The sequence below is a fragment of the Streptomyces sp. VRA16 Mangrove soil genome (assembly GCF_017377775.1).
Lineage (GTDB): Bacteria > Actinomycetota > Actinomycetes > Streptomycetales > Streptomycetaceae > Streptomyces.
The window spans coordinates 172379-230049 of sequence record NZ_JAFVLN010000013.1; the positions used below are offsets into that span (position 1 = coordinate 172379).

The 57671-nt window shown below is 69.8% G+C and carries 46 protein-coding genes (2 of these 46 running past the window's edge); 17 read left to right on the top strand and 29 right to left on the bottom strand.

Annotation, left to right across the window (positions count from 1 at the left end):
- Positions 1-61 carry the 3' end of a nucleoside deaminase gene (locus J3486_RS30575; protein ID WP_207826102.1) on the top strand. Its footprint begins 428 nt before the window's first position, so the window shows 61 of its 489 coding nt (coding positions 429-489); the start codon falls outside the window, past its left edge; it ends in the stop codon at positions 59-61.
- A gap of 21 nt (positions 62-82) precedes the next feature.
- Here the strand turns inward: J3486_RS30575 and J3486_RS30580 are convergent, their stop codons facing one another.
- Entirely contained in the window at positions 83-829 is a 747-nt protein-coding gene (locus J3486_RS30580) for a TetR/AcrR family transcriptional regulator (protein ID WP_207826104.1), read from the bottom strand.
- Between the two features lie 89 nt (positions 830-918).
- On the opposite strand from J3486_RS30580, the gene J3486_RS30585 reads away from it, so the two are divergent.
- On the top strand, positions 919-1782 hold the full coding sequence (locus J3486_RS30585) for an SDR family oxidoreductase (protein WP_207826106.1): 864 nt from the start codon (positions 919-921) through the stop codon (positions 1780-1782).
- A gap of 48 nt (positions 1783-1830) precedes the next feature.
- Here the strand turns inward: J3486_RS30585 and J3486_RS30590 are convergent, their stop codons facing one another.
- From J3486_RS30590 to J3486_RS30605, 4 genes are all read right to left on the bottom strand, one after another.
- Entirely contained in the window at positions 1831-2862 is a 1032-nt protein-coding gene (locus J3486_RS30590; RefSeq protein WP_207826108.1) for a hypothetical protein, read from the bottom strand.
- 53 nt (positions 2863-2915) lie between these two features.
- A complete protein-coding gene (gene galU, locus J3486_RS30595) occupies positions 2916-3836 on the bottom strand; it encodes a UTP--glucose-1-phosphate uridylyltransferase GalU (RefSeq protein WP_207826110.1) in 921 nt (306 codons plus the stop codon).
- Positions 3837-4030: 194 nt separating this feature from the next.
- The gene (locus J3486_RS30600; RefSeq protein WP_207826112.1) at positions 4031-5557 is read right to left on the bottom strand and encodes a hypothetical protein; all 1527 of its coding nucleotides are present in this window, start codon (positions 5555-5557) and stop codon (positions 4031-4033) included.
- Between the two features lie 38 nt (positions 5558-5595).
- Positions 5596-7041: a hypothetical protein gene (locus J3486_RS30605; protein WP_207826114.1), complete on the bottom strand. Its 1446-nt coding sequence runs from the start codon at positions 7039-7041 to the stop codon at positions 5596-5598.
- A 97-nt stretch (positions 7042-7138) separates the two neighbouring features.
- On the opposite strand from J3486_RS30605, the gene J3486_RS30610 reads away from it, so the two are divergent.
- Positions 7139-8050, top strand: coding sequence for an endonuclease/exonuclease/phosphatase family protein (locus J3486_RS30610; RefSeq protein WP_207826116.1), 912 nt, complete (start codon positions 7139-7141; stop codon positions 8048-8050).
- Between the two features lie 26 nt (positions 8051-8076).
- Here the strand turns inward: J3486_RS30610 and J3486_RS30615 are convergent, their stop codons facing one another.
- Positions 8077-11961: a CDP-glycerol glycerophosphotransferase family protein gene (locus J3486_RS30615; RefSeq protein WP_374194793.1), complete on the bottom strand. Its 3885-nt coding sequence runs from the start codon at positions 11959-11961 to the stop codon at positions 8077-8079.
- A 399-nt stretch (positions 11962-12360) separates the two neighbouring features.
- Between J3486_RS30615 and J3486_RS30620 the strand changes: the two genes are divergently transcribed.
- Positions 12361-13470: an LCP family protein gene (locus J3486_RS30620; RefSeq protein WP_207826118.1), complete on the top strand. Its 1110-nt coding sequence runs from the start codon at positions 12361-12363 to the stop codon at positions 13468-13470.
- A gap of 34 nt (positions 13471-13504) precedes the next feature.
- On the opposite strand, the gene J3486_RS30625 is transcribed toward J3486_RS30620, so the two are convergent.
- On the bottom strand, positions 13505-14545 hold the full coding sequence (locus J3486_RS30625; RefSeq protein WP_229378854.1) for a hypothetical protein: 1041 nt from the start codon (positions 14543-14545) through the stop codon (positions 13505-13507).
- Between the two features lie 264 nt (positions 14546-14809).
- Here J3486_RS30625 and J3486_RS30630 point away from each other — a divergent pair, with 264 nt between their 5' ends.
- Positions 14810-15160, top strand: a complete 351-nt coding sequence (locus J3486_RS30630; protein ID WP_207826121.1) for an NTP pyrophosphohydrolase — start codon at positions 14810-14812, stop codon at positions 15158-15160.
- A 4-nt stretch (positions 15161-15164) separates the two neighbouring features.
- On the opposite strand, the gene J3486_RS30635 is transcribed toward J3486_RS30630, so the two are convergent.
- The 10 genes from J3486_RS30635 to ngcE form a co-directional block, all read right to left on the bottom strand.
- Positions 15165-16634: a glycosyltransferase family 39 protein gene (locus tag J3486_RS30635; RefSeq protein WP_207826123.1), complete on the bottom strand. Its 1470-nt coding sequence runs from the start codon at positions 16632-16634 to the stop codon at positions 15165-15167.
- Between the two features lie 82 nt (positions 16635-16716).
- Positions 16717-18231, bottom strand: coding sequence for an amino acid permease (locus tag J3486_RS30640; RefSeq protein ID WP_207826126.1), 1515 nt, complete (start codon positions 18229-18231; stop codon positions 16717-16719).
- A gap of 203 nt (positions 18232-18434) precedes the next feature.
- The gene (gene dxs / locus J3486_RS30645; protein WP_207826128.1) at positions 18435-20363 is read right to left on the bottom strand and encodes a 1-deoxy-D-xylulose-5-phosphate synthase; all 1929 of its coding nucleotides are present in this window, start codon (positions 20361-20363) and stop codon (positions 18435-18437) included.
- A gap of 227 nt (positions 20364-20590) precedes the next feature.
- Positions 20591-21886 carry a sugar ABC transporter permease gene (locus J3486_RS30650; protein ID WP_207826130.1) on the bottom strand — a complete coding sequence of 432 codons (1296 nt, stop codon included), beginning with the start codon at positions 21884-21886 and terminating at the stop codon, positions 20591-20593.
- Positions 21883-22674 carry an ATP-binding cassette domain-containing protein gene (locus tag J3486_RS30655; protein ID WP_207826132.1) on the bottom strand — a complete coding sequence of 264 codons (792 nt, stop codon included), beginning with the start codon at positions 22672-22674 and terminating at the stop codon, positions 21883-21885. Before J3486_RS30655 ends, J3486_RS30650 begins: the two co-directional genes overlap by 4 nt.
- Before the next feature lie 237 nt (positions 22675-22911).
- Positions 22912-24036 (bottom strand): sugar ABC transporter substrate-binding protein, encoded by a 1125-nt coding sequence (locus J3486_RS30660; RefSeq protein WP_207826134.1) that lies wholly within the window; start codon positions 24034-24036, stop codon positions 22912-22914.
- Between the two features lie 121 nt (positions 24037-24157).
- Positions 24158-25369, bottom strand: a complete 1212-nt coding sequence (locus J3486_RS30665) for an ROK family transcriptional regulator (protein ID WP_207826136.1) — start codon at positions 25367-25369, stop codon at positions 24158-24160.
- 250 nt (positions 25370-25619) lie between these two features.
- Entirely contained in the window at positions 25620-26528 is a 909-nt protein-coding gene (locus tag J3486_RS30670; protein WP_207826138.1) for a carbohydrate ABC transporter permease, read from the bottom strand.
- Positions 26525-27586: a carbohydrate ABC transporter permease gene (locus tag J3486_RS30675; RefSeq protein ID WP_207826140.1), complete on the bottom strand. Its 1062-nt coding sequence runs from the start codon at positions 27584-27586 to the stop codon at positions 26525-26527. Before J3486_RS30675 ends, J3486_RS30670 begins: the two co-directional genes overlap by 4 nt.
- 7 nt (positions 27587-27593) lie before the next feature.
- A complete protein-coding gene (gene ngcE / locus J3486_RS30680; RefSeq protein WP_207826142.1) occupies positions 27594-29000 on the bottom strand; it encodes an N-acetylglucosamine/diacetylchitobiose ABC transporter substrate-binding protein in 1407 nt (468 codons plus the stop codon).
- Positions 29001-29618: 618 nt separating this feature from the next.
- Between ngcE and J3486_RS30685 the strand changes: the two genes are divergently transcribed.
- Positions 29619-33455, top strand: a complete 3837-nt coding sequence (locus J3486_RS30685) for a GH92 family glycosyl hydrolase (protein ID WP_207826143.1) — start codon at positions 29619-29621, stop codon at positions 33453-33455.
- Between the two features lie 67 nt (positions 33456-33522).
- Here the strand turns inward: J3486_RS30685 and J3486_RS30690 are convergent, their stop codons facing one another.
- Entirely contained in the window at positions 33523-34785 is a 1263-nt protein-coding gene (locus J3486_RS30690; protein ID WP_207826145.1) for a PP2C family protein-serine/threonine phosphatase, read from the bottom strand.
- Between the two features lie 399 nt (positions 34786-35184).
- On the opposite strand from J3486_RS30690, the gene J3486_RS44430 reads away from it, so the two are divergent.
- The 5 genes from J3486_RS44430 (at position 35185) to J3486_RS30715 (ending at position 38680) form a co-directional block, all read left to right on the top strand.
- Positions 35185-35424: a helix-turn-helix domain-containing protein gene (locus J3486_RS44430; protein ID WP_229378855.1), complete on the top strand. Its 240-nt coding sequence runs from the start codon at positions 35185-35187 to the stop codon at positions 35422-35424.
- 71 nt (positions 35425-35495) lie between these two features.
- Positions 35496-35969, top strand: coding sequence for an SsgA family sporulation/cell division regulator (locus J3486_RS30700; RefSeq protein WP_207826150.1), 474 nt, complete (start codon positions 35496-35498; stop codon positions 35967-35969).
- A 54-nt stretch (positions 35970-36023) separates the two neighbouring features.
- On the top strand, positions 36024-36560 hold the full coding sequence (locus tag J3486_RS30705; protein WP_207826152.1) for a hypothetical protein: 537 nt from the start codon (positions 36024-36026) through the stop codon (positions 36558-36560).
- A 72-nt stretch (positions 36561-36632) separates the two neighbouring features.
- Complete coding sequence (locus J3486_RS30710; RefSeq protein WP_207826153.1) at positions 36633-37622, top strand: phosphotransferase family protein; 990 nt, start codon at positions 36633-36635, stop codon at positions 37620-37622.
- Positions 37619-38680 (top strand): ABC transporter substrate-binding protein, encoded by a 1062-nt coding sequence (locus tag J3486_RS30715; protein WP_207826156.1) that lies wholly within the window; start codon positions 37619-37621, stop codon positions 38678-38680. Before J3486_RS30710 ends, J3486_RS30715 begins: the two co-directional genes overlap by 4 nt.
- A 42-nt stretch (positions 38681-38722) precedes the next feature.
- Here J3486_RS30715 and J3486_RS30720 read toward each other — a convergent pair whose 3' ends face one another.
- The 5 genes from J3486_RS30720 to J3486_RS30740 all read right to left on the bottom strand — a co-directional run bounded on the left by J3486_RS30720 (position 38723) and on the right by J3486_RS30740 (position 46113).
- Entirely contained in the window at positions 38723-39370 is a 648-nt protein-coding gene (locus J3486_RS30720) for a dihydrofolate reductase family protein (protein WP_207826158.1), read from the bottom strand.
- A 306-nt stretch (positions 39371-39676) separates the two neighbouring features.
- Positions 39677-42394: an aconitate hydratase AcnA gene (gene acnA / locus J3486_RS30725; protein ID WP_307805002.1), complete on the bottom strand. Its 2718-nt coding sequence runs from the start codon at positions 42392-42394 to the stop codon at positions 39677-39679.
- Between the two features lie 236 nt (positions 42395-42630).
- Positions 42631-43290 carry a hypothetical protein gene (locus tag J3486_RS30730; RefSeq protein WP_229378856.1) on the bottom strand — a complete coding sequence of 220 codons (660 nt, stop codon included), beginning with the start codon at positions 43288-43290 and terminating at the stop codon, positions 42631-42633.
- A gap of 23 nt (positions 43291-43313) precedes the next feature.
- The gene (locus J3486_RS30735) at positions 43314-45656 is read right to left on the bottom strand and encodes a hypothetical protein (protein WP_207826163.1); all 2343 of its coding nucleotides are present in this window, start codon (positions 45654-45656) and stop codon (positions 43314-43316) included.
- Positions 45657-45684: 28 nt separating this feature from the next.
- Positions 45685-46113: a hypothetical protein gene (locus J3486_RS30740; RefSeq protein ID WP_207826165.1), complete on the bottom strand. Its 429-nt coding sequence runs from the start codon at positions 46111-46113 to the stop codon at positions 45685-45687.
- 156 nt (positions 46114-46269) lie between these two features.
- Between J3486_RS30740 and J3486_RS30745 the strand changes: the two genes are divergently transcribed.
- The 3 genes from J3486_RS30745 to J3486_RS30755 all read left to right on the top strand — a co-directional run bounded on the left by J3486_RS30745 (position 46270) and on the right by J3486_RS30755 (position 48884).
- The gene (locus tag J3486_RS30745; RefSeq protein ID WP_207826167.1) at positions 46270-47025 is read left to right on the top strand and encodes an MBL fold metallo-hydrolase; all 756 of its coding nucleotides are present in this window, start codon (positions 46270-46272) and stop codon (positions 47023-47025) included.
- 53 nt (positions 47026-47078) lie between these two features.
- Entirely contained in the window at positions 47079-47294 is a 216-nt protein-coding gene (locus J3486_RS30750; RefSeq protein ID WP_207826169.1) for a DUF4236 domain-containing protein, read from the top strand.
- 63 nt (positions 47295-47357) lie between these two features.
- On the top strand, positions 47358-48884 hold the full coding sequence (locus J3486_RS30755; protein ID WP_207826170.1) for a UDP-N-acetylglucosamine 1-carboxyvinyltransferase: 1527 nt from the start codon (positions 47358-47360) through the stop codon (positions 48882-48884).
- Between the two features lie 49 nt (positions 48885-48933).
- Here J3486_RS30755 and J3486_RS30760 read toward each other — a convergent pair whose 3' ends face one another.
- The 3 genes from J3486_RS30760 to J3486_RS30770 form a co-directional block, all read right to left on the bottom strand.
- Positions 48934-50070, bottom strand: a complete 1137-nt coding sequence (locus J3486_RS30760; protein ID WP_229378857.1) for a hypothetical protein — start codon at positions 50068-50070, stop codon at positions 48934-48936.
- Between the two features lie 196 nt (positions 50071-50266).
- Positions 50267-50995, bottom strand: coding sequence for a cysteine hydrolase family protein (locus tag J3486_RS30765; protein WP_207826172.1), 729 nt, complete (start codon positions 50993-50995; stop codon positions 50267-50269).
- On the bottom strand, positions 50995-51579 hold the full coding sequence (locus J3486_RS30770; RefSeq protein WP_207826174.1) for an isochorismatase family protein: 585 nt from the start codon (positions 51577-51579) through the stop codon (positions 50995-50997). The genes J3486_RS30765 and J3486_RS30770 overlap by 1 nt, the downstream gene beginning before the upstream one ends.
- Before the next feature lie 155 nt (positions 51580-51734).
- Here J3486_RS30770 and J3486_RS30775 point away from each other — a divergent pair, with 155 nt between their 5' ends.
- Positions 51735-52730, top strand: coding sequence for a GlxA family transcriptional regulator (locus tag J3486_RS30775; protein WP_207826294.1), 996 nt, complete (start codon positions 51735-51737; stop codon positions 52728-52730).
- A gap of 37 nt (positions 52731-52767) precedes the next feature.
- A complete protein-coding gene (locus J3486_RS30780; RefSeq protein ID WP_207826176.1) occupies positions 52768-54195 on the top strand; it encodes a VCBS repeat-containing protein in 1428 nt (475 codons plus the stop codon).
- Positions 54196-54210: 15 nt separating this feature from the next.
- Here J3486_RS30780 and J3486_RS30785 read toward each other — a convergent pair whose 3' ends face one another.
- From J3486_RS30785 to J3486_RS30795, 3 genes are all read right to left on the bottom strand, one after another.
- Positions 54211-55056 (bottom strand): alpha/beta fold hydrolase, encoded by an 846-nt coding sequence (locus J3486_RS30785; protein WP_207826178.1) that lies wholly within the window; start codon positions 55054-55056, stop codon positions 54211-54213.
- Positions 55057-55123: 67 nt separating this feature from the next.
- The gene (locus tag J3486_RS30790; RefSeq protein ID WP_207826180.1) at positions 55124-55528 is read right to left on the bottom strand and encodes a RidA family protein; all 405 of its coding nucleotides are present in this window, start codon (positions 55526-55528) and stop codon (positions 55124-55126) included.
- Complete coding sequence (locus tag J3486_RS30795; protein WP_207826181.1) at positions 55525-56643, bottom strand: acyl-CoA dehydrogenase family protein; 1119 nt, start codon at positions 56641-56643, stop codon at positions 55525-55527. Before J3486_RS30795 ends, J3486_RS30790 begins: the two co-directional genes overlap by 4 nt.
- A 114-nt stretch (positions 56644-56757) precedes the next feature.
- Between J3486_RS30795 and J3486_RS30800 the strand changes: the two genes are divergently transcribed.
- Positions 56758-57671 carry the 5' portion of an AMP-binding protein gene (locus J3486_RS30800; RefSeq protein WP_307805000.1) on the top strand. It continues 730 nt past the right edge of the window, so only the first 914 of its 1644 coding nucleotides appear in the window; its start codon is at positions 56758-56760; its stop codon lies off the right edge, out of view.

The following is a 57671-nucleotide window of genomic DNA, read 5'->3' on the forward strand; positions in this document are numbered from 1 at the left end:
GCTGGTCGAGGACGTACGGGCGCTGCACGTGCGCCTCCACGGCGGCACGTCCCGGACCTGAGCGGGCCGAGACGCCCCCCGCTCAGGTCCGGGGGGCGCCGCCGTCCCCCGCGAGCCGGCCGAGCCACTCGCGCAGCAGGTGCTGCTCGGCCTCGCTCAGCACACCGGGATCGTCCGGGAGGGCGGCGCGCAGGGTGCGGGCCGCCGCCGCGGGTCCCGACTCGGCGGCCCGCACCATCGGTTCGGCGCGGGTGACGGCGGCGACCATGGACTCGCGCAGCATGGTCAGCAGCGCCGGGTCGCGGCGCTCGGCCGGGGTGGCGTGCCAGGTGACGACCGCGCCCTGGCCGGTGGCCCGGATGATCTGGGCGGCCAGTTCCTCGTCGACCCGCAGCCACCCGGCGGCCGCGAGCCGGCGCACCCTCCCGTACAGGATCTCCAGTCCCGCGCGGTGCGCCGCGTGCGACTCCCGGCCGGTGGCCCGGCTCATCACGGCGAACAGTTCGGGGTGCGTGACCCCGAACTCCACCACCGTGTCCCACCCGTCGCGCAGCTCCTCCACCGGATCCTCCGGCGCGGGGTCGAGCCGCGCGCGCTTGCTCTCCAGGAACCGCGCGTAGCCGTGCTCGGCGACGGCCTCCAGCAGCCCTTCCTTGTCCCCGAAGAGCCGGTAGATCGCAGGCGGCTGCAGGCCGGCCGCGGCGGCGACCGCGCGGGTGCTGACCGCGTCGGGCCCCCCGCTCTCCAGCAGCTCGACGGCTGCCTCGACGATGCGGCGGCGCGGACCGGCTGCGGTCTCGGTGCTGGTGGAGGTCTCACGGGAAGCCATGAACCAACGATATCGGGATCCTGGTTCCGCCGTTAGTTTCAGTGTTACCGTTGAAACGATTCCATCGGAAACAACCTGGGGAGATCCCTGTGATCATCGTGACCGGAGCCACCGGAAAGCTCGGCCGCCGTACCGTCGAACGCCTCCTGGAACGCGTCCCCGCCGAGCGGGTCGGCGTCAGCGTCCGCGACCCCCGCAGGGCCGCGGACCTCGCCGACCGCGGGGTGCGGGTGCGGCAGGGCAGCTTCGACGACCCGGCCTCCCTCGCGTACGCCTTCGAGGGCGCCGAGCAGGTGCTGCTCGTGTCCCTTGACCGGGTCGGCGCGGAGTGCGTCGCCGGACATCGCGCCGCCGTCGACGCCGCCGTGAAGGCCGGAGCGGGCCGGATCCTCTACACGAGCCAGATGGGCGCCGCCCACGACTCCCGCTTCCAGGCGTGCCGCGACCACGCCGCGACCGAGGACCTGCTGGCCGCCACAGGGCTGCCCTGGACCGCGCTGCGCAACGGCTTCTACGCCGCCAGCGCCCTGCAGTTCCTGGAGAGCGCCCGGCACACCGGCGAGATCGCGCTGCCCGCCGACGGCCCGGTCGCCTGGACCGGCCACGACGACCTCGCGGAGGCCACCGCGGCGATCCTCGCCGGCGCGGCCCGCTTCGAGGGGCCGACCCCGCCGCTCACCGGCCCGGCGGCGCTGGACTTCGACGCCGTCGCCGAGCTGGCGACCGAGATGACCGGACGCCCCTTCACCCGCACCGTGCTCCCCGATGACACCTTCCACGAGCAGGCCCTGGCGCACGGCGCCCCCGGCCCGATCGCCGATCTCCTGCTGAGCATCTTCGCGGCGGCGCGCGACGGCGAGTTCACCACGGTGGACTCGACGCTGGCCGAGCTGATCGGCCGTGAGCCCGCCTCGTTCGGTCACGAGCTGGAGCGGGCCTGGGCAGCCGCGTGACACCTGGGGCCGCGGCCCAGGGCCTGTCCGGGCAAATCCCTGGACGCCCTAGAACACCTGCCGCCACGCTTCCAGCGCGAGACCCGGCTCCGCATTCCTGCGGGTGAGCAGCATCCGGTCCGGGGCGCCGGGCACGAGGGCACCCGCGACGACCCTTCCCTGCCCGTCCTCGGTGAGCGCGATCCGGGTGTCGGCCGGCAGCGGGTCGCCCGACTCCGCCCACCAGGCACCGGCGCTCTCCGTCTGTGTCGGGTACGCGGCGAACGCGAGGCGGCCGGAGGCGGCGCGCTGGGCCAGCAGCGTGCAGTCGACACCGTCGAGGCGGCTGCGGATCGCCGTCAGCTGCCCGGGCCCCGCCGCGTCCAGGACACGCACCGGGTCGGCGTCGCCGCGCCACGCGTACAGGCCGCCGTCCTCATCGACGTAGAAGAGCGTGACCTCCTCGGACGAGGTCGCCAGGGCGTGCGGGGAGTCCGGGCGGACGGCGGCGGGCAGCGGCTTGTCGTCCAGGACCGGCGGCTCCCCGGCCTCCTCCTGACGCCAGCGCAGCAGGCCCTCGGCGGTCGCCGCGTGCAGCACGATCAGCCCCGACTCCCCCGCCACCGCGGCGAGTCGCCCCCGCACGCCCTTCCCCTTGAGGTCACGCCACGGCCCCCAGCCGCCCTTCTCCAACTGGGCCCGCATGCTCACGCCCCCGCCCAGATTGCGGACGAAGACATGAGCACGGCCCTGCGCGTCGACGGCCACGGCGGGGTCGCCCGTGCGGTCACCCTTCTTGTTGGGGTGCCCGATCGGGGTCCAGTCCAGGGCGGAGAGGTGGGGCTGGAAGTGGGTGGAGTGGACGAGGCCGGACTCGCCGGGGGTGGTGGGGCGCCAGGTGACGAGGTGGGTGTAGCGCTCGGCGGATCGGGCGAGGGCGAGGGCGGGATGGACTCGTTGGTCGCCGCCGACGGTGCGGGGGTCGGTCCACGGGCCGCCGGGCGCACGCTCGACGCGGCAGACCACCGCACCGGCGTCGGCGGCGTACGAGTGGACACAGAGCCTGCCGTCACGGGCGCAGGTCAACCAGGTGCCGTTCACACCCTTCAGCTTATGCGGACCGCACGGCAGGCCACCGGCCACCCGCCGTCGGGTCAGGCCGACACGATCCCCTGCTCCCGGACGAACTCACCGAGCCACGTGCGGAACTCCGGGCCGAGGTCGTCGCGTTCGCAGGCCAGCCGGACGACGGCGCGCAGATAGTCGCCGCGGTCCCCGGTGTCGTAGCGGCGGCCGCGGAAGACCACCGCGTGCACCGGTCCGCCGAGACCCGGATTCAGGGCCAACTGCCGCAGGGCGTCGGTCAGTTGAATCTCGCCGCCGCGTCCCGGCGGAGTCCTGCGCAGGATGTCGAAGATCTGCGGGGCGAGGACGTAACGGCCGATGACGGCGAGGTTGCTGGGCGCGGTGCCCGGTTCGGGCTTCTCCACGAGGTCGGAGACGGCCAGCACGTCGCCGGACGCGTCGCCCGACGGGGCCACGGCGGCGCACCCGTACAGATGTGTGCGGTCGTCCTCGACCTCCATGAGCGCGACGACGCTGCCGCCGTACTGCTCCTGGACCTCCAGCATCCGGGCGAGCAGCGGGTCCCGCTCGTCGATGAGGTCGTCACCGAGCAGCACCGCGAACGGGGCGTCACCGACGTGCGGTTCGGCGGCCAGCACGGCGTGACCGAGGCCGAGCGGGTCGCCCTGGCGGACGTAGTGGACGTCGGCCAGCTCGCTCGACTCCCGCACATGCGCCAGCTTGGTGGCGTCGCCCTTCAGCTCCAGCAGGTGTTCGAGCTCGTAGGCACGGTCGAAGTGGTCCTCCAGGGCCCGCTTGTTGCGGCCGGTGACCATGAGCACGTCGTCGAGCCCGCTGCGCACCGCCTCCTCCACCACGTACTGGATCGCCGGCCGGTCCACGACCGGCAGCATCTCCTTGGGTGTCGCCTTGGTGGCGGGGAGGAATCGGGTGCCGAGGCCCGCGGCGGGGATGACGGCTTTGCGGGCGCGGGTCTTCTTGAGTGACACAGTTGTCTCCGGGCGGCGGTGACGCCGCGTCTTCTCATGATCGTTGGACTTCTTCACAGTAACCACGCACCTGAACGTCGCCTCTCCGCCTTTCGGACATCACGGACGCCAGAGGGAAAGGATTCAGAACCGCCCCGCGATCTATGCCGAAGCGCAACGTTCGGGTGTACAACCTTTTGCGGTCCGGATGCCGCTCAGAAAGCTCCACCGAAGTAGCCGTTCGTGGGGGCACCGACCGAGGCCCCCGTCACGGCGAAGGGCACGCGCCCCACGGGTATCTCGCCGCCGAATGCGTCAAGTCCCACCACATCGACCTCGTGCGTACCGGCAGCCCAGGCCCACCCCGCGTCCCAGGACCAGCGCCCGTCCTGCCCGACCGCGACCGCGCCCAACATCTGCCCCTGTTCGCGGAAGAGAACCTGCACCGTCCCGGGAGCAACACCGGTGAACACGACGCCGGGGCCCGCCACCTGTTCATAGGCCGCGGGGGTCAGAACCGCCGGACCGGCCGACGCGCCCCCCGACCCCATGAGCATGCCGGGCACAGCCTGGGCCCCTGGTCCGGAAACCGGGCCTGCGCCGGCCGTCTCGTCACCTCCGACGAAGGCGACCTCGACGCGCGCGGACTGAAAGCCTTCCGCGCTGACCGCGTACACCTTCGCGGCGTGTTTCCCCCTGCTCCACGACCGGCCCAGCTCCCAGGACCACGTGCCGTCCGCCGCCACGTCGGTCTGCCCGAGATACTTGCCGTGCTCCCAGACCACGACGCGCGCGGCACCCGCGGCGGTACCGGAGAACCGGACAGCGTTCCTGGGCACCTCCTGATGGGCCGCGGGAGAAGTGACCACCGGGGCCGGGAAGTCCACGCCACGCACGACCGACGTCGCCTTCAGGTAGGAGTCGATGGCAGACCGATCCCGGTCAGGCTGCTCGTATCCGTTGCGTACGTGGCCGAACCTCGGGGCGATTCCGTCGGCGAGCAGGTTCATGATGCCCAGCAATGCGGGCACGTTGCGCCGCGTGACGAGGGCATGATCCGTGATGAAGGGGGACTCGCTGAAGATGAAGTTGAAGTTCTCGTACCCCTGGAACAAGCCCAGGAAAGGTTCCACCTGCGTCGGGAACTGCTCGTCCTGGGGGGAGGAGAGGAGGTAGATGTTGGCGCGCGGATTGGTCCGGGCGCGGACGAGGTCGGGCAGGAGGGCGTCCACGGCCCGCACGTTCTGTAGCGGCGCTCCCTCTCCCAGCATGAAGTCGGCGACCTTGGGGTGGATGGTCTGAACGTAGGTGCCGATGAGGAATTGGGGAACGATCGAGACGATGTTCCGGAATCCGTAACGCATCCCGTAGTAGAGCGCCGCGCTTCCCCCCTTCGAGCCACCCCACATGGTGACGTCGTCGGGTGTGAGATCGAGGGCCTTCATCACATTGAAGATGAGTCCGGCCACGGAGCTCTCCAGGGAAAAGTCCATGCCCTTGCACAGGTAGTAGCTGTTCATCCCGTCGAACCGGTCACGGATCCACAGAATGTTCGCCCGGATGTTGTCGAAGACACCGTTCGACCAGCCGTAGTCCTGGGGAACCGCGAAGTTGGCGAAGACCACGACGAGATGGCGGTTGCCGCCCTTCGCGTGGGCGAACCGGTACTCGACCGGGAATGCCCCCGAGGTGTCTATCCCCGTCAGCAGTTGCCGTCCGGCTGCGGGCTTCTTCGTGGACATGGTCGGACTCCAGCTTCGATCTCTGTGCGGGTGAGGGGTCAGTACCGGGACGGCGCCGTACGTGCCGGAACGTTCACGGTGACGAAGGGTACGTAGCACGGCTGTGACACCGCGTCGGCCCCGTCCACGGCGACGACCTCGACGACATGCGTTCCCTCGGGCCAGGTGTATCCGGAATCCCAGAACCACGTGCCGTCGGCCGCCACGGCACAGACCCCCAGCGGCGTGTCGTTCACCCGGAAGCCGATCTGCACGGCTCCCTCCGCGGTCCCGGAGAAGGTGACGCTCGTCGCGGGCAACTGCTGCTGCGCCTGGGGACGGTGGATCACCGGAGGGCTCACCCGGGCCGCTGCCACCTGGTGTCCTGCGGTGAACTCGACATCGGCGCGCGGAGACTGGTACCCCTGCGGATCGACGGCGAACAGACGGAGCACGTGATCGCCTACAGCGAAGGGCTCCTCCCGCTGCCAGGCCCAGGATCCGTCCTGACCGACCGGGGCCGATGCCAGATACGCCCCGTTCTCCCAGATGCTCACGCGCACGGCCCCCGGCGCACGGCCGCCGATGCGGACACGGTTCGCGGGTACCAGACTCCCGGCCGGAGGTTCGAGCACGACTGGCGCGGCGAAAGTCTCCTGCACCACGGAGGTGGATGCCAGGAACCCGTCGATTCCAGCCCGATCGGCATCCGGTTCCTCATATCCGTGCCGGGTCGTTCCCAGGCGCGGTGCGATGCCTTCGACCAGGAGGTAGGCGATGCCCAGCAGCGGTGGCGTATTGCGCTGGGTCACCTTGCCGTGGTCGGTGATGAAGGGGGATTCGCTGAAGATGAAGTTGAAGTTCGGATACCGCTGCAAAAGGCCCAGGAAGGGCTCCACCTGAGTCGGGTACTGCTCGTCCTGGGGGGACGACACCAGGTAGAGGTGAGCGTCGGGATTGGTGCCGGAGCGCAGCAGGTCGGGCAGGAGCGCATCGAGGACGGCGACTTCGCCGTCCGCCATGGAGTCCCCCAGCATGTGCCGTCCGACCTCGGGGTAGACGTCGCGGACGAAGGAGCCGATGGCCAGCTGGGGCACGCTGGCGACGATGTTCCGGAAGCCGTACTTGAGCCCGAAGTAGAGGGCCGCGCTGCCGCCCTTGGAGCTGCCCCACAGTGTGACGTCGTCGGGGGTGAGGCCGAGCGAGCGCGTCACGTTGTTGATCAGACCGATCACAGACCGCTCGACGGAGAAGTCCATTCCCCGGCAGAGGTAGTAAGTATTGGCGCCGTCGAACTTGTCACGGATCCAGAGAATGTTGGAGCGCAGGCTGTCCAGGACACCGGTCGCCCAGCCGTAGTCGTCGGGCGCGAAGAGGTTGGCGAAGACCACGGTCAGATGGCGATTTCCGCTCCGCGCGTGGGCAAACCGGTACTCGACCGGGACGCCTTCCGCGGCGTAGATGCCCTGAATCGCCTGACGGCCCTTAGCAGATGGCTTGGCCACGGCGTTCCTCCCCTCTTCTCGGCTGAGCCCCGACATCGGGACAGGACCGGTAAAACGGACATTGGTATTCGATCGGCCGATCGGACATCATGACGCAATGCATCCGATACAACCGCCGTCCCCCGGCCCTGACCGGCGGCGCCGGGCGGCGTGGACGGTCACCGCGGCGACAGTCGCGGTCCTGCTCGCCGTCGCAGTGGTGGTGGGTCTGGTCTCGGCACAGTCGTCCAGGCCCGCCACCGGTCGCACGTTGACCGTGGCGACCTGGAACATGTGCGGCGTCAAGAAGTGGCACTGCACGGGCACCGGCACGCCAGCCGCCAAGCAGCGGTCCGTCAGGCAACTCGCCGACGACGCGGGTGCCCGGGTGATCTTTCTCCAGGAGGCCTGCTCCGCAGATGTGGCTTCGGTGCGCAGGCAATTGGGCACCGACTGGCGCAGCGCCTTCCACCCCTATCGGTGGCGCGGAGCGACGGGTCGGCTGACCCCTGTGCACTGTGCCGAGGCGAGGCAGGGTGCCGCGGGCATAGCGATACTGTCTGCCAGCCGGCTGACCTCGGTGCGCACCGTTGCCTCCAAGCAGCCGGTCGTCGGACTGCAGCGGGGCATCCTGTGCGCGTCGGTGGGGGCGGCCCGACTGACGGTGTGCAACGCGCACCTCAGCACGGCCGGCGCCGACGTCGCCCACCCAGGGTGGGAGTACCGGGACGACCAGTTGCGGGAGCTGACCGGTGCCGCGTCCGGCACCCGAGTCGTGTACGGAGGCGACTTCAACCTGGAACCGCCCGCCCGCAACCGCGCGACGGCCTGGATCTGGCCGTCCTCCCCCTTCTCCGCACAGCGCGAGTGCGACCAGAGTTCGCCCGACGCCCGCTCGGGCCAGGTGACCCATGTGTCCGGTCACAAGATCGACTACTTGTTCACCGGGCTGCCTCGCGTGCGCTGCACGGTGCGCGACACCGGCAACTCGGACCACTACGCCCTGCTGCTGCGGCTGCGCACCGGCTGAGCCGCCGGGCGCGGTGGCCGACTGTTTCACACGACCACGCCCTCGTAGGTCCGCTGGTCGTCGGGGCGCGTCACCTGCCGCGCACCATAGGGCTGTTGGTGACGCGCCGGAGCCAGCTGGCGGGCCTGCAGAGCCGTCTGAGACTGCGGCTGCTGTTGTGGCGCCTGTCGTGTCGCGATGGCGTACTGCGCCTGCTCCTGTCGGCCAGGGGCGGCGTACGGGTGCGGTGCTCGCGGCAGCGGGGTGAGCCGGCGCGCGACGTGCCGGGCGTCGACAGTCCCGACCGCGGGGGCTCGCGCCGCCTCGGGGGCGAGGTCACCGCCCGCGACGAGCATCCGGTCGGCGAGCCGGGCCGCGGCATAACCGTCGTCCAGGTCGCAGAACTGGTTCTGGAACCAGCGGTAGCGCTCTGCGTACGCCTCCTGGATCCGGTCGATGTCCCGGATCATGGAGATCAGTTGCTCCGAGGTGTCGACGAGCGGACCGGGTGCGCTGTTGGCGAAGTCGAAGTAGAAGCCGCGCAGGGTGTCGCGGTAGTGATCGAGGTCGTACGTGAAGAACAGGATCGGCCGCCCCGTGTTGACGTAGTCGAACATCAGGGACGAATAGTCCGTGATCATCACGTCGGTGATCAGGGACAGATCGGCCATGTCCGGGTAGTCGGAGACGTCGAAGACGAAGCCGTCGCCCGCGCCGGGCACCGGGTCGACCACGTTCGGGTGGCGGCGCACCAACAGCACGTGGTCCCCGGACAGACGAGCCCGTGCGTCGTCCAGATCGATCCTGAAGTCGAGCTTGTACTTGCCCGGGGCGTAGAACTGGTCGTCGCGCCAGGTCGGTGCGTACATGACGACGCGCTTGCCCTCGGGCAGGCCTATCCTGCGGCGGATCTCCTGCTCGCGGCGTTCCATTCCGGCGCGGCGCAGGATGTCGTTGCGCGGGTAGCCGCACTCGACCATCTCGCCCGGGAAGCCGAACGCCCGTTGCAGGATGGGGGTGGAGAAACTGTTGGGCGAGACGAGCATGTCCCAGTTCTGCACCTCCTTCTCGACCCGCTCCAGGTAGCGCTTGTCGGCGAAGTGGATGGCCTCGATGTCGTGGCCGATCTTCTTCAACGGAGTGCCGTGCCAGGTCTGGACGACGACCTGTCCGTCCCGCTTCTCGAACCAGTCGGGCATGTGATTGTTGGCCACGATGTACGCGCTGGTGGCCATGGCCTCGTACCACTCGGGCGACCACATGCGGACGGGGATCGCGCTCGGCGGCACCTGGACCTGGTCGTCCTTGACGACCCACAGATGGTCCAGATCGACGCCGCGGCGCACCAGTTCCTCGTGCAGCGCGCGCGGGCTGTCGGAGTACTGGGTGCCCTTGAACGCGTCGAAGAGGATCGCCGGGCGCACCGGCTGACGGCGTGCGGCCTGGTACGTCTTGGTCCGCAGGAGCTTCTGCCGGTAGGGGCCGCGGGCGTGGTCGGGCATGGCGGAGTGGACGAGCAGGGAGAGACGGTCGTAGGCCTCGGCCTGGAGTTCGTAGAGGCGCTCATTCTCCTCGTACTCCTGCGGGAAGTCCTCGATGAGGTCCTGCTCGATCTTGACCATCAGGTCCTCGAGGCGGTCCTCGCGGGCGACGGCCGACAGGTCCTGGCGGCGCAGGAAGAAGTCCCACCGGCCCGCGGCCAGCGGAATGTCACCGGCGAGCGTGCGCATGGCCGCAGGCGTGAGGGCGAATCGGAACTTGTTGCCGTGCCACTCCAGCGGGATCTCTCGCTCGGCGCCGTGGGCCCGGGAGCGGACCACGATGTGGGCCGCGCGGTACTCCTCCGGCGTCAGCCGGTCCGCGGCCTGGTAGCGGCCGATGACTTCGAGTCCGCCGTTCTCACGCCAGGTGAAGCGTTCCGCCAGCGGAAGCGTGGCACGCTCGAAGAGCACCAGGTAGCCGGAACCGTTGCGGTGGACGACGACCTCGCGGTCGCCCTCCCTCGTCTGGAGGCGGCCGGGCATGCGGTAGTGCCCGTCCGGGGTCTCCTCCGCCATGACGGGATAGAGAGGCGCCTTCCGGCCCTCGACGTGCATGGTCGTCTTCCAGCCGTTGCTGCCCATGCTCCAGGACTTCGGGATGTCCACGTCGCCCTGGGCGTCGGCGCGGAAGGCCGGCACGAGCGAGCGCAGCGGCACCAGTGCCGCGAACGTGCACCAGCCCTCGCCGCCGGCCGTGAAGTACACCTTGGCGTCGTGCTGTCCCGCACCGCTCAGGCTGGTGACGCGGAGCTTGCCCCAGTCGGGGACCGTGGGGCCGAGGTAGACGCCGCGCAGTTCGAGCTTGTCGCCGACGATGCGGTGCGCGGTGATGCGGCTGCGCACGATCTCCACGCGTAGCTTGAGCTTGCCCTGGAGGAAGACAGGCAGGATGCGGGTGTTCTTGTCCACGTACTTGTACGGAGGGTTGGCCGCGGAACCAGCACCGCCGCGGTCGATGCCGCGGTAACGGAACAGGCCCCGGCTGAGCACGCCCGCAGCCACGTCCCACGTGCCCTCGACCCACTGCCCCTTGCGCTTGAGTCGGGTCGTGTCGATCCGCGCCTCGAAGCCTGCCCAGTCGTAGCAGTAACGATTCTGGTTGGAGCGCTCGGTGGCCAGCGGGGCGTACGTGGTCCTCGCCGTGGTGACGACCATCCGGCCCTGCTTCTTGTTGCGCAGGGCGATCGCCTTCACCGACATGCGCTTTTTGTGCACGTTGATGAAGCGGATGTACGCCATGCCGCTGAGGTTCAGCAGATCGCCGTTGGCGCTCCAGCGCGCTCCGGTGAGCGATCCGGCGAGCGAGAGTTCCTTGTCGAGCCGGAACGCCTTGCGGTCCAGGCCGACCTCGCGGTCACCGAGGTACGGGTACTTCAGGTAGCGGTGGAAACGCCGCTGGACAGGGATCGGGCCGCCTTTGCGCTCGAACTCGATGACGTCGAGCAGCTCGTCCAGCAGCCCCTCGCGGACGAGCAGCCACTTCACGCGGGCGTCGGCGGGCAGTTCGTCGATGATGCTGGGGTCGGCCTCGTCGAGGAACTCGTTGGCCCACTGCATGAAGGCGTCCCGGTACTCCTCGTCGGCGTCCGGGAGCACCTTCAGATGCAGCATCAGGTCGGACTTGAGGCAGGCGAGGTCGTACTTGCGCTTGCTCTCCTCATAGACCTTGGAGCGGCGCTCGGAGAGGAAACGGCTCACCGACTGGACGGCCGCGACACGGTCACGGAGGTTCGACAGTTCGGTGTGGCGCTGGGTGATGGAGGGGGCGGCGCCACCTTCACGGCGACGCCAGTAGTAGACGATGTCCGTGATGACATCGACCTTCTCGGCCCGGAAGTGGGCGAACATGTTGACCCAGGAGTCCTCGTAGAGGACGCCCTCGGGGAACTCGATGAAGTGGTAGTCCCAGAACGACCGCCTGAACAGCTTGTTCCAGACGGTGCGGTCGTAGATCAGCGCCTCGAAGCGGGTGATGTGGGTACCGCGCCGGTTCTTCTGCATCGGCCCCTTGTGCAGCGGTGACTGCCACTTCTTGGTGGAGTTCATCATCTGCACGTTGCCCGAGACGAAGTCCGAACCGGACTGTTCCAGGGTGCGCACGAGAAGGTCGTAGGCGTATTCGGGGATGACGTCGTCGCCGTCGACGAAGGCCAGGAATTCGCCCTGCGGATGCATCGCCCGCAGGCCCGTGTTGCGGGCGTGCCCCGGCCCCTGGCCCTCCTGCCTGATGAGCTTGAAGCGCGGGTCCGCCGCGCAGTACTCGGCGGCGATGCGCGTGGAACCGTCCGTTGATCCGTCATCCACGAGGATCACCTCGAAGTCGCGGAACGACTGGCGCGCGATCGACTCCAGGCACTCACCGAGATACGTCTCGACATCCTGAAAAGGCACGACAACACTCAGACGCGGATGAACCGCCAACTCGCACTCCTACCAAGACAATTCGCCCACTGGACGCTCAACGCACCAAGCTGTTTGGTGCCCCTCCCTCTGCTCGGCGCCCACCAGGCGTTTCCCCTCGCCTTGGTGTCATCCGCTCCTGCGACCTCGGCAAAGCCCCCCGGCTCCGTCCATCACAGGCGTTCCACATCTTATGTCACTCTTAAGGTTGGTCAACCGCAGTTAATGTGTTGCTCATCTCCTCATGACGATAGAGTTACTTCTTTTTTGTCCGACGAGTCGACTTGCCTATAGTTCTCGCACCAACACCCACTTCATGGGCCGGCCCTCCCCCCACCCGGGCCCAGGCACTCCGTCGTCGCGGAGCCCGCGAGGAGAGGACCCCACACGATGGCGCACAGCACCACCCCGGAACGTCGCCGCTCGCATCGAGCGGCCCCCGAGTCGGGCCGTCGAGGCAACAGGCCTGGCACATCACGCAAAACCGGCAAGCGTCGTTGGATACGCTGGACCCTGCTCTCCCTCGCCGTGGTGGTGCTGGCCGCGGGCGGCACCGGCTACTGGGCCTACCAACACCTCAACGGCAACATCGACGGTGTCGATCTCGACAAGGCGCTCGGCACGGACCGGCCGGAGAAGCTGCCCACCTCGGGACAGAACATCCTGGTACTCGGATCCGACTCGCGGGCCGGTGCCAATGCCTCCCTGAACACCGGCAAGGTCGCCGGCGCCCGCTCGGACACGGCCCTGGTCATCCACGTCCCGGAAGGGCGGAAGAAGGCGGTCGCCGTCAGCATTCCGCGTGACACGCTGGTCACCCGGCCCCAGTGCACGAAGTCGGACGGCTCCTCGGTCGCATCGGCGAAGCGCGTGATGTTCAACTCGGTGTACTCGCTCGCCGGTCCCGCCTGCGTGGTCAAGACGGTGGAGGCGATGTCGGGGGTCCGTATGGACCACTACATGGAGATCGACTTCGCCGGGTTCAAGGGTCTGGTGGACGCGATAGGCGGCGTCACCATCACCGTCGACCAGGACATCCACGACTCGTCCAGCGGCCTGGACCTGACCGCGGGCACGCACAAGCTGGACGGGACGCAGTCGCTGCAGTTCGTCCGGACCCGACACGGCATCGGGGACGGCAGCGACCTCGGCAGGATCGGGCTGCAGCAGAAGTTCATGATCGCCCTGCTCTCCGAGATCAAGAAGCAGGACCTCCTGGGCAGCCCGACCAAGACCTACAAGATCGCCAACACGCTGACCTCCGCGCTCACCACCGACTCCGAGCTCGCGTCGCTGACCAAGCTCGCCTCCTTCGGTCGCAGCATGAACGGCATCGACCCCGCCACCATGGAGACGATCATGCTTCCGGTGGCCTACGACAAGATCGATCCGAACCGGGTGGTGGCTGCCGAACCGCAGGCGTCCACTCTGTGGAAGGCGCTCCGCGCCGACAAAACGATCCCCGAATCGGCCAAGAAGTCGCCTGCGACGGGCGGTTGATCCACTTCCTCCGGGGCTCGCGCCCCGGAGGCCGTCACAGCCGCTGCCACCCGGACAACGACAGCCCCGCCCCCTGCTGCCGGGCCACGAGCGGGGCGCCGTCCGGGCCGATCAGCGCCACCACGACCCGGCCACGGCCGTCGAGCGAGAGCGCGGGGGTACCGAGGCAGGGCTGCTCCAACGGGTACCACCAGAATCCGTTCGCCTCGTTCTCCAGACCACCCAGGCCCACGACGGCATCGCCGGCCCGGTCCCGGCAGGCCAGTACGACACATTCATAGCCGTCGACCGTCGCCCGCAGCGCCGCGTAGCCACCGTCGGCCGCCGCCCCGGTCAGCGGCAGCGGCCAGCCGCCGGCCCGCCAGGCCGCCGGGGCTCCGCCCACGGCATCCGTCCAGAAGAACGTCGGCCGCCCGGGGAAGGTCTCCAGCGCAGTGACGGTGCCCGGCGCGGGTCGCAGCGCAAAGCCGCGCGGCTGCGCGAAGTCGCCCCCGGCCTGGGTCTGGCCCCAAACGAACACTCCGGTCTCGGCGGCGGCGACGACCTCGATCCGGCCGTCGTCGAGCGCGACCGGCGCCGGTCGCGGGTCGAGTCCCATTCCCTGGAGGTCCTGCCAGGGCTGCCACTTGCCGCCCGCGCCTTCGCGGCGCATCATCAGCCCGCCGTGCGCGCCGCGCACGAAGACGTACACAGTGCCGTCCTTGGCCACCGCACCGCTCGGCGGGGCGACATGAGCGCCCTGGTTCCTGTCCTTGTGCGGGTTGCCGAGCGAACGCCAGTCGGTGAAGGCCAGACCGGTCTGGTACTGGATGGCGTGCACGATGTCGACACCCACGACGCCGTTCGCGTCGGTACGCTTCCTGCGGCCCAGGAAGTGGACATAGGAATCGGCGCCCTGCACCACCCTGAGATGCGTGAGGCCGGCCACGGCGACGAAGTGCGGCCCATTCCACGACGGGCCGCCCGCGGCAGTCTCCGTCCAGCGCAGCAGCCCGCCTTCGGTGGGGGCGTACAGGCTGAGTCGGCCGTCTCTGCCACGGGTGAGCCACTGACCGTGGGCAGCACCCGACGTCATGCTCTCCGACGCTGCGCCGATGGCGCTGTCCGGGCCTGGCGACCTTCTCCGCATGGCCGGGTGTACCTTCCTGAAGCCCGCCGTGTCGCGGGCAACACGGGCGAGGGAACTGAGAAAACTCGCACCATCATATGCGCGTCGGACATTCGTTCCCATGACGTCCCTCCCTGGTCACAGCTCGCTCGGCCAGGGCACAGCGGCCCGGCCAAAAGCCGCGTACCGTTCCTGCACAGTCGCGCACGACAGCGGAAGGAGCGCGAAGCCATGTCGATCTTGCTGGTGGTGGACGGTGCGAACGTCGTGGGCTCCGTGCCCGACGGCTGGTGGCGCGACCGTCGCTCCGCTGCTGTCCGCTTGCGCGACCGGCTCGCGGTCCGCGCCGGTCAGCATCCGGAGGAGGATGTGGTCCTGGTCGTGGAGGGCCGTGCACGGGGTGTCGATCCGGTGCCCGGAGTCAGGATCGAAGAGGCACCTGGCGAGGGCGACGACCACATCGTGGCCGTGGCGGCCGCAGCGACCGCGCCCTGCGTGGTAGTCACCGCCGACCGTGCGCTGCGCCGGAGAGTCGAGGAGGTGGGGGCTCGGTGCGTGGGCCCACGCACCGTGTACCCGTAACACCTCAGGTTCGCCGGCCGTACACCACAGCCCCGTCCACGTACGCCACCACCTCGTACGCCCCCAACAACCGCCGCACCCCCCGCACCCGCTCCACCCCGTACGCGGCCCCCCGCGAGTCGTCCACGACCAGCGCGGGCGGCCGCGCCGAGAACTCCGCGCGGAAGGTGCGCCAGGTTCCCGGCACCGCCCGTCTCTCCCCCACCCGCCCCCCGTCCCGCCCGCCGCTGTAATTCGTCAGCAGCCCCGCCGTCAGGAAGCGGCTCGCCGGGGTGCGGTCGGAGAGCCAGTACGTCTCCGGGTGCATGCCCCAGATCAGGACCGGGGTGCCGGGGGGCGTGCGGGACTGTACCGCCGCCGCGACCCGCTGGGCGTGGGTCAGTTCGGGGCGTGGGGCCAGCAGGCCCCAGGTCAGGAACAGGGCGCAGCAGCACACCGACACCAGCAGCGCGTCCACTCTCCGCTCGCGCGGCAGGATCGCCAGCGCCGCCGTACCCAACAGCGCGATGGGCGGCGTGAGTTGGAGGAAGTAGTGGCCGAAGAAGTGGAAGCCGGCCAGCACCGCGAGCGCCGACGAGCCCAGCCACAGCCACAGTTCCGCGCAGCCGGTGCGGGCGAGGCGCAGGACGCGCAGCACCGGCGGGACGATGCCCGCGCAGGCCAGGCCCAAGATCGCCGCGTTCGTCAACCCCCTTACGAGAACGTGGAGTTCGGAGCCGGTGAAGGACGCGTACGCACCTGAGCCGGTCACCGTCCAGAACAGGAAGCCCGACGGGTCGGTGACGCAGGCCGCGGCCAGCACCGGCGCGGCCACCCCGGCCGCGCACCGCAGCACGTCCCCGCGCGGCGCCCCGCACCGCCACAGCGCCCAGGCGCAGGGCACGAGCACCGCCGCCCCGGTCTGCTTGGTGAGGAAGGCGCCGGCGACCGCGATCCCGCACCACCCCCAGCGGCCGCGGTCCGCGCACCGGACGGCCGCCGCGGTCCACGGCAGCATGAACACCTCGAAGGCCGCGGCCTGGGTGTCCTCCGGGTTGAGGCCGATGGAGATCAGGAGGTACAGGACGCCCGCGGTGCGGCCCGCGGCGTCGCCCCAGCGGCGTCGCGCGATCGACGCGAGCAGCGCCGCCGTGCCGAACTGGGCCGCCACGGCACAGACCTTGAGCGGGGTCAGTGACTGCGAGCCGAAGAGCGCGAACACCGCCTCGTACAGCCAGGGCACGAGCGGCGGTTTGCGGTCGACCACCGTCTCGTAGAGCGCTCCGCCGTGCGCCAACATCCGTGCCTGGACGGCGAGATAGCCCTCGTCGGGGTTCCACAGGGGGTGCGTGAAGGACGGGATGCGGGTGACGCAGGCCAGCAGGGCGAGGAGCGGGAGAAGTCCGCGCCAGTAGGCGGTGACGGGGGTCGGGCGCCGGACATCGCCGCGGCCTTCGGATACGTACGGTGATGACTGCGGCGCCTCGATGAGCATGCGTGCCAAACTATCCGGCCCCGTATGTCCGGTTGAAGCGGGACATACGGGGCCGGTGAAGATCGCATCAACCGGTTGACGGCTACCGGGAGTTGCGGGCCAGCTTGCTGTGCGTGCGGCCGTACGCGAAGTAGATGACCAGGCCGAACACCATCCAGGCGAGGAACCGCAGCCAGGTCTCCACGGAGAGGTTGAGCATCAGCCACACCGACGCGGCGACCGAGGCGATGGGCAGCGCGGGGACCCACGGGGCGCGGAAGGCGCGGGGCAGGTCGGGGCGGCTGCGGCGCAGGATGATCACGCCGAGGGCGACCACGACGAAGGCGAAGAGCGTGCCGATGTTGACCAGCTTGGAGAGCTCCTCCAGGGAGACGAATCCGGCCAGCAGCGCGGAGGCGACGCCCAGGATGATCGTCGAGCGGTACGGCGTGCGGAACTTCGGGTGGACGTGGCTGAAGACCGGCGGCAGCAGGCCGTCGCGGCTCATCGCGAAGAAGACGCGGCCCTGGCCGAGCAGCAGGATCATCACGACGGTGATCAGGCCGATGATCGCGCCGAAGTTGATCAGGCCCGCCCAGAACGGCTGGCCGATCGCCTTGAAGGCGTCCGCGAGCGGCGCCGCCGTGCTGAGCTCCGAGTACTTCTGCATGCCGGTGACGACGATCGACACGGCGACGTAGAGGACCGTGCAGATGGCGAGGGAGCCGATGATGCCGCGCGGCACGTCCTTGCTCGGGTTGCGGGTCTCCTCGGCGGCCGTGGCGACGACGTCGAAGCCGATGTACGAGAAGAAGACGATGGCCGCGGCGGTGAAGATGCCCATCACGCCGAACGCGGACGGGGTGTAGCCGAAGATCGCCTCAAGGAGTGTGGCGCTCAGACCCGACTGGCCGGTCAGCTCCTTCTGCGGCGGGATGAAGGGCTTGTAGTTGGCGCCGACGATGTGGAAGCTGCCGACCGCGATGATGATGAGGACGACCATCACCTTGATCGCGACGACGATCGAGGTGACGTGCGCGGACAGCTTGACGCCGACGACCAGGACGCCGGTCATGACGAGGATCAGCAGCGCGGCGGCGATGTTGAAACCGAACTTGCCGTCGGACGGGCCGGTCAGGACGGTGGGCAGCGGGATGCCCCACTGGTCCAGGAGCGACTGCGCGTATCCCGACCAGCCGACGGCGACCGTGGCCGCGCCGAGCGCCAGCTCCAGGACGAGGTCCCAGCCGATGATCCAGGCGACGAACTCACCGAGCGAGGCGTAGGAGAAGGTGTACGCGGACCCGGCCACCGGGACCGTGGAGGCGAACTCCGCGTAGCACAGGGCCGCGAGGGCACAGACGACACCGGCGACGACGAAGGCCAGGGAGACGGCGGGGCCGGCGTACTCCTTGGCGACCTGGCCCGTGGTGACGAAGATGCCGGCCCCGATGACGACGCCGACGCCGAAGACCGTGAGATCGAGCGCGGAGAGGGTTTTGTTGAGCTTGTGCTCGGGTTCCTCGGTGTCCTTGATGGACTGCTCGATGGATTTCGTGCGGAGCAGACCGTTGCGGGTCCGCTTCTCGCTCGTGTCTGGCTGGGTGGTCACCGGCATACCTCCTGGGGCTCGTCGTCCTCGACATGATCGAGACGAGTAGCCTGCGGCGTGCCGGTCAGTCCCCCAGGTTCACACCAATGGGGCTGGTCGGACTCACCCAATGGGTGGGTCCGACCCCCTGCGTGCCCTCCAGTGTCTGTCCGGCGGAGCCGGTCGCGGGCGCGGGCCACACGGATGCGGCCCGATCCGCCGTACCGGCCCTAGTCGCGCGCCGCCTCGACCTCGCGGTCCGCTCGGTCCTCGCGGTCGTAGCGGCCGTCCAGCTTCGAGACCAGGCCGGTGACCTGGCGGGCGATGTCCGGTGCGGTCAGGCCGATCTCCGCCATGACCTCCTTGCGGGAGGCGTGGTCGAGGAAGCGCGGCGGGATGCCGAAGTCGCGCAGCGGGACGTCGACGCCCGCGTCGCGCAGGGCCTGCGCGATCGACGAGCCGACGCCGCCGACCCGGGAGTTGTCCTCGACGGTGACGACGACGCGGTGCCGCTCGGCCAGCGGGGCCATCGCCTCGTCGACCGGCTTGACCCAGCGCGGGTCGACGACGGTCGTGGTGATGCCCTGCTTGTCGAGCAGGTCGGCGATCTCCAGGCACATCGGGGCGAGGGCGCCGACCGACACCAGGAGGACATCGGGCCGGTCGCTGCCCGGCTCGCGCAGTACGTCCATGCCGCCGACCTTGCCGACGGCCTCGACGGCCGGGCCGACCGCGCCCTTCGAGTAGCGGACGACCGTGGGCGCGTCCTCGACCTGGACGGCCTCGCGCAGCTGGGCGCGGACCTGGTCGGCGTCGCGCGGCGCGGCGATCCGGACGCCCGGGACGACCTGGAGGATCGACATGTCCCACATGCCGTTGTGGGAGGCGCCGTCGGTGCCGGTGACGCCGGCCCGGTCCAGGACGAAGGTGACGCCGCACTTGTGCAGGGCCACGTCCATCAGGAGCTGGTCGAAGGCGCGGTTGAGGAACGTCGCGTAGACCGCGAAGACCGGGTGCAGGCCGCCGTGGGCCAGGCCCGCCGCGGACACCGCGCCGTGCTGCTCCGCGATGCCGACGTCGTAGACGCGCTCCGGGAACGCCTTGGCGAACTTGTCGAGGCCGACCGGCTGCAGCATGGCGGCCGTGATGGCGACGATGTCGTCGCGCTCCTGGCCGAGCTTGAGCATCTCCTCGCCGAAGACCGAGGTCCAGTCGGCGCCCGCGGCCTTGATCGGCAGGCCGGTGTCGGGGTGGATGGGGCCGATGCCGTGGAAGCGGTCCGCCTCGTCCTCCAGGGCCGGGCGGTAGCCGCGGCCCTTCTCGGTCAGGCAGTGCACGATCACCGGGCCGCCGAAGCGCTTGGCGCGGGTCAGCGCCGACTCCAGGGCCTCGATGTCGTGGCCGTCGATGGGGCCGAGGTACTTCAGGCCGAGGTCCTCGAACATGCCCTGCGGGGCGATGAAGTCCTTGAGGCCCTTCTTGGCACCGTGCAGCGTCTCGTACAGCGGCTTGCCGACGACCGGGGTGCGCTCCAGGAGGTCCTTGCCGCGGGCCAGGAAGCGCTCGTAGCCGTCGGTGGTGCGCAGGGTCGCCAGGTGGTTGGCGAGGCCGCCGATGGTGGGCGCGTACGAGCGCTCGTTGTCGTTGACGACGATCACCAGCGGGCGGTCCTTGGCGGCCGCGATGTTGTTCAGCGCCTCCCAGGCCATGCCGCCGGTCAGCGCGCCGTCGCCGATGACCGCGACGACGTGGTCGTCACGGCGCTTGAGCTCGTTGGCCTTCGCGATGCCGTCGGCCCAGCCGAGGACCGTGGAGGCGTGGCTGTTCTCGATGACGTCGTGCTCGGACTCGGCCTGCGAGGGGTAGCCGGACAGGCCGCCCTTCATCTTCAGCTTGGAGAAGTCCTGCCGGCCGGTGAGCAGCTTGTGCACGTAGGACTGGTGACCGGTGTCGAAGAGGATCTTGTCCTGCGGCGACTCGAAGACGCGGTGCAGGGCGATCGTCAGTTCGACGACGCCGAGGTTCGGGCCGAGGTGGCCGCCGGTCTTGGAAACCGCGTCGACGAGGAAGGTCCGGATCTCTCCTGCCAGCTGGTCCAGCTGCTCCTGGCTGAGCCGGTCCAGATCGCGCGGTCCCGTGATGCGGGTCAGCAGCGGCACCCGTGCCTCCTTGCAGTAGAGCTGTGAGTAGCTGGTTGAGCTGTTCGAGCTTGCCGGGTCTGTCGAGTCTAATGTTCCGCCGTTCAAGGCGGAGGGCGGGCCGGGGGTTCCCGGTTCACGCGATCGGCCCTTCGGATAGGAACGCGTGTTCCCCGTGAGGTGGTTCCACGCATGACTGTGCCCGGCGTCACCCTTGACGCCGGGCACAGTCAGCTCAGAGAGCCGGGTCAGGCACGGCCTGCCGACTTCTGGGTCTTACGGGTGATCGAGTCGATGACGACCGTGGCGAGCAGCACACCACCGGTGATCATGTACTGGATCGGCGTCTCGATGCCCTCCAGCGCCAGGCCGTACTGGATCGAGGTGATGACCAGCACACCGAGCAGCGCGTTCCAGGTGCGGCCCCGGCCACCGAAGAGGCTGGTGCCGCCGATGACGGCCGCGGCGATGACGTTCATCAGCAGGTCGCCGGTACCGGCGCCCTGGTTGGCCGCCGCGATCTTGGAGGCCCAGAACAGACCGCCGACCGCCGCGAACAGACCGGAGATCGCGAAGACCGAGATCCGGATCGCCGTGACGTTGATACCGGCACGGCGGGACGCCTCGACGCTGCCGCCGAGCGCGAAGACCTTGCGGCCGTACGAGGTGCGGCGCAGCAGGAAGTCGGTGCCGACCAGGACGATCGCGAAGAGGAGCGTCGCCAGCGGCAGGCCCTTGTACTGGTTGAAGATCGCGGCGACGCCGAAGACGCCGATCGCGAGCAGGACCGTGCGCACGAGGATGTCGCTGAGCGGCCGGGAGGGGATGCCCGCGGCGGCGCGGCGGCGGTTGCCGAGGAAGGTCGGCACGAAGTAGGCGGCGACCGCGACGACCGCGAGGCCGTAGGCCGCGGCGACGTCGGAGAAGTAGTAGCCCGTGAGGTGGCCGACGACACCGTCGCCGTCGATGTTGATCGTGCCGTTCGAGCCCAGGATCTGGAGCATGAAGCCGAGCCAGAACAGCAGGCCCGCCAGGGTGACGGCGAACGCGGGGGCGCCGACCTTGGCGAAGAAGAAGCCGTGCAGGGCTCCGATGGCGGCGCCCGCGAGGAGCGAGATGAGCACGGCGAGCCACTCGTTCATGCCGTGCGTGACGCTGAGCACCGCGGTGATCGCCGAGGAGACACCGGAGACGGAGCCGACCGACAGGTCGATCTCACCGAGCAGCAGCACGAAGATGATGCCGACCGACATCATGCCGGTGGCCACCATGGCGACGAAGATGTTGTTGAGGTTCTCCGCGCCCAGGAAGGCCGAGTTCAGGCTCTGGAAGATCGCGCAGATGACGATCAGGCCGATGACGACCGGGATGGCACCGAGGTCGCCACCCTTGATCTTGCGCTTGAACTCGGATATGTAGCCGGCGAAGCCCTGCTCGCGGACGAGCAGCCGGGGGTCGACCTCGGCCACGGAGGCGCCGGCCGCGGGGGCGGGCGTCTCGACGGGGGTGTCGGCCTGAGCGTTGTCTGTCTTGTCGATGCTCACTTCTGAGCCTCCGCGGTGGTGCGCGCCGCACGACGGGTCACGGCGTTGTCCGTGGCACCGGTGATGGCGGAGATGATTTCTTCCTGCGAGGTCGTCTTGACCTCGAACACGCCGTTGTTGCGGCCGAGCCGGAGCACGGCGACCTTGTCGGCGACGGCCTTCACATCGGCCATGTTGTGGCTGATGAGGATGACCGCGAGACCGCGCTCGCGCAGCCGCTCGACGAGGTCGAGGACCTGCGCGGTCTGCTCGACGCCGAGGGCCGCGGTCGGCTCGTCGAGGATGACCAGCTTGGGCTCGCCGAGCATGGACCGGGCGATGGCCACGACCTGGCGCTGGCCGCCGGAGAGCGAGGCGATCGGGATGCGCACGCTGGGGATGCGGATCGACAGGGTCTGGAGCAGTTCGCGCGAGCGGCGCTCCATCTCGACCTCGTCGAGCACGCCCATCCTCTTGAGCTCACGGCCCAGGAAGAGGTTGCCGACCACGTCGATGTTGTCGCACAGGGCGAGGTCCTGGTAGACGGTCGCGATGCCCAGCTCCTGGGCATCGTGCGGCTTGTTGACCGCGACCGGCTTGCCGTCCCACTCGATGACGCCGTCATCGATGGGGTGCACACCCGCGATCGTCTTGACAAGGGTGGACTTTCCGGCGCCGTTGTCGCCGACGAGGGCGACCACCTCTCCGGCGTGGACCTCAAGCTCTACGTCGGTGAGCGCCTGGACGGCACCGAATCGCTTGGAGACCCCGCGCAACGCCAACACGGGCGTAGCGGACACGTGAACCATCTCCTTCGCCGCCAAAGGCCTGACCCGGCGGGAGGTTGAACCAAGAAGAATGAGGGGGGTTGTTCCGTCCGGCGCCCCGCCGTTGAGCTTGCGGGGCTGATGGCGGCAGGGCACCGGACGTGCTCGACACGGGTGCGCTACACCGATGAGAGCGCCAAGTCCCGTGAAGGACAAGGGGAGTTGCCCGGAAGGCGACTCCTGGGAACTGCCGGGGCAGTACCGGGTGTCAGCCGGTGACTACTTGAGACCGGCCTTCTCGCACGCGCTCTTGTACTTGGCGGTGCAGATCTCGTCGAGGGTGTAGTACCCCTCCTTGACGACCGTGTCCTTGACGTTGGCCTTGGTCAGCGAGACGACCGGGACGATGACCGACGGGACGGCCTTCTCGGTGCCGCTGTCGACGGTGCTGGTGGTCAGACCGGCGGAGTCGAGGTTGCCCGTCTTGGCGATCGAGACGGCCATCTTGGCGACGGTCTCGGCCTCCTGCGGGTACGACTTGAAGACCGACATGTACTGCTCACCCGCGAGGATGCGCTGCACGCCCGCGAGCTCGGCGTCCTGGCCGGTGACCGGGGGAAGCTTGGAGACACCCGCGGACTTGAGGGCCTGGATGATACCGCCGGCCATGCCGTCGTTCGCCGAGTAGACGCCGACGATCTTGTCCTTGCCGATCGACGAGATCGCCGCGTCCATGTTGGCGTTGGCGTTCTCCGGCTTCCACTCCTTGGTGTCGTACTCCTTGCCGATGTTCACCTTGCCGTCGAGGACGGAGTGCGCGCCGTCCTTGAACTGCTTGGCGTTCGGGTCGGTGACGGAGCCGTTCATCATGACGATCTTGCCGGACTTGGCCTTGTCGCCCAGCGCCTCCAGGAGCGCCTTGCCCTGCGTCTTGCCGACCTCGGTGTTGTCGAACGAGGTGTAGGCGGCGATCGGGCCCTCGGCCAGGCGGTCGTAGGCGACGACCGGGATGCCGGCTTCCTTGGCCTTCTTGACGCCGGAGGCGACGGCCTTGAAGTCGACCGCGTCCAGGATCAGCACGTCGACCTTCTTGGTGATCATCGTGTCGATCTGCTGCGACTGAAGGGTCGCGTCCTGCTTGGCGTTGAGGTACTCGACCTTGCCCTTGCCGTTGGTGAGGTCGGATATCTGCTTCTCGATGATCGGCTTGTCGAACTTCTCGTAACGAGCCGTCTGGTTCTCCGGGAGCAGCAGGCCGACGGTGATGTCGTCGCCCTTCTTGCCGGCCGACTTCGAGCTGTCGGCCTTGTCACCGGACTCCTTGGCGGAGCCGCAAGCGGCGAGCGAGACCGCCATGGCGGTGGCACAGAACGCAAAGGCCGCACGACGCATACGCGTGTTCACTTCAGAAACCTCCCTGACGAGGCCGCGTCGTTGCGGCCGAGGTAGCTGGGAGTCAACTCGGCCGCAACACAAGCGTCAAGGAGTAAATACTTAACGAGATGGCAACGGTGTCATGCGTTCTCTAAGTGAAGGCAGGTGTGGCCGCGGGAACGGAGCCTCCACCAATCCCTTCCAAAAGGGTCGAATCGCCCATCTCGCTGAGGGCCAGGGCGAGCGCCCCGAGCACCTCCGCGCGGCCGCCCAACGCCCCAGGAAGGACCGAGAGTTGGCGGGCGGCGCTGGGGATCGCGTAGCGGCTCACGGACTCTCTGATGGGCCCCAGGACCAGCTCACCGGCCTCCGCCAGATCGCCGCCGAGGACCACCCGGCTGGGGTTGAGCAGATTGCAGAGGTTCGCGACGCCGGAGCCGATGTGCCGGCCGACGTCGGCGATCACCCGACGGCATCCGGGGTCGCCGTCACGGGCGAGCCGGACGACGCCCTCCATGGTCAGATCCGTCCCATGGCTCGACTGGAGCAGCGGCAGCACGTAGCGGGCCGCCGTGAACGTCTCCAGGCAGCCGCGGTTGCCGCAGCGGCAGACCGGGCCCGACTCGTCCAGCGTGATGTGCCCGATCTCGCCCGCGGTGCCCCCGGGGCCGCGGTAGATCTTGCCCTCGATCACGAGCCCGGAGCCGACGCCGCTCGCGACCTTGATGTAGGCGAGGTCCTTGACGCCGCGCCCGCTCCCCCAGACCAGCTCGCCGAGCGCGCCCAGGTTGGCGTCGTTGTCGACGTGCACGGGGACACCCAGGCGCCTGCTGAGCTCCTCCGCGGGCTTGGTGCCCGTCCAGCCCGGCAGGATCGACGTGGAGCCCAGCGTGCCGCTCTCCACGTCGATGGGGCCCGGGACGCCGAGCCCGACGCCCGCGACCTTCGTACGGTCCACGCCGGTCGCCGCGATCAGCCGCTCGACCAGCTCCTCGGCCCGGTCGAAGCCCTGCGCGGCGGACGCGTCCACGTCCAGCGGCTCGGATTCCTCGGCGAGCACCTGGTGGGCCAGATTGCCGATCGCCACGCGCAGGTGCGTGTGGCCGAAGTCGACCCCGATGACGATGCCGGCGTCCCCGCTGAGCGAGACGCTGCGGGCCCTGCGTCCCCCGGCCGAGGTGGGCGTGACCTCGACCGTTCCCCCGTCCTTGAGCTCCCGGACGATGTTGGAGACCGTCGCTGCGGACAGGCCCGTCGTCCTCGCGATCTCCGCCTGCGTGAGCGACCCGGCGAGGCGCACGGCACGTACGACCCGCTCCAGATTGGCCCGGTGCAGAGACGACTGCGACCCCGGAGTCTCCATTGACTCTCACCCTCATCCCTGGCCCGCGTCACACTGGGTGACCGAACCTTGTACAAGTTATGAACTCCAAGCTCCGCTGAATCGGCCAGTGGCGTCAAGCCCTTGACAGAAATCGGTTCCAGGCTGTGTCCGGCCCCGCTCATCTGTGCGTACCGCAGGTACGCACAGGGACGCACAGGGGTCCGGCCCCGGAGATGATGTCTCTCCGGGGCCGGACCCCTGTGCACAACGGGTGAAGGCAGCGGTTGCGTCAGCGGAAGGTGCCCTGCGACACCGAACCGGCGATGCGGCGCTGGAAGATGATGTAGACGACCAGGACCGGGACCACCGTGACCACGATCGCCGCGAAGAGCGCGCCGTAGTCGATGCCGTAGGCCTGCGAGGACGCGTAGGCGGCCATCCCCTGGGTCAGCACCCACTTGTTCTGGTCGGTGTTGAGCGCCACCGGCAGCAGGAACTGGTTCCACAGACCCAGGAAGTTGAAGATCGCCACCGCCGCCATGCCCGGCCGCGCCATCGGCAGCATCACCTGGAAGAAGGCCCGCCAGTCCCCGGCGCCGTCGATCAGCGCGGCCTCGTACACGTCGTGCGGCAGGGAGCGGAAGAACGCGTAGAGGAAGAACATCGTGAACGGCAGCGCGAACGCGACGTAGGTGAGGATCAGCCCCGGCCGTGTGTTCAGCAGCCCGAAGTTCTGCAGCTGGAAGAAGAGCGGCACGATCGCCAGGAAGACCGGGAAGGTCAGCCCCGCGAGCATGACGTAGTAGATCAGCCGGCGTCCCGGGAACTGGAACCGGGCCAGGACGTACGCGCACATCGCGCCCAGCAGCATCACCAGGACCAGTGCGCAGACGACCACGATCACCGAGTTCAGGAAGTACTTCCCGATGCTCGCGTCGCTCCAGGCGCGCGAGTAGTTGTCGAACTGCCAGTGCTTCGGCAGCGCGAACGGCGACGACAGGATCTCCTTGGTCGTCTTGAACGACGACACCAGCACCCACAGCATGGGCAGGATCACGATCACGGACCAGAGGATCAGCAGGCCGTGCGCGATCACCGCGAACCTGCGGTCGCTGCCCGCGACGGCTTTCGTCAGCTTCTGGTCGCTCGCCCGCTTCTGGTCACGCGCCTGCTTCCGGTCGGCGGCTATGGCGCTCACTGGGCACCTCCCTTGGCTCCGGCACGCCGAGCCTTCGACCCACGCGCTTGCTTACCGCCGTCGCTCTCGCCCCCGCCGGTCAGCCGGTTGATGGCGAACACCAGCGCCGCGAACACCAGGGTGACGACGGCGAGGACGACGCCCATCGCGGTGGCGAGGCCGAACTGCTGCTTGGCGAAAGCGATGTTGAACAGCCGCTGGCTGATCGTGAGGGTCGAGTTGTTCGGCCCACCGCCCGGCAGCATGGCCTGTACGTAGACGAACGCGTCCAGCGCGGCGATGCCCAGGTAGATGTACGCGGTCTGCACACTGTCCCGGATCGCCGGCAGCGTGACCGAGATCGTCATCCGGAACCGGCCGGCTCCGTCGATCCTGGCCGCCTCGTACAGCTCGGCGGGAACGCCCTTGATCGCGGCGATGAAGAGCACCGCGTAGAACCCGACGAGCCCCCAGACGATGACGAACATCAGGGCCGGCATCGCCGTCGCCTGTTCGCCCAGCCAGGCGAACTCCTTGAAGCCGTCCAGGCCGAGCCCGCTGAGGATGCCGTTGACCAGGCCGGCGTTCGGGTCGTACATCTGCGCCCAGATCAGGCCGACGATGATCGCCGGCACGACGTAGGGGAAGAACGAGACGATCCGGTAGAACGATGCGCCCTTGATCCCCCGGACGGGGCCCTTGCTGGGCCCGCCCAGGGTGATGGCCACCGCGACCCCGAGAGCGAGCGTCAGCGTCACCAGCGGCACGAAGGCCGCCAGCAGGGCGACATTGCGCAGCGCCTTCAGGAAGACATCGTCCTGGAACATCTTGACGAAGTTGTCGAGGCCGACGAAGTCGTAATCCGGGCTGAAACCGCGCCAGTTGGTCATCGCCCAGAAGATCGCCTGGGCGAAGGGGTACAGGACGAAGATCACGAAGATGGCGACCGGGAGACCGAGGAACGCGAGAAAGAACGTCACCCGGTCGAACGTGAGCTTGCGGCGCCGGGGCCGCCCGCCGCGAGCGGCCGGCACGGGCCGGCTGCTCGCGGTGTCGGAGATGGTGGTCTTGTCTTTCATCGCAGTGCTAGCTGACCTTGATCTTGTCGACGGAGTCGTCTTCCCTGACCTTGTCGGAGATCTTCTGGAGGGCCGAGGTGAGGCCCTTGCCGTCGATGTCGCCGGAGAGGAACGAGTTGAACGGAACCAGCTGGTCCGTGTTCATCCCGTAGGCCTCGACGAAGTTGTAGGTGAAGATGTTGGTGCCCGCGGCCTCCAGCATCTTCGTCTGCGAGACGAGGGCGGACGAGCCGTAACCGTCGGCGGGCACGGTGCCCTTGACGATCGTCGGGGCCAGCTTCGTCTTGGAGAAGTTGGCGGCCGCGTCCTTGGACAGCATCGCCCGCAGCACTTCCTTGCCGCCGGCCGGGTTCTTGCCCTTCTTGGGGACGATGAACGGCTCGCCGGCGGCCGCGCGAATCGCCTCGTAGGGCAGCTTCGGCTTGTCGGTGAGCGTCATCGACGGGAAACCGGTCATCTGGAAGTCGGCCTTGGTGGCCTTCTTCATCTCGTTCTCGATCCAGCCACCGGACGGGTAGAGCAGCGCCTTCTGGTCGTTGCTCCAGATCGCCTGGGCCTTCTGGAACTGGGTGCCGGAGCCGCCGGGGACGAACATCTTGTCCTTGACCATGGTCTCCATGACCTTGATCACGCCCTGGATGGCCGGGTGCGACCAGCAGCCCTTCTCCAGGTTCTCCAGCGCGAGCCGGACCTCGTCGCCGCCCTCCTTGATCGCCGAGTCGATCAGCAGCGTGCGGTAGTAGGTCGCCGCCTCCTTGCCGTGGACGAAGAGGTACTTGCCCTTCTTCTTCGCCGCCTGGCCGAGGTCGAGCGCCTCGTCCCACGTCTTCGGCGGGGTCCAGCCGTTCGCCTCGAACAGGGTCTTCGAGTACCAGACGCCGTAGACGGTCATCACGTAGTTCAGCCCGACGAACTTGTCCTTGAACGTGCCGGGGCCCTTGACGCCGGGGTAGATCGTGTCGGCGATCTTCTTGCCCTCGTAGTTGTTCGCCTCGAGGACGTCGTCGAGCTCCTCGAGCTGGTCGAGGATGCCGAGGAAGCCGATCTGGTCCTCGCCTGAGTTGTCGATGAGGTCCGGCGGGTTGCCGCCGACGAAGCGGGGCTGGAGCTCCGGGGCGATGTCGACGACCGGCTTGACCTTGACGTCGAGACCGCTGCTCTTCTCCTTGGCGATCTTGCCGGCGAACGTCACGTAGTCGACGCCGTAGCCGCCGTTGAAGATGGCCGCGTCGACCTTGGAGTTCGCGGCGACGCCGAAGGGGTTCTTGGCGCTCGTCTTGCCCTTCGAGCCCTTGTCGCTGTTGCCGCTGTCGGACGGGGAGCTGCAGGCGACGGCGAACGACCCCATGGCCGCGGTCGCGATCGCCCCGCGCAGGAGCGTCCGCCTGTCGAGAGAGCCGGCACGAATGGTCATCTCTGCATCCTCACTGATCGATTGGATCTTTACGGGTGTGCTTGTTCGTTCTCGCCGTCGTCTCGGTACCGCTCAGCGGTACCGAGGGTGATCAGCCGAGTGATGTCGGAAATGGCCCGCGCCGGGTGTGGATCCCATGCTCAAGTCCTCGCCTTCTCCAGGACTCAGGCGGTGAACCGGATCCTCCCCGGCACCGCGGTGACGTGCTGTGTCGTGCCCCTGTGAGGGGGGAAACGCAGGTGGAGCTGGGTAGAGCTGGGTGGAGCTGAAGATTCCGGGATCGCGGAAGAGAACGTGCAGTTCGGGGCGGTGAACGCCCCCGACGGTTCCCCCCGTCCCCAGACGCCGACAGGTATAGTCCACTCCCTGTGAACTGGGCAAGATCGAATGCAGGTTTGGACATCGGTCTTTTCCGAGTTGAGACCTCCCGGAAATAAGCCACACCAGGGGATTCGTGGATCTTCCCAACTTCCTTGCGTACAAAGGGTGTAGACAAGCCGCCTCCGCAACACGCTGTAACAGCCTTCAACACCCTTGACACCAATGACCACTTGACGCCCTACTGGACCTTGCGCATCGAATTGACAACGTTGTCTCAATGCCGGAGGTCATCGGTTCATGCGGGGAAGATCACGACACAGACTCGGCGCCACGGCGGCCCTGGGCGCCGCCGCCCTGGTGCTCGCGGCGGCCGGCCAGGGTGCCGCCGTCGCCGCGGAGCCGCAAGCGCCGCGGGCGGCGACGGAGTTCAGCTCCTCCTTCGAAGCGGGGCAACCCGTCCCCGACTGGCTGAACACGGTCGACACCGCCCCGGACGGCAGCAAACGCTCATCCGGTGTCGACGGTGGATACACCGGTGGCGTCCCGGGCAATGTGAACGGGCATGTCACCGACGTCCGCGCCAGCGGCGAGAACAGCGGCGGCGGCGAGGTGGCGACGAACCTCGTCGACGGTGAGTCGACCACGAAGTGGCTGGCCTTCACGCCGACCGCCTGGGTGGAGTTCGACCTCGACTCCCCGCAGAAGATCGAGAAGTACGCGCTCACGTCGGCCAACGACCACGACGAGCGCGATCCGAAGGACTGGGTCCTCAAGGGTTCGACCGACGGAAAGGACTGGACCACTCTCGACACCCGTACCGGGGAAAGCTTCGGGCAGCGGTTCCAGACCAAGACGTACGACCTTCAGAGCCCGGCCGAGTACGCCCACTTCCGCATCGAGTTCACGAAGAACAACGGTGCGGGCGACGCGACCCAGCTGGCCGATCTGCAGCTGTCGACGGGCGACGACCAGGCTCCGGCCCCCGAGGACATGCTGTCGCTCGTCGACAAGGGCCCGGGCGGCTCACCGACGGCCAAGGCGGGCGCGGGCTTCACCGGGGTGCGCGCCCTGCGGTACGCGGGCACGCACAAGGCGGACGGCCGCGCGTACTCGTACAACAAGGTCTTCGACGTCGACGTGGCGGTGAAGCGGAACACCGAGCTGTCGTACAAGATCTTCCCGCAGATGGCGGACGGCGACCGCGACTACGACGCGACGAACGTCTCGGTCGACCTCGCCTTCACCGACGGCACGTACCTGAGCGACCTGAAGGCGGTCGACTCCAACGGCGGGCTGTTGACGCCGCAGGGCCAGGGCGCCGCCAAGCGGCTGTACGTGAACCAGTGGAACGCGGTGAAGTCGTCGATCGGGTCGGTCGCGGCCGGCCGGACGATCGACCGGATCCTCGTGGCGTACGACTCCCCGAAGGGCCCGGCGAAGTTCCGCGGCTGGCTCGACGACATCAGCGTCGGGCAGGTGCGGAGCGCGCCGCCCAAGGCCCACCTCAGCGACTACGCCTCGACCGTGCGCGGCACGAACTCCAGCGGCGGGTTCTCGCGCGGCAACACGTTCCCGGCGACGGCCGTGCCGCACGGGTTCAACTTCTGGACGCCGGTGACCAACGCGGGCTCGCTGAGCTGGCTGTACGACTACGCGCGCGACAACAACGCGGACAACCTGCCCACGATGGAGGCGCTGGCCGCGAGCCACGAGCCGAGCCCGTGGATGGGCGACCGGCAGACGTTCCAGATGATGCCGAGCGCCACGTCCGGCTCCGCGGTGGACACGTCGCGCTCGGGCCGCGCGCTGCCGTTCAGGCACGAGAACGAGACGGCGCGCCCGTACTACTACGGCGTGAAGTTCGAGAACGGCGTACGGGCCGAGATGACGCCGACCGACCACGCGGCGGCGCTGCGCTTCACCTATCCCGGTGACGACGCGAGCGTGGTCTTCGACAACGTCTCCGAGCAGGGCGGTCTCACGCTCGACAAGGACAGCGGGATCGTCACCGGCTACTCCGACGTGAAGTCGGGCCTGTCGGCGGGCGCGACACGGCTGTTCGTCTACGGCGTCTTCGACAAGCCGGTGAAGGCGGCCGACTCCTCGGGCGTGAAGGGGTACTTCAGCTTCGACGCCGGCAAGGACAGGACCGTCACGCTCCGCCTGGCGACCTCCCTCATCGGCATCGACCAGGCGAAGGACAACCTGGCGCAGGAGCTCCCGGCGTCCCGCTCCTTCACGGACGTGCGCGACGCGGCACGGGCCCAGTGGGACGCGCTGATGAACAAGGTGGAGGTGGAGGGCGCGACGGACGACCAGCGCACCACGCTGTACTCGTCGCTGTACCGCCTGTACCTGTACCCCAACTCCGGCTTCGAGAAGGTGCGTTCGCAGGACGGGAAGTCCGCGTACAAGTACGCCTCGCCGTTCTCGCCGATGCCGGGTCCCGACACCCCGACCCACACCGGCGCGAAGATCGTCGAGGGCAAGCCGTACGTGAACAACGGCTTCTGGGACACGTACCGGACGACCTGGCCCGCGTACTCGCTGCTCACCTCCAAGAAGGCGGGTGAGCTGGTCGACGGGTTCGTGCAGCAGTACAAGGACGGCGGCTGGATCTCCCGCTGGTCCTCGCCCGGTTACGCGGATCTGATGACGGGCACGTCGTCGGACGTGGCGTTCGCCGACGCGTACGTGAAGGGCGTCGACTTCGACGCGGAGGACGCGTACAAGGCGGCCGTGAAGAACGCGACCGTCGTCCCGCCGATGTCCGGTGTGGGCCGCAAGGGCATGGAGACCTCGCCCTTCCTCGGCTACACCTCGACGGACACGCACGAGGGCCTGTCGTGGGCTCTTGAGGGCTACCTCAACGACTACGGCATCGCGCAGATGGGCCAGGCGCTCTACAAGAAGACGGGCGAGAAGCACTACAAGGAGGAGTCGGAGTACTTCCTCAACCGCGCCCGTGACTACGTCAACATGTTCGACGACAAGGCGGCCGGCACCGGCTTCTTCCAGGGCAAGGACGCGAAGGGCGACTGGCGGGTGAAGTCGCAGGACTTCAACCCGGCGATCTGGGGCTACGACTACACCGAGACGAACGCGTGGGGCTACGCGTTCACGGCGGTGCAGGACAGCCGGGGTCTGGCGAACCTGTACGGCGGCCGGGACGGTCTGGCGAAGAAGCTGGACACGTTCTTCTCGACGCCGGAGACGGGCGCGGCGGACGTGGCGGGCTCCTACGGCGGTGTCATCCACGAGATGACCGAGGCGCGGGACGTCCGGATGGGCATGTACGGCCACTCGAACCAGGTCGCCCACCACGTCACCTACATGTACGACGCGGCGGGCCAGCCGTGGAAGACGCAGGAGAAGGTCCGCGAGGTGCTCTCGCGCCTCTACACCGGCTCCGAGATCGGCCAGGGCTACCACGGCGACGAGGACAACGGTGAGCAGTCGGCCTGGTACCTCTTCTCGTCGCTCGGCTTCTACCCGCTGGTCATGGGCAGCGGTGAATACGCCATCGGCTCCCCGCAGTTCACGAAGATGACGCTGCACATGGACGGCGGAAAGGACCTGGTGGTCAAGGCCCCGAAGAACAGCGCGAAGAACATCTACGTGCAGGGGGTCAAGGTCAACGGCCGTACGTGGTCCAAGACTTCGCTGCCGCACTCGGTCGTGGCGAAGGGCGGTGTCATCGAGTTCGAGATGGGCCCGAAGCCGTCGAAGTGGGGTACGGGCGTGGGCGCGGCGCCGACGTCCATCACGCAGGACGACAAGGTGCCCTCGCCGCGCAAGGACGCCATCACCGGCTCGGGTCCGCTGTTCGACAACTCCTCGGCGACGTCGGCGAGTTCGGACTCGGTGGAGCTGCCGGTCGGGGCGGACGGCGCCAAGGCCGTGCAGTACACGCTGACGTCGGACGACAAGGCGAAGGCCCCGACGGGCTGGAAGCTGGAGGCGTCCGACGACGGGCAGACCTGGTCGACGGTCGACGAACGCGCGGGCGAGTCCTTCGCCTGGGACCGGCAGACCCGGGTGTTCTCGGTGCCGAAGCCGGCGTCGCACCGGCACTACCGGCTGGTGTTCAGCGGTGGGGCGGCGACGGTGGCGGAGGTGGAGCTGCTGAGCTAGCCACTGGTTCAACCGGCGCCGAACGGATGCTGCCGGGCCGCGGGGGTCGCCCCCGCGGCCCGGCGGCTTACGTTCGGGCGCCGGGGCGGCCCGCGGTCAACGGGCAGTCCCGGACGCTGCACACCGCGCAGGAGTGGGCGGGCGACGCGTGCCCGTGGTCGCCCTCCTGGACGGGGAGCGGGCGATGCTCCGGGGCGGTCTCCAGCTCCCGGTACTCGTCGGCCTCCGGCTCGCGGTACTCGTCGGTCTCCGGCTCGCGGCACTCGTCGGTCTCCGGCTCGCGGTACTCCAGGAGCAGGAGCGCGGAGTCGTCGTCGACGCCCGCGGCGGTGTGGTCGTGGACGTCCGTGCGCAGCCGCACCAGGCAGTCGTCGAGCGCGGCGCCCCGCAGCAGGTCCGCGCGCTGGACCAGCGGATAGAAGGCGTCCTCGGCGTCTCGCGCCTCGGCCAGGCCGTCGGTGTAGAGCAGCAGCCGGTCGCCTTCCGTCAGGTCGACCCGGGTCGGGCCGGGCGGTTCCGGGTCGAGCCACGCCAGGCCGAAGGGCATCGCCGGGCTCGGCGGGTGCACGAGTTCGAGGCCGCCGCCGGCCCGCACGATCAGGGGCGGCGGATGCCCGAAGTTGAGCACCGTGAGCCGCCCCGCGTCGTCGAGTTCGGCGAGGATCGCGGTGACGAACTGCTCCTCGACGCCCCTGCGGTGCAGCGCGCAGGAGATGCTGAAGGCGACGCCGTCCAGGTCGGCGGCGTCATGGGCGCTCAGCCGGAAGGCGCTGAGCGTGACGGAGGCGGTGCGCACGGCGCCGAGCCCCTTGCCCTGGACATCCCCGATGATGACGCGGACGCCGCCGCGCACCGGGACCACTTCGTAGAAGTCGCCGCCGATCCGGGCGTCCTCGGTCGCCGAAAGGTAGGAGGCGGCGATGGCGGCGGGCCGGGTGTCCCCGGGCACCGGGGCGAGGATCACGCCCTGCACGAATTCGGAGATCCGCCGCTGCTGCGCCGCCCGGCGCTCGTGCTGCACCCGCGCATGGGCGGCGAAGGCGGAGGCGAACGTCACGAGGGCCACGCTGCACAGCGCCACGACACCGCGTCGGGTGAACAGCAGGTCGTCGAGATAGGCGACGGCCGCGCACAGCGTGATGGCGACCCCGCCACAGGCGATCACCCGCCAGGCGGCGGCGCAGCAGGCGGTCAGGGCGGGACAGACCGCGTACAGCGGCAGCAGCCCCGCGTTCTCGCCGAGCAGCGCGTCGCACACGGTGATGGCGACGGCCGCGACGATGCCGGGGCAGAGCGCCGGGAACCGGGTGGGGTACGCGCTGACTCGCATCGGGGCACCGTCCACAGATCGCCGGGGGACAATTCAGAAAGAAACGCAACGATACGTCCACCATTCGGCAAAGGGAACGTAATGTCCAGAGGGTGGGCCCGCTCCGCACCGCGCGTAGGCGATCACTCACGCGAGCACCCGGGTTTTCGCGGGGCGCGGGGGCCGGGCCGCTATCAGATGTCCTCCACTCCCGTCCACGGCCGTACGGTCCGACCTGTCCGCCGACCGGGCCGTGCGATCAGGGCCGGACGGCGGGTGACGTGGCGGATCCCGGCGTTCAAGATCGTTGGTGAAACGGTGAACAACCGGCCCCGGCGCGGGCCGGACCGGGGGCGGCTGGAGGCACAGGTGGGCGAGCGGAACGCGGCGCGAAAGCGGCGGCGCAGGGAGCCGACGCTCTTGCAGTCCGTCCAGCGCGCCCTGACCGTCCTGGAGCATGTCGCGGCGCATCCGGACGGGCTCAACGCCAAGCGCGTCGCGCGCCTGCTCGGTCTTCCGCTCCCGACGACGTACCACCTGCTGCGCACACTCACTCACGCCGGCTGGCTGGAGCGCGCCGAGGGGACCTACCGGATCGGCCCGTCCGCTCTGGACTTCAGTTCGAGCCGACCTCGTGACCAGGACTCTTGCACTATCTGAACTCGGGCCGTTTGGATCCCCGAAGACCGGCCCGCACGATACGTCAGAGACGTTCCGACAAGGGGGATCAGGTGAACGGCACCGAGCACGACTGCCCCGGTGAACTCGCCGGACTGGCCAAGGCGTTGACCCGGCGGGACGACGGCTGGTTCGACCCCGACCTGGTCGAGCTGGTCTTCCGCGCGGACGATCCGCTCGTGGTGACGGTGCGCTCCACGACGGTACCGGTGCCCGGTCCCGCGACCTGGCCGGTCTCCCGCGACCTGCTGCGCGCGGGCCTCGGCGCGATGTCCGGGAACGGGGCGGTGCGGGTGCGCCCGCGACGCGTGCCCGGTGCGGACCATCAGGTCCTGGTGGATCTCAGCGGCACCCCGCTCGGTCTTCAACTGCTGCTGCACCACCGGGCGTTGGACACCTTCCTGGCCCGCTCCGAGCACATCGTGCCGCGCGGCGGGGGTTATCCGGACAGTGTCGTCGAGCGAGGGCTGCGCGAGCTGTTGCCCGGCGGCGGTCGCCCCTTCGGGCCCGGGCCCGGCACTACGTGACCGGGTCCGCTGCCGGGGCTTGCCGCCGACTCCCTTTGGTGCAACGGTGATTACATGCTGACAGCCGAACAGCACGAGAAGTTGCGCGGCTGGTTCGCCGGCCGACTGCCCGAAGGGCTCTTCGATGTCGCGGCGGAGGGCCTCGACATCACCGTGGACCGCGAGGAGATCACCGTCGTCGGCCGGATCACCGAGCCACAGCTCGCGAAGGACGCCTCCGACGCCGAGCGCGCGGCGGCCGTGGCGGGCCGCATCCAGGAGTTCAGGGAGCGCACGCGCGACGAGCGCGTCGGCGTCGCGCGCGAGGCCGAGCACCGGTTCCGCAAGAAGGTGTCGTGGGGGGTGAAGTGCGGTACGGAGCAGGCCCTGTTCACCCATGTGTCGGCGCCCGTGATGACCCGTCTGCGCCAGCCCGAGCGCCAGGTCCTGGACACGCTCGTCGCCGGGGGCGTGGCCCGCAGCCGTAGTGACGCGCTGGCCTGGTGCGTCCGGCTCGTGCGGCGCAACGCCGACGACTGGCTCGGCGAGCTGCGCGATTCCCTGGAGCAGGTGCGGCGGGTGCGGGCGCAGGGCCCGGACACCGCCGGCTGACTATTCGCTCGCTCCTTCGCCGACGGTTTCGTAAGGTGCGCGGGTTGTCGTGACGAAGGGGCGGTGCGGGACATGGCGCGCGCGGGAGTGACACGGGACCAGTTGGCGGGGGCGGCGCGGGCCGCGCTGGGCGGCGGGCGGCGTCTCGACGCGGTGGAGCGGATCACGGGCGGCAGCAAGAAGGGCGTCTACCGGCTGACGATGGACGACGCGACGACCGCGGTCGCCTATGTGTGGTCACCGTCCGAGAACTACTGGCCGTCCGCCGACCGGGCCGAGGACCTCACCGACCCGTTCTCCGCGGGGCTCGGCCTCGACATCTTCGAGGCCGCGCACCGGCGGCTGCGCGCGGTCGGCGTCCGCGTCCCCGAACTGCGGCTCGTGGACCGTGACGGTACGCACGGCCCGGCCGACCTGGCGATCGTCGAGGACCTGCCGGGCGAGAACCTGGAGGAGCTCCTGGCCCGCGACCCGCGCGCCGCCGCGCCCGTCATGGACCGGCTCGCGCAGGCCCTGGAGGGCATGCGCGGGCACCGCGCGGCCACGTACGGGAAGGTGGCGGTCGTCGACGGCGGCGGGACCTCTCGCGGTGTGTCCTGCGCGTCGGTCGTCCTTGAGCGGGCGCTGCGCGATCTCGCCGAGGCGGCCGTCCGCGACCCGCGGATCGCCGCCGCCCGCGACCGGCTCGACGAGCGGCTGCGCACGCTTGCGGCGGCGGTCCGGCCGCGTCGCGCCTACGCCGTCGTGCACGGCGAACTGGGGCCCGACCATGTCCGCGTGGCCGCCGACGGCGCGCCCGTGGTCGTGGACATCGAGGGCACGATGTACTTCGACGTCGAGTGGGAGCACGTCTTCCTGCGGATCCGGCTGCACGACGCGTACCGGCCGCTGGCCGTGGACGGCCTGGACGAGGACCGGCTCGCGCTCTACCTGCTCGCGCAGCGGCTCTCGCTGACCGCCGGTCCGCTGCGGCTGCTCGACGGGGACTTCCCCCACCGGGCGTCCATGGCCGCCATCGCCGAGCACAATCTGACCGAGGCACTGGAGTTGATCCGCGCGTGACCACTATCGGATTCCTCGCCCCGCTCAGCGCGCCCGGTTGGGTCGAGGCGGGCCGACACCTGCTGGCCGGGGCCGAGTCGGCGGTGCGTGACGTGAACGAAGGCGACGGCTGCGGTGCCTTCGGCGGGGGCCCGCTGGAGCTTCTGGTCCGGGACACGGCCGCCGATCCGCAGCGGGCCGCGGCCGCCGTGGACGAACTGGCCGGGCTCGGCGTGGCCGCCCTCGCCGGGGAGTACCACAGCGTCGTCGCCCGCACCGTCGCCCTGCGCGCCGACGCGCTCGGTGTGCCGTACCTCTGCTCGTCGGCGGTGCTCGACACACTCACGGACGGTCCGTCGGCGGGGGTCGCGCGCATCGCCCCGATGCAGTCGCGCGGCTGGCGGATCTACGCGGAGCACCTGCTCGGCGCCGGGCATCACCACGTGGCCGTGGCCGCCCAGCCGAGCCTCTACTGGGAGTCGGGCACCCGGATCCTGCGCGACCACCTCACCGTCACCGCCCTCGACGCGTCCGCGCTCACCCCCGCGGCCCTGTGCGACGCCCTGGCCGACAGCGGCGCGACGGCCCTGCTCCTCCTGGTCGGCCACCCGGAACCGGCGCTGCCGCTCGTCCGGGCCGTCCGCGCCGACCGCCGCCTCACCCATCTGCTGATCGGCGCACCGGCCGGTCAGCCCGAACTTCGCTCCTGGACAGCGGAGTTGAGCGACCAAGGGGCAGGAGTCCCGTTCCTGCGCTACCTCCCGGACCGGCTCACCCCGCTCGGCGCACGCGTCGCGGCGACCCTGCGCGCACGCCTGGGCGAGGAGCCGTCGTTCGTCGCCTTCGAGGGGTACGACACGATCACTGTCCTGGCCGAGGCCCTGCGCCCGCCCGGCGCCGACCGGGCGGCCGTCGCCGCCGCCTGGCCCCACCTCGCCGTCGAAGGCACCCGGGCGAAGATCGCCTTCTCGCGCGTGCCGGGGACCGGCGTGTGGCAGTGGGCCGGGGCGCCGGTCCAGGTGGTCGAGCGCGACCCACGGGACCCGGCCGGGCCGTTCCGGGTGCTGCGCACCGGCTGACCGGCTCCCGCCCGCGCCCGGCCGCGCCTCCCGTGACGCTTCCTACTTGCGCCAGAACAAGTAGTGCGTGACCCCGCTCGCGCTCGGCACGACGTCCACGTGGAACCGGTCGCGCAGCTCGTCCGGCGACTCCCACAGCCGTGAGCCCGAGCCGAGCTTCACCCCCGGCGAGACCGCGACGTGCAGGGTGTCGACGAGGTCGGCGTCGAGGAACTCACGGATGACGTGCGCGCCGCCGCCGAGCCGTACGTCCTTGCCCTGGGCCGCCTCCTTGGCGCGGGCGAGGACCGTGGCCGGGTCGGCGTCCACGAAGTGGAAGGTGGTGTCCGAGAGCGTGATCGAGGGGCGGGTGTGGTGCGTCATGACGAACACCGGCGTACGGAACGGGGGTTCGTCGCCCCACCAGCCCTGCCAGTCGTGGTTCTCCCAGGGCCCCGTCTGCGGGCCGAACTTGCCGCGGCCCATGATCTCGGCGCCGATGTTGCGGGCGTAGTCCCGGGTCAGATAGTCGTCGAGGCCGCGGCTGCCGCCCGGGTCCGTCCGCATCGGCCAGCTCGCCGTGGCGCCGCACCAGGCGAACATCTCCCCCGGGTCGGCGTGTCCGAAGGGCCGCTCCAGGCTCTTCCCCTCACCGGCGCCGAAGCCGTCCCCTGAGACGTTGAAGTTCTGGACCCTCAGCAACTGCGTCACGGATTCCTCCTGAGATACGGGTACGGGTCTCGTGCATCCCAAGGAAGACTCTCGCCCGCGCGAGAACTCATCGGCGGGCAGGCGCGCCGGGTGCCGTACGGTCCCGTCGGCCCAGCAGTCGCAGCAGGTACGGCCCGCCGACGAGCGCGGTGAGCGCGCCGACCGGGATCTCCAGCGGGGGTCAGGACGCGGGAGGCGCGGGGGCCGGCCTGCTTTCGGCCGCGGCCTGCGGCCCGCGCCGCGCACGCGAAAGGGCCGCGCCCCGTGAAACCCGGGACGCGGCCCTCGACTGCCGTACCGGACCGCTTACTTGCGGATCAGGTTGCGCAGCACGTACTGCATGATGCCGCCGTTGCGGTAGTAGTCCGCCTCGCCGGGGGTGTCGATGCGGACGACCGCGTCGAACTCGACGCCGGTGTCCGTGGTGACCTTGACGGTGGCCGGGGTGCGGCCCTCGTTCAGCTCGGTCACGCCGGAGACCGAGAAGGTCTCCTCACCGGTCAGGCCGAGCGAGTCGGCCGACTGGCCCTCCGGGAACTGCAGCGGCAGGACGCCCATGCCGATGAGGTTCGAGCGGTGGATGCGCTCGTACGACTCGGTGATGACGGCCTTGACGCCGAGGAGCGCGGTGCCCTTGGCGGCCCAGTCGCGGGACGAGCCGGAGCCGTACTCCTTGCCGCCGAGGATGACCAGCGGAGTGCCCTGCGCCTGGTAGTTCTGCGAGGCGTCGTAGATGAACGACACCGGGGCGTCGGGCTGGGTGAAGTCGCGGGTGTAGCCGCCCTCGGTGCCCGGCGCGATCTGGTTGCGCAGGCGGATGTTGGCGAACGTGCCGCGGATCATGACCTCGTGGTTACCACGGCGCGAGCCGTAGGAGTTGAAGTCACGACGCTCGACACCGTGCTCCGACAGGTACTTGCCCGCCGGGGTGTCGGCCTTGATCGCACCGGCCGGGGAGATGTGGTCGGTGGTGACCGAGTCGCCGAGCTTGGCGAGGACCCGGGCGCCGGAGATGTCGGAGACCGGCTTCGGCTCCATCTCCATGCCCTCGAAGTACGGGGGCTTGCGGACGTAGGTCGACTCGGTGTCCCACTCGAAGGTGTTGCCGGTGGGGACCGAAAGGGCCTGCCACTGGGCGTCGCCGGCGAACACGTCCTCGTACGACTTCGCGAACATGTCCTCGCCGATGGCGTTGGCGACGACGTCGTTGACCTCGGCCTCCGACGGCCAGATGTCGGCCAGGTAGACGGGCTTGCCGTCCTGGTCGACGCCGAGGGCGTCCTTGGTGATGTCCACCTTCATCGAACCGGCGATGGCGTACGCGACGACCAGCGGCGGGGAGGCGAGGTAGTTCATCTTGACGTCGGGGTTGATGCGGCCCTCGAAGTTCCGGTTACCGGAGAGGACGGACGTCACGGCGAGGTCGTGGTCGTTGACGGCCTTCGAGACCTCCTCGGGCAGCGGGCCCGAGTTGCCGATGCAGGTGGTGCAGCCGTAGCCGACGAGGTTGAAGCCGACCTTGTCGAGGTACGGGGTCAGGCCCGACTTGTCGAAGTAGTCGGTGACGACCTTCGAGCCCGGGGCGAGCGTGGTCTTGACCCACGGCTTGCGGGTCAGGCCCTTCTCGACGGCCTTCTTCGCGACGAGGGCGGCGGCCACCATCACGTACGGGTTCGAGGTGTTGGTGCAGGACGTGATCGCGGCGACGGTGACGGCGCCGTGGTCGATCTCGTACGTCGAGCCGTCGGGGGCGGTCACGGTGACCGGGTTCGACGGGACACCGTTCGGGGAGACGGCCGGGGCGTCGGAGGCCGGGAAGGACTCCTTGCCCGCCTCGTCGTCGTCCGAGACGTAGTTGCGGACGTCGACGGCGAACTGCTGCGCGGCGTTCGCGAGGACGATGCGGTCCTGCGGGCGCTTCGGGCCGGCGATCGACGGGACGACCGTGGAGAGGTCGAGCTCCAGCTTCTCGGAGAAGTCGGGCTCGGCGGACGGGTCGAGCCAGAGGCCCTGCTCCTTGGCGTACGCCTCGACGAGCGCGACCTGCTGGGCGTCACGGCCGGTCAGACGCAGGTAGTTCAGGGTCTCGTCGTCGATCGGGAAGATCGCGGCGGTGGAGCCGAACTCCGGCGACATGTTGCCGATGGTGGCGCGGTTCGCGAGCGAGGTGGCGGCGACGCCCTCACCGTAGAACTCGACGAACTTGCCGACGACGCCGTGCTTGCGCAGCATCTCGGTGATCGTGAGCACCAGGTCGGTGGCGGTGGTGCCGGCCGGCAGCTCGCCGGTCAGCTTGAAGCCGACGACGCGCGGGATCAGCATGGAGACCGGCTGGCCGAGCATGGCGGCCTCGGCCTCGATGCCGCCGACGCCCCAGCCCAGGACGCCCAGGCCGTTGACCATCGTGGTGTGCGAGTCGGTGCCGACGAGGGTGTCGGGGTAGGCCTGGCCGTTACGGACCATGACCGTGCGGGCCAGCTTCTCGATGTTGACCTGGTGCACGATGCCGGTGCCCGGCGGGACGACCTTGAAGTCGTCGAACGCGGTCTGGCCCCAGCGCAGGAACTGGTAGCGCTCCTTGTTGCGGCCGTACTCCAGGTCCACGTTCTGCTTGAACGCGTCCGAGGTGCCGAACTTGTCGGCGATGACGGAGTGGTCGATGACCATCTCGGCCGGGGACAGCGGGTTGATCTTCGCCGGGTCGCCGCCGAGGGCCTTCACGGCCTCACGCATCGTGGCGAGGTCCACGACGCAGGGAACGCCGGTGAAGTCCTGCATGATCACGCGGGCCGGCGTGAACTGGATCTCCTGGGACGGCTGGGCCTGGGAGTCCCAGTTGCCGAGCGCACGGATGTGGTCGGCGGTGATGTTCGCGCCGTCCTCGGTGCGGAGCAGGTTCTCCAGCAGAACCTTCAGGCTGTAAGGGAGGCGGGCGGACCCCTCGACCTTGTCCAGCTTGAAGATCTCGTACGACTCGTCGCCCACGCGCAGCGTGCTGCGGGCGTCGAAGCTGTTCGCCGACACGACAGTCTCCTTCATATATGTGCGCGTACCACCGCATCCTGCCGGTACACCTCACGGCCCGATCCGCTAAGGTAAGGCTAAGTTAGGTAACCCTTACCGTCGGATCCGACGCGGTGCGCGGCTGCAGTGCGCCTCGGCAGATATCTCGATGTCGAGATAACTCTAGTACATCGACCGCCGGTGCCATCAAGCGGTTGCCGTTCCATCGTCGTACGACACCCCGGGGTGCACCAGCGCTACAGGGAGGGCGCCGCCTTCAGGCCGCCGTCGTCGACGCACTTGAGCTGCTTGGCCATGGCCAGGGAGAAGGAGTGGGCGAGGGTCACGTAGGCGCGCTTCAGCTGCTTCGGATCCGTGTCGGGCTCATGGAGCACGTCCGGGTTCTGGACATCGACGGTGATGTGGGCGGCCTCGGAGGAGGGCGCGTTCTTGGTACGGCAGGCGAAGGAGACGAAGGCGGCGTTGATCGCGCCACCGGCCTGCTCGCCCACCGGGAACAGGGTGTACTTCGAGGCGGGGGGCCCGTCCGGGGCGGTGTCCCACGTCCACCAGGTGAGGCGCAGCTCCCCGACGCGGGAATCGTCCGGCGAGTAGATCCGGCAGATGTCGCCCTTCGCTCTGGTCGTGGAGGCGGTCGTGCGGGACAGCTCCGCGGCGGCGGCCGCGACGGTCGCCTTCTTGCCGGAGTCCTCGAACCGGTCGGCTCCCGTGATCAGCTTGAGGGCCTTGCCCCCGTCCTCGGACACCGCGGCGCCGCCGCAGAGCTCCCGGGCCCCGACCGAGGCGTCGGGCTTCTTCTCGCCGTCGCCCGAGCCGCAGCCCGCGACGGCGAGCGCCAGAAGGCCGGCCACGAGCACACCGCGGACCCCGTGCGTCCTGGTGGGGGTGGTGATCATCAGAGTCCTGTGTCCTTCTGCGTTCAGCCCGTTTCCGGGTCGTTGCCCTGCTGGTTCTCGCGGTCGTTGCCGGTGGCGTAGCCGATCCGCATGGCTTCCTTGAGGTCCTGGCCGAGCTCGCTGTCGGAGGTCACGCCGTTGCGCTGCATGAACTCCTCCATCGGCGACTCCGCCAGGCTCTCGCCCGAGGAGTAGACCTTGGTCTTCTCCTCGCGTGTGAGCTCCTCGATCTTCTCCTTGTGCTCGTCGACCGAGTTGTCGGAGATGTCACCGACCATCTGCCCGATGCCCTGTTCCAGCGCGCCGCTGGCGGTGTCCGTGGCCAGCGGGATCAGGACCGCGGCGGTGCCCACCGCGGCCGTCGCGGGCAGGAAGGCCACGCCCGCCGCCACCCCGACGCCCGCCCCGAACTCGATCCAGCCGGCCCGCTTGGCGACCGCCTTCTCGTAGTCCTCGTGGGTCTTGAGGTTGGTGGCCTCGACCTGGTCCGCCCGGGACTGGTCGAGCATGCCCTGCACCTCGGCGCCGACGTGGACGGTCGACCTGGCCGCGCCCGCGTCGATCTTGCCGTCGGCGCCGACCTGTCCCTCCAGGACGCTGCGGCTGTAGACCTGCTCGGCGGCCGAGACGGTGGCGTAGGCGTCGGGGTGCTGGCCGAGGGAGCTGAGGAAGCCGCGGGCGACACTGCGTCCGTTGCCGTCGGTGGTGTCGGAGAAGTCCAGGTGCCCCTTGCCGTCGCCGCCCGGCGCGAAGGGGCTGTTCGGATCGTTCTTGTCGAGCGCCCAGTTGATGTCGTCGATGTACCCGGCGCCCATCGTGCCGAGGCTGTCGGACAGCGCCTCCTGCGTCTTGAGCAGGCCCGCGTCCGAGCCGTACTTCTCCATGACCTTCTGCATGACCGCGGCGTTGGCCTCGTCCTTGACCACATGGGCGTCCGGGTCCCCGGCGGGATAGCCGAGGGTCGCGGCCTCCAGTGCGTGACCCAGAGCGTCCGGCATGTGGTTGAGGGAGCCCTCCAGCTCCTTCTGGTCGAGGGAGTTGACGTCGCCGAAGCTCTCCCACTTGTCCGTGCCGAAGAAGTCGAGGTAGTTGTCGATCGCCGCGCCGTCGGCCTTGCCGAGGTCGGCCGTCGCACCCTTGTTGACCGTGCCGTCCTCGTTGTACGCGGTCGGCGGGTCGTTGAAGAAGTGCTTGGCCGCGTCCGGGCTGTTGCCGAGCGCCTCCAGCATCGCGGTCGTCGGGTCGTAGCCCGCCCCGTTGACCCCGGACGGGTTGAACGGGTTCTTGAACGGGCTGTTCACCACCTTGTTCCCGGCGAACATGTACGGGTCCTTCTGGTGCAGCTGCGCCACATGCTCCGCGATCGGGTTGAGGAACTGCTTGTCGTAGTTCCCGTACCGCATGATGCCGCCGAGCAGCTGGTAGCCGAACGGCCCGTTGGAGTCGTACTTGGCCAGCGGGATGCGCTCGGTGCCGAGCTTGCGCAGCTCCGGGCCCCACTTGTCGCTGAACTCCTTGTCGTGGGAGGCCGTCGCGAGGTTGAGGCCCAGGTTGCGCTGGAGTTCCTGGACGTCCTTGAGGCGCTCCTTGTCGACCTTCCCGTACTCGTACGTGTCGGTGGAGAGCTGGCCGAAGAAGGCGAGGGACTTCTCGGGGCCGAGCTTGTTGTAGAAGTCCTTCGCGAACTCCGGGGACTTGGCGTTGTCCGCGAGGAGTTCGTTGAGGGCCTGGAGCTCGGTGTGGGTGATGTCGCGGCCCTTGGCGGCCAGGGCGGCGGCCCGGTCGGCCTCCTCCTGGTCCATCTTCGTGTACTTCGGGGCGCTGAAGTCCTTGCTGTCGGTGACGTTGGCTTCGAGGGAGTTCTTGAAGGACACGTCGGTGTCGTTGCAGTTGTCGACGATGAGGTCGATCCTCTTCTGCCACGATTCGATGTTCTGCCGCTCCTGGTGCAGCAGGTCCGGGTAGTCCGGATCGTGGCGGGCCGCCGGCTGCTCCGACAGCGGATGGCGCGCGGTGACCTTGCCCCGGGCGTCCACGCTGATGCCGGCCGCGGGACCCTCGTGGTCGCGGATGTCGGTCAGGTCGTCCTTGGCCTTCTTGATGGCCTCGTAGCCCTCCTGAAGGATCAGCTTGACGCCCTTGGCCTCGGCTGCCGCGTCCGTGAACTCCTTGGCCGTCTTGCCGATGAACTCCTTGGTGACCTCCGCGTTCACGCCCGCCCAGTCGGCCGCGTTCGCCCGCGCCAGCATGCCCTTGTCGGCGTCCCCCGCCAGGGTGTCCAGCTTGCCCGCCATCTCGGCCCAGTCGTCGGCCGCGGCCTTCAGCTTGCCCACCGGCGCGTCGATGATGTCCTCGTACTTCAGCATGGTGAAGATCCCCCGCCAGGTGGTTCGGCTACTTCAGATACTCGGACAGCTTGGACACGGCGGCCAGGTCTCCCTGGACCTTCACCTCGTCCTTGGCGTGCTGGGCCTTGGAGTAGTCGAGGTGGTTGGAGATCTGCGCGCAGGCGTCGAGCAGCGTCTTGAGGTGGGTGTTCCACCGGTCGTGCACCTTGAGCAGCGCGGAACCGCAGGCGAACTCGCCGTTGGTCAGCGCGATCGCCGCGTCGAAGGTGGCGGGCCTGGCCAGGTCGCCCTCCTTGGAGAGCCGGGTGCGCAGTTCGTAGGCGTCGTTTCCGATCCGCCCCAGTTCGTCCCGGTTGACCACCAGGTCGGCGCCGCCTCCCCCGCCGCCCTCGGCGGGAACGCTGTTGAGCCGCATGGAGCCGCGGCGTTCCGCAGCCGCGTCCCGCAGCCCGGCCCATTCCTCGTCGAACGACATGAGTCCCACCTCACCGGCCGCCCCCGTCGGATCCTCGCGGCCACGAATGCTGCGTACGGTAACCGCTTCACTCATGACAACGTCAAGAGTTCGAAAAGATCGAACCAACGAACACCCCGCACATCCCCGCGCTGCGGGGTCCGATAGCGTCCGGCAATGACCAGTGACCTCCGTCTCACCGTCCTCGGCAGCGCCACGCCCTACCCCGCCGCGGACAACCCCTGCTCCGGATATCTCGTGACGGCGGGCGGCACCCGGCTGTGGGTGGACGCGGGCAGCGGGACGCTCGGCGCGCTGCAGCGGCACGCGCGACTCGACGAGGTCGACGCGATCTGGATCTCCCATCTGCACGCCGACCACACCGCGGACCTGCTCACCGCCTACTACGCCCTGCTGTACGCGGACATCCGGCTCGACGCGCCGCTCCCGCTGTACGGGCCGCCCGGCGTCGCGGACCGGCTCGCGGACTTCCTCACGCACGGCGAGCGGCGCAGTCCGGTGGAGCGGGCGTTCGAGGTGCGGGAGCTGACGGACGGACAGCGGGCGCGGGTGGGCGCGCTGGAGCTGACGTCGCGGGAGGTGGCGCACGGGATGCCCGCGTTCGCGCTGCGCGTGGAGCACGAGGGACGGTCGCTGACGTACTCGGGGGACAGCGCGCCGTGCGCCGCGCTCACCGAACTGGCCACCGGGTGCGGGACGCTGCTGTGCGAGGCCGACGGCGACGACGGCGAAGGGGTGCACCACTCGCCGGAGGAGGCCGGGGCGACGGCCACGGCCGCGGGTGCGCGGCGGCTGATCGTGACGCACGTGGGGCGGGCGGTCGGGCCCGGGGCCGCCGTGACCCGTGCGGCCACCGCGTTCGCGGGGCCGGTGGCGTACGCGGCGCCGGGCGCGGTGTTTCCCGTCGACTGAGCGGTGCGGCCGGCGCGTCGACTGATCGCGGGGTGCGCGGGTACCCGTACGCCATGCCTCTCACATTCCGCAAGAGCTTCAGGATCCTTCCCGGGGTACGCCTCAACATCAACCGGCGGTCCTGGTCGGTCACGACGGGCGGCGGGCGGCACGGGCCGCGGCACACGCACAGCAGCACCGGGCGCAGGACCACGTCGATGGACCTGCCCGGCCCGTTCGGCTGGCGGCGCACGCGCACCGCTCGCGCGGGGCGGCGCAGCAAGCGCTGACGCCCCGTCACCCGAGTGGACCCCCCAGAATGCGTCATCTCATATCTGAGATAATCTGCCCCTATGGCAGACGACTACCTCGTACGCATCGGCAAGCTCATCCGCGACGCCCGCCAGCACCGGGGCTGGACGCAGACCCAGCTTGCCGAGGCGCTCGGCACCAGCCAGAGCGCCGTCAACCGGATCGAGCGCGGCAACCAGAACATCAGCCTTGAGATGATCGCCCGGATCGGCGAGGCCCTCGACAGTGAGATCGTGTCCCTCGGGTACGCGGGTCCGATGCATCTGCGCGTGGTCGGCGGGCGCCGGCTGTCCGGCTCGATCGACGTCAAGACGAGCAAGAACGCGTGCGTGGCGCTGCTGTGCGCGTCGCTGCTGAACGACGGGCGCACGGTGCTGCGCCGCGTGGCCCGGATCGAAGAGGTCTACCGTCTCCTTGAGGTCCTCAACTCCATCGGTGTGCGCACCCGTTGGATCAATGACGGGGTCGACCTGGAGATCGTGCCGCCGGCCGATCTCGACATGGGCGCGATCGACGCGGAGGCGGCCCGCCGCACCCGCTCGATCATCATGTTCCTCGGTCCGCTGCTGCACCGCATGGACCGCTTCAAGCTGCCGTACGCGGGCGGTTGCGACCTCGGCACGCGCACGATCGAGCCGCACATGATCGCGCTGCGCCGGTTCGGCCTGGACATCGCCGCGACCGAGGGGCTCTACCACGCCGAGGTGGAGCGCATCTCCCCCGACCGCCCGATCGTGCTGACCGAGCGCGGCGACACGGTGACGGAGAACGCGCTGCTGGCCGCGGCCCGTCACGACGGCACGACGGTCATCCGCAACGCGTCCTCCAACTACATGGTCCAGGACCTGTGCTTCTTCCTGGAGGCGCTCGGCGTCAAGGTCGAGGGCATCGGCACCACGACGCTGACCGTGCACGGCCTCCCGCACATCGACGTCGACGTGGACTACTCGCCGTCCGAGGACCCGGTCGAGGCGATGAGCCTGCTCGCCGCCGCGGTGGTCACGGAGTCCGAACTCACCGTGAAGCGGGTGCCGATCGAGTTCCTGGAGATCGAGCTCGCCGTCCTGGAGGAGATGGGCCTCGACCACGACCGCTCGGCGGAGTACGTCGCGGACAACGGCCGCACGCGTCTGGTCGACCTCACGGTCCGCCCCTCCAAACTGGAGGCGCCGATCGACAAGATCCACCCGATGCCGTTCCCGGGCCTGAACATCGACAACGTCCCGTTCTTCGCGGCGATCGCGGCCTCGGCCCAGGGCAAGACCCTGATCCACGACTGGGTCTACGACAACCGCGCGATCTACCTGACGGACCTCAACCGCCTCGGCGGCCGCCTCCAGCTCCTCGACCCGCACCGGGTGCTGGTGGAGGGCCCGACGCGCTGGCGCGCGGCGGAGATGATGTGCCCGCCGGCCCTGCGCCCCGCGGTCGTCGTGCTGCTGGCGATGATGGCGGCCGAGGGCACGTCGGTGCTGCGCAACGTGTACGTCATCAACCGCGGTTACGAGGATCTGGCCGAGCGGCTCAACTCCGTGGGCGCGCAGATCGAGACGTTCCGCGACATCTGATCCGGCGGGACCGGGCGGCGGCCACCCCTGCGGTGGCCGCCGCCGTGCGTCAGTGGGCCACGGGGCAGGTCGCCGTGCCCGAGGCGACCGTGTTGTAGGACGGTGCGGACAGGGTCGTCACCGTGTTACTGCCGAGCTGGTTGAGGATCTCGTCGGAGAGCAGGTCCTGCTGGCCCTTGAGGGCGTCGGCGACCACCGTGTCCTTGGGGAACACCATCTCGGCGGCGACGTTGTCCTGCACGATGCGGGCGAGGTTGTCGAGGGCGGTGAAGACCGGGTCGGCCGGCGGCTCCAGGCCGGGCAGGTCGATCAGGTGGGTGGCGACCTTCGCCGCGTTCATGCAGTCCTTGAGGATGATGGTGTTCTGGTTGAGCACGCTGGTCGTCCACTGCGAGATCACCACGCAGTACAGATCGGCCCACGCCACCTCGCCGACCTTGGCGCGCCAGGTCTTCATGATCTGCTGCACGCCCGCGATCTGGGCCTTCGAGGCATGCTCCATGTTGACGCGGATGTCGGGGTAGACGCTGCCCGAGAAGTCCTCGAAGGACTTCATGTCGAAGTGCTCGGTCGCCACCGCGTTCTTGATGAAGGCGAGGCCCGCGTCGAGGATGTGGCCGCAGGACGTGGTCAGCTCGGCGGGGAGGTTCGCGGAGGCGAGGTTCCCGCGGGCCGTGCCGAGCTTGGCGGCGTAGGCGTTGAGGGGCTCGATCCATGCGGTGGACGTGTCGTCGTTGAACGCGACCATGACGAGGTCGTGCGGGTCGATGCGGTCGGCGTTCGGCAGGTTCGGGATCTTGTCCGCCAGATAGGAGGCGATCACCGAGAAGATGCCGAGCGGGACGTGAGCGATGGACTTGGCCAGCTCGAACGTCTGGGACACGGGGTTGGCCGACTCCTGGCCGTCCTTGGTCACGAGGGTGAAGCGGCCGCCCTTCGCGTCGTTCTGCACGACGACCACGGGCGACAGGTGTTTGATCAACTCGGCTTTCAGGGTGGCGTAGTTGGCGCGCATCCCGGCGTTCACGGCGAAGATCGAGTCGCGCGCCTGTTCCTGGGAGACCGCTTCCGCGGCCACGGTGCCCGCCGTCGAGGTGTCCGCGGCACTCGGAGTCGCCGAGTAGCCGATCAGGGCCGCGGTACCGATGCCGGTGGCGCTGCCGATAAACCCTCTGCGCGTAGCCATCTTCGTCTTCTCCATGAGGTTCTGGTGGGCTGTCTCTTGGGTGCTGGGGGGATCTGGTGCATGGGGGGAAACCTTTGGCTGGGGGGATCAACTGGGGGGATCAACTGGGTTGACCGGCGGGCGCGTTGGGGGCGCGCCCTTCGGCGGGGAGAGGGGCCCGGGCCTCTCTCCCCGCCGGGGGTTCACGGGCGGAGCGCTACTTGATGTCGCTCTGCTCGGGCACCACGACGCCGAAGCGGTCCTGGATGGTGGCCAGCGCGGCCTCGTGGACCTGCTGCGCCGGGATGCCGTTCGGGTTGCCGTTCACCGGGAGCGGGCGGGTCGCGGAGGCGTTGCCGACCACGGTCGGGTTGTAGCCGTGGTAGACCGCGCCCTCGGTGGTGAACAGGGTGCACATGTGCGTCATGAAGCCGGCGATGATGACGTTCTTGCGGCCGGTCTTCTTGAGTTCCTTGTCGAGGTTCGTCTCGTGGAAGCCGTTGGGGACGGCCTTTTCGACGACGGCCTCGCCCTGGGCGGGCTTGAGCGCCGGAATGATCTGTCCGGCCTTCGACGTGAGGTCGTAGCCCTTCTCCACGATGTGGATGACCGGGGTGTGCGCCTTGCGGGCACGCTCCAGGAGGGCCTTGGTCTCCTTCACCGCGGCACGCCAGCCGGTGAGCTCCATGGTGCCGCTGGTGTAGACGTTCTGGTAGTCGACGAGGACCAGGGCGGCGTTCGACAGCTTCGCCGGGGTCTCGTCCGTCTTCATCAGCTGCCGGAGCGTCGTGGTGTCCTTCGCGTGATTCGGTTCCGCTGTGGGCGACGCCTTCTTGTCGTTCCGGTCGGTGCGCGTGGCGGCCTCGGAGCTGCCGCCGCACGCCGTCACGGTGGCGGCGAGCAGGGCGGCGGTGCCCAGGGCGACTGCGGTGCGGACCGGCTTCATCAGGAGATCTCCTTCTGGGACTCGACGACGACCCCGTACAGGTCGGCGATGGTGGCGAGGGCGCTGCGGTGCACCTGCTCGGCGGGCACGTCGGTGCCCGCGACCGGCAGCGAGCGGGTGGCGCAGGCGTCTGCGGCGACGGTCGGACGGTGGCCGCCGAGGAAGGCGCCCTGCGCGGTGAACGCGACGCACATGTGCGTCATCCAGCCCGCGATGACGACGTCCTGACCGCCGGGGATGTGCTCGGCGAGGTCGGTGTCGACGAACGCGTTCGGGACCTGCTTGACGACGACCGGCTCACCGTCGACCGGTGCGACCTTCGGGTGGATGCTGCCGATCTCGGCCCGGATGTCGTACGGCGTCCCCGGGCCGCCGTCGTTGATCACGTGCACGACCTTGGTGCCGGCCGCGCGGGCCCGCGCCAGCAGCTGCGCGGCGGCGTCGAGGGACTCCTGCCAGCCGTCGAGTTCCATGACGCCCTGGGTGTAGGTGTTCTGGAAGTCGATGAGGACCAGGGTCGAGCCGGCCAGCGTGGCGGGCGTCTGGTCGAAGCCGTTGAGCTCGCGCAGCGTGGTTCGGGACATGGGTGTACCGCCTTTGAGTCACGTGTGTCGTTCGCGTCCCGGAATTTCCGTCGGGCCGCGTCCGTAACGCTATGAGCCGGCTGTGATGTCGGCAATGACGTCTAACATGCAGATACCGACATGCCCGGTGGGGCGGACCGAGGGGAGGGCCCGTGCTGGACGCGACCGGTAGACGGCTCATCGTGATCGTGCTCTTCGAGGGCGTCGACCTGCTCGACGTCACCGGCCCTCCGGAGGTCTTCTCGCTCGCCCTGCGCGAGACCGACGAGGCGGCGGGCTATCAGGTGCTGCTCGCGGCGCGGACCATGGATCCGGTGACGACCGGCGCCGGGGTCCGCATCCTGCCCGACGTCACCTTCGAGGCGGCCGCGGCGGGCGGGATCGACACGCTGATCGTGCCGGGGGCGGTGGAGGTCGACGCGGAGCGCCGGGTGCATCCGCTGGTCGATCCCGAGCTGGTCGAGTGGGTGCGGGTGCTCGCCGGGCGGACGCACCGGATCACCTCGGTGTGCGTGGGCGCGCATCTGCTGGCCGCGGCGGGCCTGCTCGACGGCAAGCGCGCCACGACGCACTGGTCGACCGCGCAGCGACTGGCCGCCGACCACCCGGCGGTGCGGGTCGACGCGGACCCGATCTTCATCCGCGAGGACAACGTGTGGACGGGCGCCGGGATCAGCGCCTGCCTCGATCTCTCCCTCGCGCTGATCGCCGACGACCTGGGCGAGGAGGTCGCCCTGCGGGTGGCCCGGCAGCTGGTGATGTACCTCAAACGCCCCAGCGGGCAGAGCCAGTTCAGCGTGCCGCTGGAGCAGGTCTCCTCGACGCGCCGCATCGAGGATCTGCGCCACCACATCCTGCGCCGTGTCGCCGAGCCGCTCACGGTCGCCGATCTCGCCGCGTACGCGCATGTCAGCGACCGGCACCTGACCCGTCTGTTCAAGACCGAACTCGGCACGACCCCGCACGCGTACATCGAGTCGGTCCGGGTGGAGAAGGCCCGGCACGAGCTGGAGTCGTCGGACGCCACGCTCGAACGCGTCGCGTCCGTCTGCGGGTTCGGCACGGTGGACACGCTCGTACGGGCCTTCCGGCGGCGGCTGAACACGACGCCGACGGAGTACCGGCGCCGGTTCCGGGTGCCGGCGCCGTGATCTTCCCGTGGGGGCGGCGGGGTGTGAGGGTGTGCGCATGAAGTCTCGCCGTCGCGGCCCGCTGCTCGCCCTCTCCCTCGGTGCCGTCCTCTCCCTGGTCGCGGGGTGTGGGGGCGCCGCGACGGATACCAAGTCCCCCTCGCCGTCGCGGAGTTCGGCCGCCGACGCGCCCCGGGCGCCGCGCGAGAGCCGGGCGCCCGAGGCCGGGAAGGGCTCCCGGGACCCCGACGACCTCAACGGGGACGGGCATCCGGATCTGCTGCTGACCGTGTCGACGCTGCCGGCCGGCGCCGAGCCCGACCAGTCCGGTTCCGACCAGCGGGTCGCGGTCGTGTACGGCTCGGCGCACGGGCTCGATCCGACGACACGGGCGGTGTACGAGCGCGCGGACTTCGGGCTGCCCGCGCGCGATCCGCAGGCGGCGGGCAGTGCGTGGAGCATCTCCACGGACGACCTGGTCACCGGCGATCTGGACGGGGACGGGTACCCCGACTTCGTCAACCAGGTGGCGGGCGAGCGGGCCACCGACGGGCACGTCATCGGGCAGCGCATCGCCCCGTACGTGAGCTGGGGGTCGCCGACCGGTCCCGTCCGGGGGACGCGGGCGACCCCGGTCCGGCTCCCGGCGGCGGCCCGGCTGGGCGTCTCGACGCCGGTGCGGGGCGACTTCGACGGGGACGGACACCTGGACCTCGCCGGGCTGAACGCGGGTGAGCGGCCCGTGGTGTGGCTGCTCTACGGGCCCTTCGACCGGTCGACCGGCGCACCGGCCCGCACGGCGTCGCTGCCGGCCGTCGCCGGGGGCGGCGGGCTGTCCGCGGACGCCGTCGACCCCGAACACCCGCGCCGCACCGGCCTGTTGGTGCGGCGCACCTCGGACGGCGAGCAGGAGGACGGCATCTGGTACGCCGACGTCCGCACCGGCCGGGGCCGGACGCTCCGCAAGGGCAACGCCCACGCGTTCGGCGACTTCGACGGTGACGGCGTCCGTGATCTGGCGATCGGTGACGACGGCGGCCGCAACGACGAGCCCGGCTACGAGACCGAGGCCCCGGACGTCGACGGCTCGCTCGCCGTGTACCCGGGCGACGGCGGCGCCCCGGTGCCGTACCGGCTGCCGGCCCCCGGCCCGGCGCGCGGCTCCTTCCGGGCGGCCGACCCGGACGGTGACGGCCGCGACGGGCTGCTGGTCACCGGGGGCACCGGCGGCGTCACCCTGATCGACGGGGAGACGCGGACGCGCACCGGGCGGCAGGGCCCCGCGCGGTGGGCGGGCAAGAAGGTGCCCGCGGCGGCCCGCGCCGCCCACGTCGTCACCGTCGCCGACTTCGACGGCGACGGGAAGGACGAGGTGGTGTGGGCCTGGGGGCGGCACGGGTCGGGTGACGCCACGCACTGGTGGGTCGCGCGCGGGACGTCGTCGAAGGACGAGACGTCGTTCCTGACGACCGGGTTCGCCCGGTGACCCGCGGACCCGCGCTCAGGTCTGCGCCACGAACTCCTTGAGGGCCGCCGCGAACGCCTTCGGCCGGTCCAGCGGGATCAGCGTGCCGCAGTCGTCCAGCTCCACCAGGCGTCCCTGCGGCAGGAGTTCGGCGAGCCGGCGGCCGTGCGCGGGCGGGTTCACCCGGTCCTGCCGGCCCCAGACGACCAGGGCGGGACGGTCGTACGCGCGCAGGGCGTCGACCGTCTCCATCAGTTCGGTCCGCCGCGCCGCCTTGAGATAGCCGATGAGCAGGTCGCGGGCGGCCGGGTCCGCGCGCAGCGGCCTGATCCAGCGGTCGATGAGGTCGTGCGGGACGGGGCGCTGCGCCATCGCCGCGTATCCGAGCCCGGGGATCCGCCGCACCGGCCGCACCGCGAGGATCCAGGCGTGGAACGCGATGCCGCCGGGGATGCGGGCGGACAGGTCGAGCATCTTGCCGGGGACGCCGGGCGGGTAGTTGTCGAACGCCTCGCAGCCCGCGAGCACCAGCCGGCCCACCCGGTCGGGCCGCTCGGCGACGAGCTGCTGGAGCCGGCCCGTGTCGTTCTCCACGAACACCGTGTCGTCGCCGAGCTTCAGCACGTCGGCGAACTCCCCGATGAGCGACGCCATGGTGCGCGGGGAGAGCCGGGTCCCGGGGCGCAGGGGCAGGCGGTGGCTGCCGTACGGGAGGGTCGGCACGATGCACCGTACGGACGTGCCGAGTTCGTCGACGACATGCCGCCACACCGCACCGTCCTGGGCGAGGCCGTGGAGCAGGAGCACCGGGGTGCCGTCGCCTCCGGTGTCGTCGTACGCGATCGGACCTGTGGAGAGTTCGGCCTGCTGCGTCGTCGTCATGCCACCGAGCCTATGCCGCCCGCCGCGGCGCGGACGGGGAACTCCGAACGGGGCCCGGGGACCGGCCCTACGGGAGGACGGCGGTGCCGTCCAGTTCCACCAGGGCCTGTTCGTCCCAGAGCCGGGCGACGCCGATCACCGCCATCGCGGGATAGTCGCGGCCCGCCAACTCCCGCCAGATGGCGCCGAGTCGACGGGCGTGCGCGCGGTAGTCGGCCACGTCCGTCGCGTAGACGGTGACCCGGGCGAGGTCCGCGGGGGTGCCGCCCGCGGCCCGCAGGGCGGTGAGCAGGTTGGTGAGGGCCCGGGTGAACTGGGCGGGCAGGTCCGCCCCGACGATCTTGCCGTCGGCGTCCAGGGCGGTCTGCCCGGCGAGCAGCACGAGGCGGCCGCCGGTGGCGACGACGGCGTGCGAGAAGCCGGTGGGCGGGGAGAGTTCGGGCGGGTTGATGCGTCGGGGACCGTCGTTCATTCGGCTGCCTCCTTGTACAACTCGCGGGCGATGATGGCGCGTTGGATCTCGGTGGCGCCTTCGTAGATGCGGGGCGCGCGCACCTCGCGGTAGAGGTGTTCCAGGAGGTGGCCGCGGCACAGGGCCCGCGCGCCGTGCAGCTGGACCGCGGTGTCGATCACGTGCTGGGCGGTCTCGGTGGCGAGCAGTTTCGCCATCGCGGCGCGCCGCGGGACGCCGTCGGCGCCTTCGTCGTACGCGCAGGCCGCCGCGTACACCATCAGGCGGGCGGACTCGACGCGCAGCGCCATGTCGGCGACCTGGTGGGCCACGGTCTGGAGGTCCTTGAGGGGCCCGCCGAACGCCTCGCGGCGCGCGGTGTGGTCGAGGGTCGCGTCGAGCGCGGCCTGGGCCATGCCGACGGCGAACGCGCCGACGCTGGGCCGGAACAGGTTGAGGGTGTTCATGGCGACGCGGAAGCCGCGGCCCACCTCGCCGAGCACGTCGTCGGCGGTGACGGGGACCTCGTCGAAGGCGAGGCTGCCGAGCGGGTGCGGGGAGAGCATGTCCAGCGGGGTGCCGGTGAGGCCGGGCCGGTCGGCGGGCACCAGGAACGCCGTGACGCCCCGGCTCCCCGGCTCTCCGGTGCGGGCGAAGACGGTGTAGAAGTCGGCCTCCGGGGCGTTGGAGATCCAGGTCTTCTCGCCGGAGAGCCGCCAGGTCCCGTCCTGCTCGACCGCCCGCAGCGCCAGCGCCGCCGCGTCCGAGCCCGCCCCCGGCTCGCTCAGCGCGAACGCCGCCACCGCCGTCCCGGCGCCGACCCGCGGGAGCCAGCGCGCGCGCTGCTCCTCGGTGCCGTACGCGTGCACGGGGTGCGCCCCGAGTCCTTGCAGGGCGAGGGCCGTCTCGGCCTCCGTGCTGATCTGTGCCAGGGACTCGCGCATCAGGCACAGATCGAGGGCGCCGGAGGTGAAGAGGCGCTCCAACAGGCCGAGTCGGCCCAGTTCGGCGACGAGGGGGCGGTTGATCCGGCCCGGTTCGCCCTTCTCCGCGAGGGGTGCCAGGTGCCGGCGTGCGAGCCCGCGCAGCCGGGCGCACCACGCGAGGTGATCGGGGTCGAGCGAGAAAGTGCCCATACACGGAACCGTATCGCGCACCGTTGACTGTCGTCACCATCACGATACGCTCGATGCGCGACCACACGCCGAGAAGCAGCCGCGAAGCATGCGACGGCAAGGGGGCATCCGGCCATGACCCACCCACGCAGCCCGCACGGCCCACTCCTGCCCTCCGGGCACGTCGACACGTTCGCGCGCGACCATCTGCCGCCCGCCGAGCTCTGGCCCGACCTGGTCCTCGACGGGCCGGGACCGCCCGGTCCTGCCGTGCTGAACTGCGGCGCCGAGCTCCTCGACGCGACCGTCGAGCGGTTCGGCGCCGATCGGCCCGCCTTCCACTGCCCCGGCCGGCCCCCGTGGACGTACGGGGAGCTGCGGGCCACCGTCGACCGGATCGCGCACGTCCTCACCGACGACCTGGGCGTCGTGCCCGGCAACCGCGTCCTGCTGCGCGGCCCCACCACCCCGCATCTGGCGGCCTGTTGGCTCGCCGTGATGAAGGCGGGCGGGGTCGCGGTGACCGTGCTGGCGCAGGCGCGGGCGACCGAGCTGGCCACGATGTGCGGGATCGCGCAGGTGCGGCACGCGCTGTGCGACGTACGGTCCGTGGACGATCTGGCGAAGGCCGGGGTGCCGGGGCTGCGGATCACCACCTTCGGCGGGGACGGGCCCGACGACCTGCTGCACCGCGCGGCCCCGAAGCCCGCCGGGTACGCGGCGGTGCGCACCGCGGCCGACGACGTCGCGCTGATCGCGTTCACCTCGGGCACCACCGGGCGGCCCAAGGGGTGCATGCACTTCCACCGGGACGTGCTCGCCGTCGCGGACACGTTCGCGCGGCATGTCGTCAAGCCGGTCCCCGACGACGTGTTCGCGGGCAGTCCGCCGCTCGGCTTCACCTTCGGGCTCGGCGGACTCGTGATCTTCCCGCTGCGGGCCGGCGCCTCGGCGCTGCTGCTCGAACAGGCGGGCGCGCCACGGCTGTTGGCGGCGGTGCCCGAGCACCGGGTGTCGGTGCTGTTCACCGCGCCGACCGCCTACCGGGC

Coding starts and splice junctions, on each gene's coding strand:
- J3486_RS30795 (WP_207826181.1), bottom strand. CDS start 56,643: ATGGGCACTTTCTCGCTCGACCCCGATCACCTCGCGTGGTGCGCCCGG.
- J3486_RS30630 (WP_207826121.1), top strand. CDS start 14,810: ATGTCGATCTTGCTGGTGGTGGACGGTGCGAACGTCGTGGGCTCCGTG.
- J3486_RS30620 (WP_207826118.1), top strand. CDS start 12,361: ATGGCGCACAGCACCACCCCGGAACGTCGCCGCTCGCATCGAGCGGCC.
- ngcE (WP_207826142.1), bottom strand. CDS start 29,000: ATGACCATTCGTGCCGGCTCTCTCGACAGGCGGACGCTCCTGCGCGGG.
- J3486_RS30600 (WP_207826112.1), bottom strand. CDS start 5,557: ATGTCCACGAAGAAGCCCGCAGCCGGACGGCAACTGCTGACGGGGATA.
- J3486_RS30625 (WP_229378854.1), bottom strand. CDS start 14,545: ATGACGTCGGGTGCTGCCCACGGTCAGTGGCTCACCCGTGGCAGAGAC.
- J3486_RS30635 (WP_207826123.1), bottom strand. CDS start 16,634: ATGCTCATCGAGGCGCCGCAGTCATCACCGTACGTATCCGAAGGCCGC.
- J3486_RS30730 (WP_229378856.1), bottom strand. CDS start 43,290: ATGATCACCACCCCCACCAGGACGCACGGGGTCCGCGGTGTGCTCGTG.
- J3486_RS30685 (WP_207826143.1), top strand. CDS start 29,619: ATGCGGGGAAGATCACGACACAGACTCGGCGCCACGGCGGCCCTGGGC.
- J3486_RS30760 (WP_229378857.1), bottom strand. CDS start 50,070: ATGGCTACGCGCAGAGGGTTTATCGGCAGCGCCACCGGCATCGGTACC.
- J3486_RS30665 (WP_207826136.1), bottom strand. CDS start 25,369: ATGGAGACTCCGGGGTCGCAGTCGTCTCTGCACCGGGCCAATCTGGAG.
- J3486_RS30765 (WP_207826172.1), bottom strand. CDS start 50,995: ATGAAGCCGGTCCGCACCGCAGTCGCCCTGGGCACCGCCGCCCTGCTC.
- J3486_RS30640 (WP_207826126.1), bottom strand. CDS start 18,231: ATGCCGGTGACCACCCAGCCAGACACGAGCGAGAAGCGGACCCGCAAC.
- J3486_RS30610 (WP_207826116.1), top strand. CDS start 7,139: ATGCATCCGATACAACCGCCGTCCCCCGGCCCTGACCGGCGGCGCCGG.
- J3486_RS30580 (WP_207826104.1), bottom strand. CDS start 829: ATGGCTTCCCGTGAGACCTCCACCAGCACCGAGACCGCAGCCGGTCCG.
- J3486_RS30745 (WP_207826167.1), top strand. CDS start 46,270: ATGACCAGTGACCTCCGTCTCACCGTCCTCGGCAGCGCCACGCCCTAC.
- J3486_RS30710 (WP_207826153.1), top strand. CDS start 36,633: ATGGCGCGCGCGGGAGTGACACGGGACCAGTTGGCGGGGGCGGCGCGG.
- J3486_RS30655 (WP_207826132.1), bottom strand. CDS start 22,674: ATGGTTCACGTGTCCGCTACGCCCGTGTTGGCGTTGCGCGGGGTCTCC.
- J3486_RS30755 (WP_207826170.1), top strand. CDS start 47,358: ATGGCAGACGACTACCTCGTACGCATCGGCAAGCTCATCCGCGACGCC.
- J3486_RS30790 (WP_207826180.1), bottom strand. CDS start 55,528: ATGAACGACGGTCCCCGACGCATCAACCCGCCCGAACTCTCCCCGCCC.
- J3486_RS30705 (WP_207826152.1), top strand. CDS start 36,024: ATGCTGACAGCCGAACAGCACGAGAAGTTGCGCGGCTGGTTCGCCGGC.
- J3486_RS30690 (WP_207826145.1), bottom strand. CDS start 34,785: ATGCGAGTCAGCGCGTACCCCACCCGGTTCCCGGCGCTCTGCCCCGGC.
- J3486_RS30785 (WP_207826178.1), bottom strand. CDS start 55,056: ATGACGACGACGCAGCAGGCCGAACTCTCCACAGGTCCGATCGCGTAC.
- J3486_RS30770 (WP_207826174.1), bottom strand. CDS start 51,579: ATGTCCCGAACCACGCTGCGCGAGCTCAACGGCTTCGACCAGACGCCC.
- J3486_RS30675 (WP_207826140.1), bottom strand. CDS start 27,586: ATGAAAGACAAGACCACCATCTCCGACACCGCGAGCAGCCGGCCCGTG.
- J3486_RS30740 (WP_207826165.1), bottom strand. CDS start 46,113: ATGTCGTTCGACGAGGAATGGGCCGGGCTGCGGGACGCGGCTGCGGAA.
- J3486_RS30735 (WP_207826163.1), bottom strand. CDS start 45,656: ATGCTGAAGTACGAGGACATCATCGACGCGCCGGTGGGCAAGCTGAAG.
- J3486_RS30750 (WP_207826169.1), top strand. CDS start 47,079: ATGCCTCTCACATTCCGCAAGAGCTTCAGGATCCTTCCCGGGGTACGC.
- J3486_RS30780 (WP_207826176.1), top strand. CDS start 52,768: ATGAAGTCTCGCCGTCGCGGCCCGCTGCTCGCCCTCTCCCTCGGTGCC.